This window comes from Micromonospora sp. NPDC051227 (assembly GCF_044455385.1).
Classification (GTDB): Bacteria; Actinomycetota; Actinomycetes; order Mycobacteriales; family Micromonosporaceae; genus Micromonospora.
On the sequence record NZ_JBITET010000001.1, the window covers coordinates 226378 to 284048 of the forward strand.

General features: G+C 71.3%; 52 protein-coding genes and 1 pseudogene (2 of these 53 only partly in view). 31 read left to right on the forward strand and 22 right to left on the reverse strand.

What is annotated here, in order from left to right; genetic code table 11:
• Window positions 1–706, forward strand: the 3' portion of a protein-coding gene (locus ACIA47_RS01130; protein WP_203126150.1) for a hypothetical protein. The gene continues 182 nt to the left of window position 1, outside the view; 706 of the gene's 888 nt are visible here — the last part of the coding sequence; its start codon lies off the left edge, out of view; its stop codon occupies window positions 704–706.
• Between the two features lie 252 nt (window positions 707–958).
• Here ACIA47_RS01130 and ACIA47_RS01135 read toward each other — a convergent pair whose 3' ends face one another.
• From ACIA47_RS01135 to ACIA47_RS01155, 5 genes and pseudogenes are all read right to left on the reverse strand, one after another.
• On the reverse strand, window positions 959–1198 hold the full coding sequence (locus ACIA47_RS01135; RefSeq protein WP_396704390.1) for a winged helix-turn-helix domain-containing protein: 240 nt from the start codon (window positions 1196–1198) through the stop codon (window positions 959–961).
• Window positions 1199–1351: 153 nt separating this feature from the next.
• Complete coding sequence (locus tag ACIA47_RS01140; RefSeq protein ID WP_203126147.1) at window positions 1352–1963, reverse strand: hypothetical protein; 612 nt, start codon at window positions 1961–1963, stop codon at window positions 1352–1354.
• Window positions 1964–2027: 64 nt separating this feature from the next.
• A pseudogene (locus tag ACIA47_RS01145) lies at window positions 2028–2732 on the reverse strand (endonuclease domain-containing protein); the annotation flags it as partial.
• Window positions 2733–3135: 403 nt separating this feature from the next.
• On the reverse strand, window positions 3136–4761 hold the full coding sequence (locus tag ACIA47_RS01150; RefSeq protein ID WP_396704392.1) for an ABC transporter permease: 1626 nt from the start codon (window positions 4759–4761) through the stop codon (window positions 3136–3138).
• Window positions 4758–5771, reverse strand: coding sequence for an ATP-binding cassette domain-containing protein (locus ACIA47_RS01155; protein ID WP_396704394.1), 1014 nt, complete (start codon window positions 5769–5771; stop codon window positions 4758–4760). Before ACIA47_RS01155 ends, ACIA47_RS01150 begins: the two co-directional genes overlap by 4 nt.
• 109 nt (window positions 5772–5880) lie before the next feature.
• Here ACIA47_RS01155 and ACIA47_RS01160 point away from each other — a divergent pair, with 109 nt between their 5' ends.
• The gene (locus ACIA47_RS01160; RefSeq protein WP_396704396.1) at window positions 5881–6684 is read left to right on the forward strand and encodes a TetR family transcriptional regulator; all 804 of its coding nucleotides are present in this window, start codon (window positions 5881–5883) and stop codon (window positions 6682–6684) included.
• Window positions 6685–6728: 44 nt separating this feature from the next.
• On the opposite strand, the gene ACIA47_RS01165 is transcribed toward ACIA47_RS01160, so the two are convergent.
• Complete coding sequence (locus tag ACIA47_RS01165; RefSeq protein WP_396704398.1) at window positions 6729–8522, reverse strand: ABC transporter ATP-binding protein; 1794 nt, start codon at window positions 8520–8522, stop codon at window positions 6729–6731.
• Between the two features lie 83 nt (window positions 8523–8605).
• On the opposite strand from ACIA47_RS01165, the gene ACIA47_RS01170 reads away from it, so the two are divergent.
• Both ACIA47_RS01170 and ACIA47_RS01175 read left to right on the forward strand, forming a co-directional pair.
• Window positions 8606–9037, forward strand: a complete 432-nt coding sequence (locus ACIA47_RS01170) for a MarR family winged helix-turn-helix transcriptional regulator (RefSeq protein ID WP_396704400.1) — start codon at window positions 8606–8608, stop codon at window positions 9035–9037.
• Window positions 9038–9135: 98 nt separating this feature from the next.
• On the forward strand, window positions 9136–10920 hold the full coding sequence (locus tag ACIA47_RS01175; protein ID WP_396704402.1) for an N-acetylglutaminylglutamine amidotransferase: 1785 nt from the start codon (window positions 9136–9138) through the stop codon (window positions 10918–10920).
• A gap of 25 nt (window positions 10921–10945) precedes the next feature.
• Here ACIA47_RS01175 and ACIA47_RS01180 read toward each other — a convergent pair whose 3' ends face one another.
• The 3 genes from ACIA47_RS01180 to ACIA47_RS01190 all read right to left on the reverse strand — a co-directional run bounded on the left by ACIA47_RS01180 (window position 10946) and on the right by ACIA47_RS01190 (window position 13713).
• Window positions 10946–12079 carry a glutamate--cysteine ligase gene (locus ACIA47_RS01180; RefSeq protein ID WP_396704404.1) on the reverse strand — a complete coding sequence of 378 codons (1134 nt, stop codon included), beginning with the start codon at window positions 12077–12079 and terminating at the stop codon, window positions 10946–10948.
• A gap of 66 nt (window positions 12080–12145) precedes the next feature.
• On the reverse strand, window positions 12146–13354 hold the full coding sequence (locus tag ACIA47_RS01185) for an RNA polymerase sigma factor (RefSeq protein WP_396704406.1): 1209 nt from the start codon (window positions 13352–13354) through the stop codon (window positions 12146–12148).
• A gap of 2 nt (window positions 13355–13356) precedes the next feature.
• Window positions 13357–13713: a YciI family protein gene (locus ACIA47_RS01190; RefSeq protein ID WP_203122161.1), complete on the reverse strand. Its 357-nt coding sequence runs from the start codon at window positions 13711–13713 to the stop codon at window positions 13357–13359.
• Between the two features lie 225 nt (window positions 13714–13938).
• Here ACIA47_RS01190 and ACIA47_RS01195 point away from each other — a divergent pair, with 225 nt between their 5' ends.
• Window positions 13939–14073: an FAD-dependent oxidoreductase gene (locus ACIA47_RS01195; protein ID WP_396704409.1), complete on the forward strand. Its 135-nt coding sequence runs from the start codon at window positions 13939–13941 to the stop codon at window positions 14071–14073.
• Between the two features lie 109 nt (window positions 14074–14182).
• On the opposite strand, the gene ACIA47_RS01200 is transcribed toward ACIA47_RS01195, so the two are convergent.
• Both ACIA47_RS01200 and ACIA47_RS01205 read right to left on the reverse strand, forming a co-directional pair.
• Entirely contained in the window at window positions 14183–16819 is a 2637-nt protein-coding gene (locus ACIA47_RS01200; protein ID WP_396704411.1) for a discoidin domain-containing protein, read from the reverse strand.
• A 227-nt stretch (window positions 16820–17046) separates the two neighbouring features.
• Entirely contained in the window at window positions 17047–18246 is a 1200-nt protein-coding gene (locus tag ACIA47_RS01205; protein ID WP_203122163.1) for an ROK family transcriptional regulator, read from the reverse strand.
• A 236-nt stretch (window positions 18247–18482) separates the two neighbouring features.
• Between ACIA47_RS01205 and ACIA47_RS01210 the strand changes: the two genes are divergently transcribed.
• The 5 genes from ACIA47_RS01210 (at window position 18483) to ACIA47_RS01230 (ending at window position 23860) form a co-directional block, all read left to right on the forward strand.
• Entirely contained in the window at window positions 18483–19781 is a 1299-nt protein-coding gene (locus ACIA47_RS01210) for a sugar ABC transporter substrate-binding protein (RefSeq protein WP_203122165.1), read from the forward strand.
• Between the two features lie 70 nt (window positions 19782–19851).
• The gene (locus tag ACIA47_RS01215; RefSeq protein WP_396704414.1) at window positions 19852–20844 is read left to right on the forward strand and encodes a carbohydrate ABC transporter permease; all 993 of its coding nucleotides are present in this window, start codon (window positions 19852–19854) and stop codon (window positions 20842–20844) included.
• Window positions 20837–21676: a carbohydrate ABC transporter permease gene (locus ACIA47_RS01220; protein WP_203122170.1), complete on the forward strand. Its 840-nt coding sequence runs from the start codon at window positions 20837–20839 to the stop codon at window positions 21674–21676. Before ACIA47_RS01215 ends, ACIA47_RS01220 begins: the two co-directional genes overlap by 8 nt.
• Before the next feature lie 29 nt (window positions 21677–21705).
• A complete protein-coding gene (locus tag ACIA47_RS01225) occupies window positions 21706–23082 on the forward strand; it encodes a GH1 family beta-glucosidase (RefSeq protein WP_396704416.1) in 1377 nt (458 codons plus the stop codon).
• A gap of 109 nt (window positions 23083–23191) precedes the next feature.
• Window positions 23192–23860, forward strand: coding sequence for a TMEM175 family protein (locus tag ACIA47_RS01230; protein ID WP_396704418.1), 669 nt, complete (start codon window positions 23192–23194; stop codon window positions 23858–23860).
• Here ACIA47_RS01230 and ACIA47_RS01235 read toward each other — a convergent pair.
• Window positions 23820–24428, reverse strand: a complete 609-nt coding sequence (locus tag ACIA47_RS01235; RefSeq protein ID WP_396704420.1) for an NTP transferase domain-containing protein — start codon at window positions 24426–24428, stop codon at window positions 23820–23822. The genes ACIA47_RS01230 and ACIA47_RS01235 overlap by 41 nt on opposite strands.
• A gap of 125 nt (window positions 24429–24553) precedes the next feature.
• Here ACIA47_RS01235 and ACIA47_RS01240 point away from each other — a divergent pair, with 125 nt between their 5' ends.
• The 6 genes from ACIA47_RS01240 (at window position 24554) to ACIA47_RS01265 (ending at window position 29780) form a co-directional block, all read left to right on the forward strand.
• Window positions 24554–25051: a 2Fe-2S iron-sulfur cluster-binding protein gene (locus ACIA47_RS01240; protein WP_181539332.1), complete on the forward strand. Its 498-nt coding sequence runs from the start codon at window positions 24554–24556 to the stop codon at window positions 25049–25051.
• Window positions 25048–26031, forward strand: a complete 984-nt coding sequence (locus ACIA47_RS01245) for an FAD binding domain-containing protein (protein WP_396704422.1) — start codon at window positions 25048–25050, stop codon at window positions 26029–26031. The genes ACIA47_RS01240 and ACIA47_RS01245 overlap by 4 nt, the downstream gene beginning before the upstream one ends.
• Complete coding sequence (locus tag ACIA47_RS01250; RefSeq protein WP_203122175.1) at window positions 26028–28118, forward strand: xanthine dehydrogenase family protein molybdopterin-binding subunit; 2091 nt, start codon at window positions 26028–26030, stop codon at window positions 28116–28118. The genes ACIA47_RS01245 and ACIA47_RS01250 overlap by 4 nt, the downstream gene beginning before the upstream one ends.
• 28 nt (window positions 28119–28146) lie before the next feature.
• Window positions 28147–28512: a metalloregulator ArsR/SmtB family transcription factor gene (locus ACIA47_RS01255; protein WP_203122176.1), complete on the forward strand. Its 366-nt coding sequence runs from the start codon at window positions 28147–28149 to the stop codon at window positions 28510–28512.
• The gene (locus ACIA47_RS01260; protein ID WP_396704425.1) at window positions 28512–29153 is read left to right on the forward strand and encodes an SRPBCC family protein; all 642 of its coding nucleotides are present in this window, start codon (window positions 28512–28514) and stop codon (window positions 29151–29153) included. Before ACIA47_RS01255 ends, ACIA47_RS01260 begins: the two co-directional genes overlap by 1 nt.
• 111 nt (window positions 29154–29264) lie before the next feature.
• Window positions 29265–29780: an NUDIX domain-containing protein gene (locus ACIA47_RS01265; RefSeq protein WP_396704427.1), complete on the forward strand. Its 516-nt coding sequence runs from the start codon at window positions 29265–29267 to the stop codon at window positions 29778–29780.
• Between the two features lie 124 nt (window positions 29781–29904).
• Here the strand turns inward: ACIA47_RS01265 and ACIA47_RS01270 are convergent, their stop codons facing one another.
• On the reverse strand, window positions 29905–31338 hold the full coding sequence (locus ACIA47_RS01270) for an ATP-binding protein (RefSeq protein WP_396704430.1): 1434 nt from the start codon (window positions 31336–31338) through the stop codon (window positions 29905–29907).
• Between the two features lie 42 nt (window positions 31339–31380).
• Entirely contained in the window at window positions 31381–33039 is a 1659-nt protein-coding gene (locus tag ACIA47_RS01275; protein WP_203126821.1) for an FAD-dependent oxidoreductase, read from the reverse strand.
• 151 nt (window positions 33040–33190) lie between these two features.
• On the opposite strand from ACIA47_RS01275, the gene ACIA47_RS01280 reads away from it, so the two are divergent.
• From ACIA47_RS01280 to ACIA47_RS01310, 7 genes are all read left to right on the forward strand, one after another.
• Window positions 33191–35419 carry a hypothetical protein gene (locus tag ACIA47_RS01280; protein ID WP_396704432.1) on the forward strand — a complete coding sequence of 743 codons (2229 nt, stop codon included), beginning with the start codon at window positions 33191–33193 and terminating at the stop codon, window positions 35417–35419.
• A 43-nt stretch (window positions 35420–35462) separates the two neighbouring features.
• On the forward strand, window positions 35463–35954 hold the full coding sequence (gene smpB, locus ACIA47_RS01285; protein WP_124856073.1) for an SsrA-binding protein SmpB: 492 nt from the start codon (window positions 35463–35465) through the stop codon (window positions 35952–35954).
• Window positions 35955–36424: 470 nt separating this feature from the next.
• Window positions 36425–36817, forward strand: coding sequence for an SCO5389 family protein (locus ACIA47_RS01290; protein WP_396704435.1), 393 nt, complete (start codon window positions 36425–36427; stop codon window positions 36815–36817).
• A 506-nt stretch (window positions 36818–37323) separates the two neighbouring features.
• Window positions 37324–37746, forward strand: coding sequence for a molybdopterin-binding protein (locus ACIA47_RS01295; protein WP_396704438.1), 423 nt, complete (start codon window positions 37324–37326; stop codon window positions 37744–37746).
• Between the two features lie 20 nt (window positions 37747–37766).
• Window positions 37767–38558: a molybdate ABC transporter substrate-binding protein gene (gene modA, locus ACIA47_RS01300; protein WP_396705321.1), complete on the forward strand. Its 792-nt coding sequence runs from the start codon at window positions 37767–37769 to the stop codon at window positions 38556–38558.
• A complete protein-coding gene (modB, locus tag ACIA47_RS01305; protein ID WP_396704440.1) occupies window positions 38555–39391 on the forward strand; it encodes a molybdate ABC transporter permease subunit in 837 nt (278 codons plus the stop codon). Before modA ends, modB begins: the two co-directional genes overlap by 4 nt.
• Window positions 39388–40455, forward strand: a complete 1068-nt coding sequence (locus ACIA47_RS01310) for an ABC transporter ATP-binding protein (RefSeq protein ID WP_396704442.1) — start codon at window positions 39388–39390, stop codon at window positions 40453–40455. The genes modB and ACIA47_RS01310 overlap by 4 nt, the downstream gene beginning before the upstream one ends.
• Window positions 40456–40486: 31 nt before the next feature.
• Here the strand turns inward: ACIA47_RS01310 and ACIA47_RS01315 are convergent, their stop codons facing one another.
• From ACIA47_RS01315 to ACIA47_RS01330, 4 genes are all read right to left on the reverse strand, one after another.
• Window positions 40487–40900 (reverse strand): type II toxin-antitoxin system Phd/YefM family antitoxin, encoded by a 414-nt coding sequence (locus ACIA47_RS01315; RefSeq protein WP_396704444.1) that lies wholly within the window; start codon window positions 40898–40900, stop codon window positions 40487–40489.
• Window positions 40901–40929: 29 nt separating this feature from the next.
• Window positions 40930–41502: a GNAT family N-acetyltransferase gene (locus ACIA47_RS01320; RefSeq protein WP_396704446.1), complete on the reverse strand. Its 573-nt coding sequence runs from the start codon at window positions 41500–41502 to the stop codon at window positions 40930–40932.
• Between the two features lie 81 nt (window positions 41503–41583).
• The gene (locus ACIA47_RS01325; RefSeq protein WP_396704447.1) at window positions 41584–42024 is read right to left on the reverse strand and encodes a hypothetical protein; all 441 of its coding nucleotides are present in this window, start codon (window positions 42022–42024) and stop codon (window positions 41584–41586) included.
• 34 nt (window positions 42025–42058) lie between these two features.
• The gene (locus tag ACIA47_RS01330) at window positions 42059–43285 is read right to left on the reverse strand and encodes a hypothetical protein (RefSeq protein ID WP_396704449.1); all 1227 of its coding nucleotides are present in this window, start codon (window positions 43283–43285) and stop codon (window positions 42059–42061) included.
• Between the two features lie 176 nt (window positions 43286–43461).
• Here ACIA47_RS01330 and ACIA47_RS01335 point away from each other — a divergent pair, with 176 nt between their 5' ends.
• The gene (locus tag ACIA47_RS01335; RefSeq protein WP_396704451.1) at window positions 43462–45015 is read left to right on the forward strand and encodes an NAD(P)/FAD-dependent oxidoreductase; all 1554 of its coding nucleotides are present in this window, start codon (window positions 43462–43464) and stop codon (window positions 45013–45015) included.
• 63 nt (window positions 45016–45078) lie between these two features.
• Here ACIA47_RS01335 and ACIA47_RS01340 read toward each other — a convergent pair whose 3' ends face one another.
• Together ACIA47_RS01340 and ACIA47_RS01345 are read right to left on the reverse strand one after the other, a co-directional pair.
• Window positions 45079–45897: a hypothetical protein gene (locus ACIA47_RS01340; RefSeq protein ID WP_396704453.1), complete on the reverse strand. Its 819-nt coding sequence runs from the start codon at window positions 45895–45897 to the stop codon at window positions 45079–45081.
• 49 nt (window positions 45898–45946) lie between these two features.
• On the reverse strand, window positions 45947–46645 hold the full coding sequence (locus ACIA47_RS01345; protein ID WP_396704455.1) for a TetR/AcrR family transcriptional regulator: 699 nt from the start codon (window positions 46643–46645) through the stop codon (window positions 45947–45949).
• 49 nt (window positions 46646–46694) lie between these two features.
• On the opposite strand from ACIA47_RS01345, the gene ACIA47_RS01350 reads away from it, so the two are divergent.
• The 3 genes from ACIA47_RS01350 (at window position 46695) to ACIA47_RS01360 (ending at window position 52144) form a co-directional block, all read left to right on the forward strand.
• A complete protein-coding gene (locus ACIA47_RS01350; RefSeq protein ID WP_396704457.1) occupies window positions 46695–47822 on the forward strand; it encodes an FAD-dependent oxidoreductase in 1128 nt (375 codons plus the stop codon).
• A gap of 101 nt (window positions 47823–47923) precedes the next feature.
• Window positions 47924–48397, forward strand: a complete 474-nt coding sequence (locus ACIA47_RS01355) for a hypothetical protein (RefSeq protein WP_396704459.1) — start codon at window positions 47924–47926, stop codon at window positions 48395–48397.
• Window positions 48398–48679: 282 nt separating this feature from the next.
• Complete coding sequence (locus ACIA47_RS01360) at window positions 48680–52144, forward strand: ThuA domain-containing protein (RefSeq protein WP_396704461.1); 3465 nt, start codon at window positions 48680–48682, stop codon at window positions 52142–52144.
• 76 nt (window positions 52145–52220) lie between these two features.
• Here ACIA47_RS01360 and ACIA47_RS01365 read toward each other — a convergent pair whose 3' ends face one another.
• Complete coding sequence (locus ACIA47_RS01365) at window positions 52221–53411, reverse strand: hypothetical protein (RefSeq protein WP_396704463.1); 1191 nt, start codon at window positions 53409–53411, stop codon at window positions 52221–52223.
• Between the two features lie 23 nt (window positions 53412–53434).
• Here ACIA47_RS01365 and ACIA47_RS01370 point away from each other — a divergent pair, with 23 nt between their 5' ends.
• On the forward strand, window positions 53435–54469 hold the full coding sequence (locus ACIA47_RS01370) for a hypothetical protein (RefSeq protein ID WP_396704465.1): 1035 nt from the start codon (window positions 53435–53437) through the stop codon (window positions 54467–54469).
• A 24-nt stretch (window positions 54470–54493) separates the two neighbouring features.
• Here ACIA47_RS01370 and ACIA47_RS01375 read toward each other — a convergent pair whose 3' ends face one another.
• The gene (locus ACIA47_RS01375; protein ID WP_396704467.1) at window positions 54494–55246 is read right to left on the reverse strand and encodes an AAA family ATPase; all 753 of its coding nucleotides are present in this window, start codon (window positions 55244–55246) and stop codon (window positions 54494–54496) included.
• A 111-nt stretch (window positions 55247–55357) separates the two neighbouring features.
• Here ACIA47_RS01375 and ACIA47_RS01380 point away from each other — a divergent pair, with 111 nt between their 5' ends.
• From ACIA47_RS01380 to ACIA47_RS01390, 3 genes are all read left to right on the forward strand, one after another.
• Entirely contained in the window at window positions 55358–56002 is a 645-nt protein-coding gene (locus tag ACIA47_RS01380) for an alpha/beta fold hydrolase (protein ID WP_396704469.1), read from the forward strand.
• Window positions 56003–56405: 403 nt separating this feature from the next.
• Window positions 56406–56786, forward strand: coding sequence for a hypothetical protein (locus ACIA47_RS01385; protein ID WP_203122061.1), 381 nt, complete (start codon window positions 56406–56408; stop codon window positions 56784–56786).
• A gap of 5 nt (window positions 56787–56791) precedes the next feature.
• Window positions 56792–57671, forward strand: partial view of a hypothetical protein gene (locus tag ACIA47_RS01390; protein ID WP_396704471.1) — the start only. Its footprint extends 2366 nt past the window's final position; only the first 880 of its 3246 coding nucleotides appear in the window; it begins with the start codon at window positions 56792–56794; the stop codon falls past the right edge of the window.

Consider the following 57671-nt stretch of genomic DNA (forward strand, 5'->3'; position numbering starts at 1 on the left):
GCCGCCCGGTCCACTCGTCGAACAACGCGACGCACCCCGGCTGATCGCGGTCCCGGCACGCGGATACGTGTACTCGTTCTACATCCGCGCCACGTTCGCCTGGTCGTCACCGGCGAGCCTGCGGTCCGAGGTGCTGAGCTGGTACGTGCAGTACTTCCAAGCCAACGCCATCCAGCGGCTGACCCGGCTGGCCGCCGACGCCGCCCGGGACCTGCCCCCGCACCGGGCCGGAGACCTGGAGGTGGCGTTGCAGCGGGCGCTCGCCGAGGATCCCCTGTGGCACTACCAGCGGGGCGACATCACGCTCACCTGCCGCCCCGACGCCGCCGTACGACTCGACGAACGGATCATGCCGGCGCTCCAGCCGCACGTCGACCGCCTGGTTAAGCTGGAATACCAGTTCGACGAGCAGATCCGAAAGGCCCGGTACGCCGAGGAGCTCAGCCGCCAGTGGGCGACGATCCTGGATGACCACGCGGACGACCACGACCTGGCCGACGCCCGCGCCCACCTGCTCACCGCGCAAAGAGAAGCCGCACGATGGATCGCCGAACTCCTCCACCGCCACAGCGAGCACCCGGCAGAGTCGGCACAGACGCCCAGAGTCCCCCCACAACAGACCCACCCCACCCCCACCCCGTCCACACCCGTTCCGCCCGGTTGGCGAGAATGGCCAGAGTCTCCTGGCGGACCTGGACCGCGGTGAGGCGACGGTGGCTGAAGCGGACGACGAGGATCCCGATGGTGGCGAGCAGGGCGTCGCGGCGGAGGTCGATCTCGCCTTCGGCCGGATCGCCGTGGCTGGTCGCACCTGCTCCCGCAGGTCCTTTTCCAGGTTCTTGACCTGCTTCCGCAGGTCGGACAAGAGCAGTTTCCGGTCGATCACCCGCCGACGCTAGTCGTCACAAGAGCGGGACGGGGGTACCCGTAAGGTCCGTTTTGATCGCCGGGACGCTACCTATGGCTCCCGCATCCAGTTCTTTGGGTCGGTCACGAAGACGCCCTTGCCCTGCTGCCGCCGGATCACGCGCAGCGCCTCCAGCCGAGCGTAGGCCATCTGCACGGTCCCGTGGCTGACGTCGTAGCGAGCACGCAGCTCGACGATCGAGGGCAGCTTGTCCCCCGGCTTCAACTTCTTCGACCTGACGTCGACAATCACATCATCGGCGATGCGCCAGTAATCCGGCACTTCTCGCATGGCACTTCTCGCATGGCACTCCTCGCGTGGCAATCCGATTTGATCACACCGCGACTCACCTAACAAGCAGCGTTGGCTCATTTGACATGTCTAGCTATGTTGAATCCGAGCCGCTCCTCGCGTGGCAACGAGTTCGGCTCATCTCCCGCACTGTCAATTCGCTGTCCATGATCTTTCAGTACCGGCCGCCGCCCTCATTGCGGGTATGTCCGGCCTCGCGGCGGAACGACCTGTCAGCGCCTGTCGCAGCGCGGCGGACTGCTCCACCGAACCACCCCGAACACCCAGGCTGCGGCGGGCCGCCCGGTAGTAGCCGTCGCGGGCCTCGTTGGCCCGGCTCAGCGTCTCCGCGATGTCCGACGGCGGCTCGACGATTCCCCGGGCGAGCCGTTCGACCTGCCAGATCGCGTCCCGCCAGGCAGCGGCGGCGACAACCGTCGGCTCGTCGCCGAGCAGCAGCAGGTTCTCCCAGACGATGGTGCGACGAGCGTCCGCCTCGACCAGCCGGGTCAGCCCCTCCTCGCGGTCGATGGGGTGGCTTCGCGATCCCGGCCGGTGGTTGGCCGTCAGTCGCAGCGCCACCGCATGACTCTCCTTGAGGGCGTGCGCGTAGTCGACGTACGCGTCGAGCCGCCGCTCGTCCCAGCGGACGCTCTGGCTGCGCCGCCACCGCGCGCGGTCGGCGAGCGAGGTGGCGAGGATCGTGCCCAGGGTGCCGACCAGAACGCCGAGGAGCGCCGGAAGCTGCGTCAGGAGGGTGCTCACGCCGTCGAGGCTGCCAGCACCGGGCAACCCCGTCAGTTCGGCGGGTCGCCAAGATGGCGAGGGTTTCCCGGCGCACCTCGTCGACTTCGTGTACGAGGCGGCGGTGGGCGAAGCGGACGACCAGGATCCCGATGGCCGCCAGTAGGGCATCGCGGCGCAGGTCGATCTCCCGCTGGCTTGGGCTGCCGTGGGTGGTGGCCCCGTCGAGTTCGATGTTGACCCGTTCCCGCTCGGCGAACATGTCGAGGTATACCGTGCGCCGTCCGACCCGGACCGGCACCTGTCGGCGGAACACCGGCATTCCCGGACCGGTGAAGACGTGTTCGTGTCCCCAGATTTCCAGCGGGCTGCGGCAGCCGTCGGCAAGCTTCGTCAGCAGTGTCCGTAACGCCGCCCGGTCGATCAGCTTCGGCACCCGCTTCAGGGCTGTCGACAGCCGTTCGGGTGTGGTCAGCCAGTCGTTGACGGCGCGGATCACCAGCGCCCGCCGGTCGGCGGGTGGCAACGTCGGCCACGAGTCGACGAGAGTCTGTTCGAGGCGGGTGACCGTCAGGCCCCGCCGGACCACCACCTGCGGCGGCTCGATGGTCAGGCCACGGCGTCGATGCACGATCACCCCGGGCCGCGTGCGCAGGCTGGCGCTCGCCGGCGCGCTCAGGTGCACGGACTCACCCATTACCTCCGGGCGCAACCCCCACACGGCGAGGGCGCTGAGATGACTGAGCGCGCCGTGGCCGTTCGCCCAGGCGAGAGCCGCCCGATGACTCATGGCCGGGTCGAGTCGACTCAGAACCGGAGCGCCGGGCCGTCCACCGACGAGGTGCGCCGCCACGAACACCTCGGGCAGCACCCGTACCAACTCGCCATTACGACAAGCCTGCTGAAGCGTCCACGACGGCACCACCTGCCCGGCCGCCCCGAGCGTCACCAGCCCTCCGCCAAGCTCCACGAGTTCCCGAAGCACCACGTTCACGCACCAAACCGTGAAGCCCCACCCCAGCCCGCCGCAACCACACCAGTAGGCCCCTGTGGACAGCCGCCAACCTGTGCACAACCCCCCAGCCACAGCCCAAGCGTGCTAGCTGTACTGATCGGTGGCAGTTCAGCAGGGCTGGCGTCGGCGTGTCGAGTCGCTCAGCTGCCAGCGATCATCAGGACGCACGAGCCGTGGCTCAGGACGGGACGTCGCGGTGGCGGAAGGCGGCCGCACCGACGGCGAGCAGGGCCGCGGCCACCGCCGCCAGCACCACCAGGGGAAGCGCCACCGGGTCGACAGCGGGCACGGCCGGCACATGGGTGTACGGCGAGACGTTGAGTGCGGCCTGCGGCAGCTCCAGCACCGCGCCGAGCTGCCCGAGGAGCAGGAAGACCAGCAGCGCCGTCCAGGACAGCACCACCGACCAGCGTGGCAGCAGCCCGAAGATCGCGGTCACCACCCCGGCGATCACGAGCAGGGCCGGCAGGCGCAGCAGCGCGGCACCGCCCAGCTCGACGGCCTGGCCGAGCGGGTCTCCGGTGACGATGCCGTAGCCGAGTCCGGTGGTCACACCGGCGAGGAGCAGCAGGGCGACCGCGCCGAGCGTCGCGGCGAGCACCTGGGTGCCGAGCCAGCGGGTGCGGCTGACCGCCGTGGCGAGGGTGGCCTCCAGCACCCCGTCGGCTTCGTCGCCGCGTACGCGCAGCAGGGTCTGCACGACGTACGCGCCGATGGTCAGGGCGAAGAGGCCGAGCATCGCGGCCAGGTACGCGTTGATCAGGTCGGCTCCGCCACCCATCGCGTTGATCGCTTCGGCGGCGGCCGGGTTCGCGTCGATCATGTCGTTGAACTCGTCGGCGGCGACACCCATGGAGAGGCCGAGCACGGCCACCCCGACCGCCCAGCCAAGCAGCGTGCCGCGCTGCATTCGCCAGGCCAACCCGGTGGGGCTGAGCAGCCGTGGCGCGCCGGTGGCCGGCCCGCGTCGGGGCGCGATCAGGCCGGCGCCCTGGTCGCGTCGCTCGGCCAGGGCGTACGCCAGCGCCACCCCGGCGAGCAGCAGCGCGACGGGCAGGGCGAGCACCCACCAGCGTTCACCGTCGAAGGCTCGTACCTGGTTGCCCCAGCCGAGCGGGGAGATCCATGACGGCCAGGCGCTGCGTACGCGGGTGCCGTCGGCGCTCTGTTCGCCGAGGACGTCTCCGGCGGCGCGCAGCACGAAGGCGAGCCCGACGGTGGCGGCGGCGAGCGCGTTGGCGCCGCGCGAGGTGACGGAGAGCTGGGCGGTGACCGCGGCGATCGCGGTGAAGGCGACCCCTACGCCGCCGATCGCGGCCGCTGCCGCGACGGAGCCGGCGAGCGGCAGACCGGCGCCGACCAGTGCGACCGCGAGCAGCACGGCGGCCAGGGTGTTCGCCGCGACGATGACGAGCAGCGCGGCGGTGAGCGGCGCGTACCGGCCGACCACGTTGGCGCCGAGCAGTTCGGCCCGGCCGGTCTCCTCGTCCTGACGGGTGTGCCGGGTCACCGCGAAGGTGCTCAGCAGCGCGACGATCAGAGCCAGCGTCACGTACGTCTCGGCGACCACCACGGCGCCGAGGTCGGTGCCGTGGATGGGGCCGTTGAAGGCGCGGGCGACCAGGCTGGACGCCGAGGTGGTGGCGTAGCCCAGCCGGGCCTCCTCGTCCGGGTAGATGCCGGCGACGCTGCCGGCGAGGGCGTAGCCGAGCAGGGGCGTGCCGAGGATCCAGATGGCGAGGCGGATCCGGTCGCGGCGCAGCACGAGCCGGGCCAGCCGGGTCGTGCCGGTGAGGGCGCTCACCGGGCACCGCCCTGCGGGGCGTCAACCTGCGCGTCGGCGTCCGAGGGGCCGGCGGTGGGACCGCCCGATGCGGCGGCGGCAGCGCCCGATGCAGCAGCGGCGGCGGGAGCGCCGGTGGCAGTGGCGGCGGGGTCGTCGCCGTAGTGGCGCAGGAAAAGCTGCTCCAGGGTGGGTGGTGTGCTGGTCAGCGCGCGGACGCCGAAGCGGATGAGCTGGCCGAGCAGCTTGTCGAGGTGGGCGGGCTCGACCTCCAGGTGGGTGCGGCCGTCGACCTCGTGCACGTCGTGCACGCCGGGCAGGGCGTCCAGGCCGATGACCGGGCGGGCGGTCTCGACGGTCACCGCCGTGCGGGTGAGGTGGCGCAGCTCGGCGAGGGTGCCGGATTCGACGGTACGGCCCTCGCGGATGATGCTGACCCGGTCGCAGAGCGCCTCGACCTCGGCGAGCACGTGGCTGGAGAGCAGCACTGTGGCGCCGGCCTGCTTGACCCGCCGGACCTCGTCCTGGAACACCGCCTCCATGAGGGGGTCGAGGCCGGAGGTCGGCTCGTCGAGCACGTACAGCTCCACCGGGGAGGAGAAGGCGGCGACGATGGCGACCTTCTGCCGGTTGCCCTTGGAGTAGGTGCGGCAACGGCGGGTCGGATCCAGGTCGAAGCGGTGCAACAGCTCGTCGCGGCGACGCCGGTCGAGGCCGCCGCGTAGTTGACCGAGCAGGTCGATGGCCTCCCCGCCGGTGAGGTTGGGCCAGAGGCTGACGTCGCCCGGCACGTACGCCAGCCGGCGGTGCAGGCGGACCGCGTCGCGCCACGGGTCGGCGCCGAGCACCCGGGCGTCGCCGGAGTCGCGGCGGAGCAGCCCGAGCAGGATCCGGATGGTGGTGGACTTTCCGGAGCCGTTGGGCCCGAGGAAGCCGTGCACCTCCCCCTGCTCGACGTGCAGGTCCAGCCCGTCGAGTGCCCGGATGGCGCCGAACGTCTTGACCAGGTTGCCGATCGAGATGACGGGCATGGCCCCTCCTGCCGTTGGCTACGTCGACCAACACCCACTGTACTGACCGATGGTCAGTCGAATCAACGGTGATCGTCCCCACCGGTCAGGGCGTCGCTAGGCTGGCCGGATGACCGCCGATCCCGCGGACGACACCCGCACCCGGATCCTGCGCGCCGCGCTCGACCTGTTCGCCGAGCACGGCTACCAGCGCACCTCGCTGCGCCAGATCGGCGAGCGGCTGCGGCTCACCAAGGCCGCCATCCTGTACCACTTCCCGGCCAAGGAGCATCTGCTCGCCGCTCTGGTCGAGCCGTTGATGGCGGACCTGGAGGCGCTGCTCGACTCGGCTCAGACACAGCCCACCGAGCGGGCCCGGTGGACGGTGCTGGAGGGCTGGGTGGACATCATGCTCGCCCACCGCCGGCCGCTCGGCATGCTCTTCCACGACATCGCGCTGATCGGTCGGGGCGACACGTACCACCGCTTGATAGCTATCGCGATGCGGGCCAACGACCTGATCGCCGGGCCGGAAGCAGGGCGTCGGGAGCGGGTCCGGGCGGTGCAGGCGGTCGCGTCGTGCAGCGATCCGATCGTGTTCTTCACCGACGTGTCCGACGAGGTGCTGCGCGCCGACATGCTCGACGGCGTACGCCGACTGCTGGCCCCGCTGCCCGCGGACGCCGCAGCCCCGCTGCCCGCAGACGCGGCGGCCGGGCCGTACGCGGACGCCGCAGCCCGGTCGCCCGCGGACGCCGCGGCCGGTGCGGCGGCGAGCCGGCGTCGGCGACCGGGACGGCCGCCCGCTCTGGGCCGGGAGCAGGTCGAGGCGGCCCGGCGCATGCACGCGGCGGGCACCCACTCGGTGGACGCCATCGCCGCCGCGCTGGGTGTCTCGCGGGCCACCGTCTACCGCCACCTGACCGCGCCGTAACGAGACAGTTCCGAGACTGTTTCGAGACGGTTGTGATCCGGTGTTCAGGCCGCCAGCGTGGCGTAGCGGCCGTTGCGGTCCAGCAGGCTGGCGTGGGTGCCGGCCTCGACGATCCGACCGTGGTCGAGCACCGCGATCTGGTGGGCGTCGCGGACCGTGGAGAGCCGGTGCGCGATGGTGATCGTGGTGCGCCCCTGGGCGAGCACGTCGAAGGCCCGCTGTACGGCGCGTTCGGTCTCGGTGTCCAGCGCGCTGGTGGCCTCGTCGAGGACCAGGATGCGCGGGTCGCGCAGCAGGGTCCGGGCGATGGCGAGGCGCTGCTTCTCACCGCCGGAGAACCGGTGCCCGCGTGAGCCGACCACTGTGTCGTACCCGTCGGGTAGCCCGGCGATCAGGTCGTGGATCTGGGCGGCGCGGGCGGCGTCCTCGATCTCGGTGTCGGTGGCCTCCGGCCGGGCGTAGCGCAGGTTCTCCCGGACGGTGGTGTGCAGCAGGTACGTCTCCTGACTGACCACGCCGACGATCGCGGCCAGGTCGGCCAGGCGCAGGTCGCGCAGGTCGACGCCGTCGACGGTGATCCGGCCGGCGCTCGGGTCGTGCAGTCGGCTGATCAGCCCGGCGAGGGTGCTCTTGCCGGAGCCGGTCTCGCCGACCAGGGCGAGACTGGTGCCGGCGGGCACGTCGAGGGTGATCCCGGCGAGGGCTGCGGTGTCGCTGCCCGGGTAGCCGAAGGTGACGTCCTCCAGGCGCAGGTGGCCGCGCACGCGGGCAGGGTCGAGGCGGACCGGCTCGGCGGGGTCGGCCACGTCGACCGGCAGGTCCAGGTATTCGAAGATCCGGGCGAAGAGCGCCAGCGACGCGGTGAGCGAGACGCCCACGTTGAGCAGGCCCATCAGCGGTCGGAACAGGCCGCCCTGCAGGGCCGTGAAGGCGACCAGGGTGCCGATGCTCAGCGTGCCGGCGGTGCCGGGCAGCCCGGCGGCGAGGTAGATGACCGCGGGTACGGCGGCGAAGATGATGCTCATCGAGGCCATCCGCCAACGGCCGGCCAGCTCACTGCGCAGCTCCAGGTCGACCAGGCGGGCCGAGGAGGCGGTGAACCGGTCGATCAGCGCGGGGCCGGTGCCGAGGGTCTTGGCCAGCTGTATGCCACTGATCGAAAGCCCCTCCTCAACTGTGACGTTGAGGTCGGCGAGTTCGCGTTGCCGTTGGGCGGTGATCTCGCGGCGCATCCGGGCGACCCGACGGGTCAGCCAGATGGCCGGCGGCAGCACCACGAGCGAGACCAGGGAGAGCTGCCAGGAGAGTGCGACCATGGCGACAGTGGTGGCGACCACCGTGGTGAGGTTGGCGGCAACGGCGGTGGCGGTGGAGGTGACCACCGACTGCATGCCGCCGATGTCGTTGGTGATCCGCGACTGCACCTCGCCGGTGCGGGTGCGGGTGAAGAAGCCGAGCGACTGGCGCTGGAGGTGGCTGAACACGTCGGTGCGCAGCCGGTGCATGACCCGCTGGCCGACCTGGGTGGAGATCCAGGTCTGCACGACGCCGAGGGCGGAGGTCACCGCCGCGACGGCGACCATACCGAGGACCAGCCAGACCAGCAGCGTCACGTCGCCCTGCGGCAGGGCGCGGTCGATCACGGCGCGCAGGAGGAACGGTGTGGCCATCGCGATGATCGAGGAGACCACGATGATCGCGGTGACGGCGGCCAGCGCGGGCCGGTGGGGGGTGAACAGACGGCCGATACGGCGCAGCGACACCTGACGGGCCTGCGTCTTCTCTTCGGCGCTGAGGGTGCGGTGGCCGCGGTCGCGGCCCTTCGGGGTGGGTTCCAAGGGAGCTTCTACCCTTCGTCGACAACATTGCTGAGGTTACCTCATCATGAGGGAGCAACCACATATCCTGCTACCGTATTCCGGTGACCGAGCACACCGTCGAGAGCGCCGACGGCGAGAGCCTGGCGGAGACGTTCTGGGCGGTGGCGTCCCGTCTGCGCCGGCAGAGCCGCGACTCACTGGCACCCTGGGACGTGACCCCCAGCCAGTCCCGGGCCCTCGGCGTGCTGGCCCGGCACGGCGAGGTACGCCCCGGCGCCCTCGCCGAGCACCTGCGCATCGCACCCCGCTCGGCGACCGAGGTCGTCGACGACCTCCAGACCCGAGGGCTGGTCGAGCGCCGACCCGACCCGGACGACCGCCGGGCGACCCTGGTCGCGCTCACCGAGGAGGGCGACCGCGTCAGCACCGCCATCCGGGCCGCGCGCCGGGCCGAGGCCGACCGCTTTTTCGGCCACCTCAACGACACCGACCGCGCCGAACTGGCCCGCATCCTGCGTACCCTGCGCGGCTGACGGGTTTGCCCGCCGCGCGCACGGGTAGCCAGCGCCCCCGTCCGGTCGGCGGGACCGGCCGGCACCGGTCGGGGGCGAGGTGACGGGAGGCCCGGCTGATGTGTGGGATCAGCGGGGAGGCGCGGTTCGACGGCCGCTCGCCCGACGCGGCGGCGGTCACCCGGATGACCGAGGCGATGCGCTCACGCGGCCCGGACGACGAGGGCCTGTTCACCGACGGTTGGGTGACCCTGGGGCACCGCCGGCTCACCATCATCGACCTGTCCGCGGCGGGCGGGCAGCCGATGGTTCGCGACGACCTGGGCCTGGCCCTGGTCTTCAACGGCTGCATCTACAACTACCCGGAGCTGCGCGAGGAGCTACACCGGGCCGGGTACGCCTTCCACTCCACCAGCGACACCGAGGTGATCCTGGTGGCGTACGCCCACTGGGGTGAACGTTTCGTCGACCACCTGGTCGGCATGTTCGCGATCGGGCTGGTCGACCGGGTCCGGCGGCGGCTGATCCTGGCCCGCGACCGGCTCGGCATCAAACCGCTCTACCTCGCCGAGACACCGGGCCGGCTGCGGTTCGCCTCCACCCTGCCCGCTCTGTTGCGGGCCGGCGACGTCGACACCGGCATCGACCCGGTGGCGCTGCACCACTACCTCTCCTGGCACTCCATTGTGCCCGCGCCGCGGACCGTGCTGCGCGGCGTGCGCAAGCTGCCACCGGCCACCCTGCGGGTGATCGAGGCGGACGGGCGCAGCCGTGAGGAGGTCTACTGGCGACCCGACTACGTGCGGGAGCCCGCCGACGCCGGGATGGACGCCGCCGACTGGCGGGCCGCGATCGGCGACGCGCTGCGCGCGGCGGTACGCCGACGGCTGGTCGCCGACGTGCCGGTGGGGGTGCTGCTCTCCGGCGGGCTGGACTCCAGCCTCATCGTGGCGCTGCTCGCCGAGGCCGGCCAGCAACACCTGCGTACGTTCAGCATCGGCTTCGACAGTCGCGACGGCGAGTCCGGCGACGAGTTCCACTACTCGGACCTGGTGGCCCGCGCGTACGACACCGACCACCAGCGGATCCGACTGGCCGACGACGACCTGGTGCCCGCCGTCCGACGGGCCGTGCTGGCGATGACCGAGCCGATGGGCAGCCACGACGTGGTCGCCTTCCACCTGCTCTCCGAGCAGGTGGCGCAGCACGTGAAGGTGGCCCAGTCGGGGCAGGGCGCCGACGAGGTGTTCGCCGGCTACGGCTACCACCAGCCACTGGTCGAGGCACCCCGGCACGGCGCGGCCGAGACGTTCGCCGCCGCGTTCTTCGACCGCGGCCACGACGAGCTGCGCCGCATCGTCGGCCCGGCGTACGCGCTGGAGCACGACGCCAGCCGGGACCTGCTCACCGGGCACCTCGCCGCGCCCGGGGCGCAGACCGCGCTGGACGCCGTGCTGCGCCTGGACACCCACCTGATGCTCCCCGACGACCCGGTCAAGCGGGTGGACAGTATGAGCATGGCGTGGGGTCTGGAGGTGCGTACGCCCTTCCTCGACCAGGACCTGGTCACCCTGGCCGCGCACTGCCCGCCGGAGCACAAGGTCGCCCAGGGCGGCAAGGGCGTGCTCAAGGAGGTCGCGCGGGAGGTGCTACCGGCCGAGGTGATCGACCGGCCCAAGGGCTACTTCCCGGTGCCGGCGCTGCGCAAGGTGGACGGTCCGGTGCGCGAGCTGGTGGCCGAGGCGTTGCAGGCGCCGGCCGCGCGCGAGCGAGGTCTGTTCCGCCCGGAGTACGTGGCACATCTGCTGGCCGAGCCGGACCGGGCGGAGGCCGCGGCCGGCAGCAACAAGCTGTGGCAGCTGGGCCTGCTGGAGCTGTGGCTACAGACCCACGACATCCGCTGAATCCCTGGTGCGCCCTGACGGGCGGTCAGCTGGCGGCGGTGCGGGTGATCAGGTCGTCGAGGACCGCGCGCATGTCCCCGGCGCGGTCCAGCACCTGTCGCTGCCGCATCGCACCGGTCCCGTCGCGACGCAGCCGGGCGAGCTGCGCCAACACGTACCCGAGGTCACCGTGGCGCAGCAGGGCCGGCGCGATCACCGCCATCAGCTCGTCGACGAGCGCCCAGGCGGGGCGGGTCCCGCCGGCACGCAGGTCGATCAGCTCGCCGTCGAGACCGTCATGCGCGGCCCGCCAGTGCGCAGCGGCGACCAGGCAGTCCCGGACGTCCGGGGCGGTCACCCCGGCGCGTACGTCGTCGGCGAGGGTGGCCACGAGGGACCGGACCAGCGCGGCGACCAGCACCGCGTCGTCCACCTCGGTGCATACGTCACCGACCCGCACCTCCACCGTCGGGTACGTCGACGACGGCCGGGCGTACCAGTAGACCATCGCCGCGTCGAGCATGATGCCGGCGGCGATCAGCTCGTCGACAGTGCGGTCGTAGTCGGCGACGGAGGCGAAGTACGGCGTCGGACCGATACTGGGCCAGCGTTCCAACTGCATCGAGCGCCAACTGGCGTGCCCGGTGTCGTACCCGTCGTGCAGCGGCGAGTTGGTGGTGATCGCCTGCACCACCGGCAGCCACACCCGCAGGTGGTTGCAGACCTGCACGGCCAGTTCCCGGTCGGGCAGCCCGACGTGCACGTGGCAGCCACACACCGCCGGGTCGTGCGCCACCGGCCCGTACCGGCGCGACATCGCGTGGTAGCGCGGTTCGTCGGGGACCGTCCGGTGCGGCTCGGCCACCGGTGTGGCACCGACCGCCACCAGTCGGGCGCCGGCCGCCGTGGCGGCCTCGGCGGCGGAGCGGCGCAGCGCCACCAGGTGTGCGCGCAGTTCGGTGAGGTCGGCGCAGACCGGGGTGACCATCTCCACCATGCTGTGCCGGAACTCCTGGCGGCTCTGGTCGCGCGCGGGGCCGCGCAGCGCGGCGAGCACCTGGTCGGCGACCGGCAGGTTCCGGCCGCTGTCCGGGTCGAGCAGCAGGTACTCCTCCTCCACGCCGAGCGTGAGGGTGGACAGGTCGGGCGCGGTGTCGACGACGGTCCGGCGGTACGCCATGGCCCCTCCCCATCCCCTGCTGCGGCGGTGCCTCGGGTTCCCGGCCGCCCCTGCGGCAAACGCACGTCAGGGCGTCGCCAGGGCCGCCGCGCGTGCGGTGAGAAAGGCCCGTTCGGCCGCGTTGTCCGTCAGGGCGACGGCCGTCCGGTACGCCTCGACGGCCTCCCCACCCCGGTCGAGCCGGGCCAGCAGGTCGGCGCGGACCACGTGGTAGACGTGGTAGCGGACCAGGTCGAGGCGGTCCACCTCGGTCAGCGCGAGCGCCGGTCCGGACAGCTCAGCGAGCGCGACCGCCCGGTTCAGCGCCACCACCGGGCTGGGGGCGACGGCCGTCAGCTGGTCGTACAGCTGAAGGATCTGCGCCCAGTCCGTGTCGGCGGCGCGCCGCGCGGCGCTGTGCACAGCGGCGATCGCGGCCTGGATCTGGTACGGGCCCGGCCGGTCGCGGCGCAGGCAGCGGCGCACCAGTGCCTGGCCTTCGGCGATCAGGGCGCTGTCCCATCCGCGCCGGTCCTGCTTGGCCAGCGGCACCAGGTCGCCGTCGGCGGTGGTCCGCGCCGCCCGGCGGGCCTCGGTCAGGAGCATCAACGCGAGCAGACCGAGCGCCTCCGGCTCGTCCGGCATCAGCTCGACCAGCAGCCTGGTCAACCGGATCGCCTCGGCGCACAGCTCGGCGCGGACCAGGTGCGGGCCGGCGCTGGCCGTGTACCCCTCGTTGAAGATCAGGTAGAGCACCGCGAGGACGCCGTGCAGCCGGGCGGGCAGGTCGGAGTCGCGGGGCACCCGGTACGGGATCCCCGCGTTGCGGATCTTCGACTTGGCGCGGACCAGCCGCTGCGCCATCGTCGGCTCCGGCACCACGAAGGCTCGGGCGATCTCGGCGGTGCTCAGTCCGCCGAGCAGCCGCAGGGTGAGGGCGACCCGGGTGCTCGGGGCGAGCGCCGGATGGCAGCAGGTGAAGATCAGCCGTAGCCGGTCGTCGTGCACCGGTCCCTCCTCGACGGGGCTGTCGGCGGCGAACAACAGAGCCGCCTGGGCGTGCCGGTCGACCCGGGACGCGTCGCGGCGCAGCCGGTCGATCGCCCGGTTCCGGGCCGTGGTGATGATCCAGCCGGCCGGACTGGGCGGCAGGCCGGTCGTCGGCCAGCGCGACACCGCGACGACGAAAGCCTCCTGGACGGCCTCCTCGGCGAGGTCGATGTCGCCGAGGAGGCGAACCAGGACGGCGACCGCGCGGCCGTACTCCGCACGGAACACCGACTCCACGTCCGGCACAATCAGTCTCCGGCCCCACCCTGGAAGGGGCGCACCTCGATCGGCAGGGTGGTGGCCAGCGCGTAACGGCGACCCCAGTGCAGGGCGGCGTCCAGATCCGGCACGTCGATGATCGTGATGCCGCCCAGGTATTCCTTGCCCTCCACGAACGGTCCGTCGGTGATGAGCACCTCGCCGTCGCGGGGACGCAGCACGGTGGCGGTCTCCGGGCCGTGCAGGCCCTGCCCGAAGACCCACGACCCGGTGGACGCCAACTCGTCGCGCAGCTCGCCGAGCTGACGCATCACCCCGGCCAGAAACTCCGGGGCCGGGGGCAGCTCACCCTGCGGCTGATGAAGGCTGAGCAGGTACAGCGTCATCGTTCCTCCTCCCGGGGGCCGGCCCGTCGCCGACCTCTCATCCTCCACACGATCGGCCGCCGCCCAGATCGACAGGCCGGCGGAACATTCTCGGCGGCGGACCCGGCCCCGTGGTCGGCGTGCGCTTTGCTCTGCACCCGCGGAGGCGACGGTGCCAAGGCCCGGGTGGTGCGTCGGCGGGTGCAGAGCAAAGGACGAAGGACGGGGGTACGGTCCGTCAGTGCCGTGGCCGGGGCCGGTAGCCATGCCTGCGACGGTCGGCGCTGGGCGGGCACCGAGACGGCGACCCGCTGGACTGGCTACCTGGAGGGCGCGGTGCGCGCCGGTGAACGGGCGGCGGCCGACGTGCTGGCCGACTGAGCGGCACGACCGCAGCCGGCCCGGTCTCGGCGGGACCGGGCCGGCCACGGCCCTGGGTGCTACCCGGCCGACCCGGTCTCGGAGGACCGGGCCGACGCGGGTGCCCCGGTCAGGGGTAGGTGGTCAGGTACACCTGCTGGTTGGCCGCGTTCGCGGTGCCACCAGCGTTGTTGATCACCCGGTTGATGGTGCCGACGCCACCGAGCGAGACGGTGACCATGTTGGTGAAGCGCACGTTCGGGTTGTTGGGCACCTCGAAGGCCCGCTCCTCCACGACGGCGGGATTGACGTTGAAGTAGCTGTAGCTGCCCAGCCCGAACGCCTGGTGGCTGGTCACCGAATCAGCGACCTTGTACGCGGCGTAGCCCCGGGTCGACCCGTTCATCCAGGCCGCCTGGTTGGGCGGGTCGTACGGCAGTTCGTTCTGGTAGAAGTACGTCCGGCCGCCGTTGCCGTTCCAGATCGTCTGGTACTTCTGATAGTGCTCGACGAAGAGGCCGTACATGGTGACGTTGTCGCCGTTGACGGTGAGGCCGGTGTCGGCGGTGTTCAGCGTCCAGCCGGTCGGCACGCCGCTGGCGGCGTGGTCAGCCCGCCACAACCACATGTGGTCGCCGATCACGTTGTCGCTGTTGACCGTCAGCGTGTTGGTGGCCTTGCCGACGTGCGGCCCACCGATGCGGAAGAACACGTCGTGCAGCGAGGTCGGGTTCGTGGCGTGGCTCGCGGAGGAGCCGGAGGGCCCGACCTCCATCAGCACCGGCGAGTTCGTCGTGCCGGCCTCGAACATGATGCCGGCCACCTTCACGCCGTCCACATCGGCCACCCGCATGCCCACCGCGCCGTTGTCGGCCTGGATGGTGGCCAGGCCGAGACCGAGGACGACAGTGTCGGCCCGGTTGACCTGGATCGGCTCGGTGACGCGGTGCACGCCCGGGGTGAAGAGCAGGTGCCGCCCCTGGGCGAGGGCCGCGTTGATGGTGGCGGCGCTGGTGCCGGGCTGGACCACGTAGAACTGCGACAGCGAGATGGACGAGCCGGCCGGGGTCTTGTTGTACCAGCTGGTGCCGGTCGAGTTGGTGCGTAGCGCCGGCACGAAGACCCGGTACTCACCGCTGCCGTCGACGTACAGGAACGGCTTCTCCCGGACCTGCGGCGTCTGCGGGATGACGGTGTGCGACGGGTTGGGGAAACTCGGCGCGGGAGCGCCGTTGACGCCCTGGAAGACCATGTTCCACACCGAGCCGGTCCAGCCGTTGCCGAACTCGCTGTTGCGGGAGTACCACTGCTGCTGCGAGCCGGAGACGACCAGGCCGTCGATGCGGGTGTCGGCCATCAGGCCACCGCTGGACCAGCCGTCGCCACCATTCCAGAGCTGGATCTGGTTCTGCGCGCCGCGCAGGTGCATCCGCCGGTACGGCGCCGCCTGGGACACCGCCCAGCGCTCCACGGTCTGCCCGGCGGGCAGGGTGACCGACAGGTTCTCGGCGGCCCGCCAGAAGTTCTGGGTGGCGTTGCCGCCGAACCAGAACGCCTCGGCACGCACGTGGCCGTTGAGGTTGACGTCGTCGGGGCTCATGCCGAGGCCGGCGACCTGGGTGAAGAAGCCGAGGTTGACGTCGGCGGTGTAGGTGCCGGGCTTGAACAGCACCGCGTAGCGCTGCGGGCCGAACTGGTTGGTCTCCTGCTGGGTGAAGAGGGTGTTCAGTCGACTCTGGATGGTCGACGTCGGCGTGCTCGGGTCGAAGACGAACGTGTTCGGCCCGAGGTTCGGGTTGCGCGGGTCGGTCGTGTCGACCGGGGGCTCGCCGGTCCCACCGCCGGTGGTGTTCACCGCCAGCTCCCACAGCGAGTAGCCGTAGGCGGTGCCCCGGGCGGTGCCGTACATCCGCAGGTAGCGCCCGCTGCCCGTGACGGTGAGGGACTGCGTGCCGCCGGTGGCCGTGGTGGTGGAGTAGATCGTGGTCCAGGTGGCCCCGTCGGCCGAGGTCTGGAGCTGGAAGGCCCGGGCGTACGCGGCCTCCCAGGTGAGCACCACCCGGCAGATGGTGCGGGTGCTGCCGAGGTCGACGCGCAGCCACTGCGGGTCGCTTGCGACGCTGGCCCAGCGGGTGCCCGTGTTGCCGTCGACCGCCGCGGATGCCGCGAGACCGGCGTCCTGGCTGGACGACGCGGTCGCCGGGCTGCCCTGCGCGACGTTGGTGCTGCCGCAGGTCGGCGTGGTGCCGCCGGTCTCGCCGTACACCTGGAACTCCCAGAGCGAGTAGCCGTAGCCGGTACCCCGGGCGGTGCCGTTCATCCGGACGTAGCGGCCGGCGCCGGTGACTGTGAGGTTCTGGGTGCCGCCGGTGCCGCTGGTGGTCGAGTAGATCGTCGTCCAGGTGGCCCCGTCGTCGGAGGTCTCGAGTTGGAAGGCCCGGCCGTAGGCGCCCTCCCAGAGCAGGTTCACCTGGCTGATGGTGGCCCGGGCGCCCAGGTCGACCTGGAGCCACTGCGGGTCGCTGAACGCGCTGGCCCAGCGGGTGCCGGTGTTGCCGTCGACGGCCGCGGAGGCCGGGGTGCCGGCGTTCTCGCTGGACGAGGCGGTGGCGGGGCGGCCCTGGGACAGCAGGGTCGGCGCGGCCTGCGCGGGCGCGGTGGCACCGGTCGGGGTGAGCGCCGCGACCAGGGCCACGGTGAGCCCGACGAGCAGGTGCCGGACGGCGGGTCGAGGACGCGGGCGTACGGATGTTGCACGAGATGTCATGACATCGCCTGTCGATAGGGGGTTACGGGGGTGCCGCGCGGATGGGATCGGCTCGCCCCGTGGCGCCGTGGGTGGTGCCGCCGATGCGGCGTCGCGGGTCGGAGAGCGCTCTCGTAGGAGTGTTGCGGCGAGATTGCGACGGCGTCAAGACATCGATCTATAACTTCGTTATTTATCCCGAGGATCTTTTTTGCGTAATTTGCCGGCGGCGTTGACGTCGTCCCCGCTCAGCGGCGGATGCCACCCTCGGTGAGGAAGCGCGCGATCGGGAGGGTGGCCGCGCCCAGCGCCACCGCGTCCACCCCGAGCCGGCACAGCTCGATCGACGCCTGCTCGTACGGCTGGCGCAGCGCCTGCCGACCGGCCGCCTCCCGAACGGCCGGCAGCAGGTCGCCGAGGGCCATCGCCGCCCAGCCGCCGAGCACCACGCGCTCCGGGTTGAACAGGTTGATCAGGTTGGCCACCCCGGCGCCGAGGTAGCCGGCGGTGTCCTCCAGTACCCGTCGGGCGGTGGCCGAGGTCTCGGCGGCGGCGACCAGCGCGGCGATCTGGGACTCCTCGTCCTCGCCCGGCACCGGTCGACCCCGACGTGCCTCCCGGTAGCGGTCGATGATCGCCTCCGCCCCCACGTACGCCTCCAGGCAACCGCGCGCGCCGCACCGGCAGACCCGACCGCCGTACACCAGGGTGGTGTGCCCCCACTCCCCCGCGCTGCTGGACGCGCCCCGGTAGGTGGCGCCGTTGGTCACCACCGACGCGCCCACCCCGGAGCCGACCAACGCGAAGACGGCGTGTCGGGCGCCACGGCCGGCACCGAACCACATCTCGGCCTGGCCGAGAGTCTTCGCGCCGTTGTCGATGTGCAGTGGCAGCTCGGTGCCGGCGCCGATCAGACGCTCCAGCGGCACCCGGTCCCAGCCGAGGGCCTGGGCGTGCACGACGGCCTGGGTGCCCTGCTCGACCACGCCGGAGACGCCGATGCCGACGCCGAGCACGTCGCTCGGGGCCACCCCGGCCTGGCCGGTGACCGCGTCGATGCCGGCCAGGACGTGCCCGGCCACCAGGCCGGGCTCGGTGCGGGCCGGGTCGAGCGGATACTCGACGCTGGCCAGCAGGGTCATCGCGAAGTCGAACAGCTCCACCCGGACCCGGGTCTCGCCGACGTCCACGCCGATCAGGAAGGCGAAGCGGGGCGCGATCCGCAGCAGCATGCTGGGCCGGCCGCCGTCGGACTCGGCGGCGCCGGCCTCGGCGACCAGCCCTTCGTCGATCATGTCGGCCACCACGTTGCTGACCGCGGGTTGGCTCAGCCCGGTGCTGCGCACCAGGTCCTGCCGGGTGAGCGGGCCGTCCAGGAAGAGCTTGGTCAGCAGGGCGGACCGGTTGCGCAACCGCACGCTGCGGTTGGTGGCTCGCGCCAGCTCCACTCGTCACCTCGTTCCCGTCGGGGAGTTCGAGGCGACTGTAACCGCCTCGTGCTTGACGACCCACCGACCAGCAACTTTAATGACGACATAAATTAAGCCGTGATGTAACTCCCGGGAAACGCCGACGGACCCCGACGGCGCCCCCCCGAACCCTGTCCGCAGCCGACCCCCGTCGCCCGACCCCTATCGGTGACGAAGGTCGGCGGACCCCCACCACGCACCGGAAGGGCTGACCCGTGTCGAGACGACACCTCGGGATATTCACCGCCGCCGTACTGGCGGCCGCCTCGCTGACCGCCTGCGGAGGCTCCGGCGACGACTCCGCCGCATCGCCCAAGACGCTCACCTACTGGGCCAGCAACCAGGGCGCCAGCCTGGAGGCCGACAAGACCATCCTCCAGCCGGAGCTGGACAAGTTCGAGAAGCAGACCGGGATCAAGGTCACCGTCGAGGTGGTCCCATGGTCGGATCTGCTCAACCGCCTGCTGGCCGCCGCCGCCTCCGGCAAGGGCCCGGACGTGGTCAACATCGGCAACACCTGGTCGGCGTCGTTGCAGGCCACCGGTGCGCTGGTCGAGTTCGACGACGCCGCACTGCAGGCCGTCGGCGGCAAGGACCGGATCGTGCCCGCCGCGCTCGCCGCCGCCGGCGCGCCCGGCAAGCCGCCGGCCGCCGTGCCGCTCTACTCCATGGCGTACAGCCTGTACTACAACAAGAAGTCGTTCGCCGACGCCGGCATCACCGCGCCGCCGACCACCTGGGAGCAGCTCGCCGAGTACGGCAAGAAGCTGAGCACCGGCGGCAAGTGGGGCCTGGCGATCGAGGGCGCCAACCCGTCGGAGAACGCCCACCACGCCTTCACCTTCAGCCAGCAGTACGGCGGCGAGTGGTTCGACTCGGCCGGCAAGCCGACCTTCGACACCCCGCAGAACGTCTCGGCGATCAAGCGGTACATCGACTTCATGGCCGCCGACAAGATCACCAACCCGAGCAACGCCGAGTACGCGCAGAACCAGTCGGTCTCCGACTTCGCCAACGGCAAGGCCGCCATGCTGCTGTGGCAGTCCGCCGGGTCGAACCTGAAGACGCAGAACATGCCCGCCGACGCGTACGGGGTGGCCCCGGTGCCGTTCCTGGCCAGCCCGCCGGCCGGCGGCAAGAAGGTCAACAGCATGGTCGCCGGGATCAACATGGCGGTCTTCAAGCACACCAAGAACAAGGACGGCGCCCTGAGCTTCGTCAAGTTCATGACCAGCGATGAGGAGCAGACGATCCTCAACAAGACGTACGGCTCGCTGCCGGCGGTGAAGACCGCGGCCTCCGACCCGGCGTTCAGTGCCCCTGAGCAGAAGACCATCCAGGAGACCCTGGTCACCACGGCGGCCCCGCTGCCGCAGGTGCCCGATGAGAGCACCTTCGAGACCCTGGTCGGCACCGCGATGAAGGAGTTGTTCGCCGACGCGGCCAGCGGCAAGCCGGTCACCGAGGAGTCGGTGAAGGCCAAGCTGACCGACGCGCAGCAGAAGATGCGCTGACCCAGGCGTCACCGGTGGCCGTGGTCGGGCGCTGAGCCCGGCCACGGCCACCGCCTCCGAGAGGACCCCGATGGCAACCAGCACCACCGCGCCGGACGCCGACCGGCGCGAACCCCGGGCCGGGTCGCCGACCCGGGGGTCGGCCCGCCGGCCCCGCGGCCCCCGCCGCTCGCTCCTGCCGTACCTGCTGCTCGCACCGGCCATCGTGCTGGAACTCGCCATCCACGTGATCCCCATGGTCGTCGGGGTCTGGATGAGCCTGCTGGAGCTGACCCAGTTCCACATCCGCGACTGGTCCACAGCGCCCTTCATCGGGCTGGAGAACTACCGGGCGACGCTCGACCTGAACAGCGCCGCCGGCAAGGAACTGCTGCACTCGTTCTGGATCACCCTGGCCTACAGCCTGCTCTCGGTCGGCTTCGCCTGGCTGCTCGGCATCTCGGCGGCGGTCGTCCTGCAACGGCCGTTCCGTGGACGGGCGATCCTGCGGGCGCTGTTCCTCACCCCGTACGCGCTGCCGGTCTACGCCGCCGTGATCACCTGGAGCTTTCTGCTGCAACGCGACACCGGCCTGGTCAACCACGTGCTCGTGGACCAGCTCGGGCTGATGAACGAACGGCCGTTCTGGTTGATCGGCGACAACAGCTTCTGGTCGCTGCTGGTGGTGTCGGTCTGGCGTAACTGGCCGTTCGCGTTCCTGTGCCTGATGGCCGGGTTGCAGAACGTGCCCGGTGAGCTGTACGAGGCCGCCGCGATCGACGGCGCCGGGTTCTGGCGCCGGCTGCGCTCGGTCACCCTGCCGATGCTGCGGCCGGTCAACCTGGTGCTGCTGCTGGTGCTGTTCCTGTGGACGTTCAACGACTTCAACACCCCGTTCGTGCTGTTCGGCGGCTCCGCGCCGGAGCAGGCCGACCTGATCTCCATCCACATCTACCGCAGCTCCTTCAAGACCTGGGACTTCGGCTCCGGGTCGGCGATGTCGGTGGCGCTGCTGCTGTTCCTGCTGGTCGTCTCGGCGGCGTACCTGCTGATCACCAACCGTCGGAGGGACGACCATGCGTGAGACCGCCGGTGAGCGCTGGGGCCGGCGCATCGTGCTGACCCTGCTCGCCCTCTTCGTCGTCATCCCGCTCTACGTGATGGTCACCTCGGCGGCGAAGCCGTTGCAGGACGTGCAGAACGGCTTCACCTGGTGGCCCAGCCGGCCCACCCTGCAACCGTTCATCGACATGTGGAGCACCGTGCCGCTGGCCCGGTACCTGGTGAACAGCCTGGTGGTGTCCAGCATCGCGGCGGTCTGCTCGGTGGCGGTGGCCATCTTCGCCGCGTTCGCGGTGAGCCGGTACCGGTTCCGCGGTCGCGGTGTCTTCTCGGTGACGGTGCTGTCCACGCAGATGTTCCCCGGCATCCTGTTCCTGCTGCCGCTGTTCCTCATCTACGTCAACCTGGGCAACGCCACCGGCATCGAGCTGTACGCCAGCCGCACCGGCCTGGTCATCACGTACCTGACCTTCTCGCTGCCGTTCTCGATCTGGATGCTGGTCGGCTACTTCGACTCGATCCCCCGGGGTCTGGACGAGGCGGCGCAGGTCGACGGCGCCGGTCCGCTGCGCACCCTGTTCCAGGTCATCCTGCCGGCCGCCGTTCCCGGCGTCGTCGCGGTCACCGTGTACGCGTTCATGACCGCGTGGGGTGAGGTGCTCTTCGCGTCGGTGATGACCGACGAGGGCAGCCGCACCCTGGCCGTCGGCCTGCAGGGCTACTCCACCCAGTTCAACGTCTACTGGAACCAGATCATGGCCGCCTCGCTGGTGGTCAGCATCCCGGTCGTCGTCGGGTTCCTGGCCCTGCAGCGCTACTTCGTCGCCGGCCTCACCGCCGGCGCGGTCAAGTGAGTCAATCAACCCCAGAGGAGAACCGACCCGTGCCCGACCTGTCCAAGCTGCCACCCGACTTCCTCTGGGGTGTCGCCACGGCGGCGTACCAGATCGAGGGGGCCGTCGACGTCGACGGCCGGGCGCCGTCCATCTGGGACACCTTCTCGGCGACCCCCGGCAACGTCGACAACGGCGACACCGGCGCGGTGGCGTGCGACCACTACCACCGGTGGCCGGAGGACCTGGCGCTGCTGCGCCGACTCGGCGTGGACGCGTACCGTTTCTCGGTGGCCTGGCCCCGGGTCATGCCCGACGGCGTCGGGCGGGTCAACGCCGCCGGGCTGGACTTCTACGACCGGCTCGTCGACACGTTGCTCGCCGACGGGATCCGGCCGTTCGTCACGCTGTACCACTGGGATCTGCCGCAGGTCCTGCAGGACCGGGGCGGTTGGCCGGAGCGCGCCACCGCCGAGGCGTTCGCCGACTACGCGGCGGTGGTCGCCGGCCGCCTCGGTGACCGGGTCGCCGACTGGTGCACTGTCAACGAGCCGCTCTGCGTGTGCTGGATCGGGCACCTGGACGGGAACATGGCCCCCGGCGAGCGGGACCTCACCCGGGCGGTGCACGCCTCGCACCACGCGCTGCTCGGGCACGGGCTGGCCACCCAGGCGATCCGCGCCAACGCCGCCCGGCCGGCCTCGGTGGGTCTGGTGCTCAACCTCAGCCCGATCGAGGCGGCGACCGACCGACCCGAGGACGTCGCGGCGGCCCGCCGGGCCGACGGGCACGTCAACAGATGGTGGCTGGACCCGATCCACGGGCGCGGCTACCCCGCCGACATGATCACCACCTACGGGGTCGAGCCGCCGGTACGCGGCGACGACCTGGCGGTGATCGCCACGCCCACGGACTTCCTCGGGGTGAACTACTACTTCCGGCAGCTGGTGGTCGACGACCCGACCGGCGCGGCCCCGTACGCCCGGCAGGTGCCGGTGCCCGGCTCGGTGGAGACCGCGATGGGCTGGGAGATGTACCCGGCGGGCCTGGAGCGGCTCCTCGTCGACGTGCACGAGGAGTACCGGCCGGGCCGGATCATCGTCACCGAGAGCGGCTCGGCGTGGCCGGACGAGGTCACCGCCGACGGCACGGTGGAGGACAAGGAGCGCACCGACCACCTGGAGCAGCACCTGACCGCGTGCGCCTCGGCGGTGGCCCGAGGGGTTCCCCTGGACGGCTACTTCGTCTGGTCGCTGCTGGACAACTTCGAGTGGGCGTACGGCTACGACAAGCGCTTCGGGCTGGTGCACGTCGACTACGCCACCCAGCGGCGGACGGTGAAGGCCAGCGGTCTGCGCTACGCCGAGTTGATCCGCGCCCACCAGCGACTCGCCCGCACCACCGGCACCGCGACGCCGGTGGCCTGAACACCGGCGGCGCGAGCGGCCGCCCGGGGTGTCGACCCTGGGCGGCCGTTCCCGTCCCGATCGGACGAAACCGCCACCGACCGCGGTGCCGAGTGGCTAGCCTGCGGCAATGTCCGCAGCACCAGACGAGGCCGAGCAGCCCGGTCCCAGGGATCGGGTGTCGGCCACCGACCGGATGACGGCCTTCAGCGACGGCGTCTTCGCCATCGTCATCACGCTGCTGGTCATCGAGCTGCGGGTGCCCGAATACCACGAGGGTGAGCTGCTCACCGGCCTGCTCGGCGAGGGCGCCTCCTACCTGGCCTTCGTGGTGTCCTTCGTCTACATCGGGGTGCTCTGGCTCAACCACCACGCGCTGCTGCGGCTGATCCGTGGCACCACGCTCACGCTGAGCTGGATCAACCTCGGCGTGCTCTTCGGCGCGGTGATCATCCCCTTCCCCACCGCGGTGCTGGCGTCCGCGTTCACCCACGGTGACACCGACGACCAACGCGCGGCCGTCGCCCTGTACGCGCTGGCCGCGGCCCTGATGTCGGCCCCCTGGCTGGTGTTCTTCGGCTACCTGCACCGCCACCCGGCGCTGCTGGAGCGTCGGGTCAGCCCCGAGTACGTGCGTACGCAGCGGCTGCGACCGGTCACCGGCCTGATCCTGTACGGGCTCAGCGGTCTGCTCGGCTGGTTCGTCAGCCCGCTGCTGGGCCTGATCGGCGTCATCGTCATGATCATCTATCACGCCGTCACCAGCGAGGGGCTGCCCCGCTGGCTGACCCGCCGCTGAGCGGGCGGAGTCGGAGCAGGTCGGCCGGGGTGTCCACGTCGGCCGGGGACCCGACGTCGTCACAGGGCACCTCGACCACCAGGTCCGGCCGGTCGCGCAGCAGGTCGCGAGCGCCCCGGTCGCCGAGGGCGCACCCGCTCAGCAGCGGCCAGGTTCGTCGAGTCAGCAGGATCGGGTGCCCGGGCCGGCCGGCGTAGGTGGCGACCGCGACGGCCGCGCCGTCGGCGTACGCCGTGCGCACCCGGCGCACCGCGACCGGGCTGAGCAGCGGCTGGTCCACGAGGACCACGACGGCGGCCGGGACGGCGGCCGGCAGCGAGGCCAGGCCCCGCAGCAGCGACGAGCCCAGCCCGTCGGACCAGCGCTCGTGCCGGACCGGCACCGCGCCGGGCAGGTCGGGCATCTCGTCGGCGCCCGCGCCGAGCACCACGTGCACCGGTGCGCAGCCGCCGTCGCCGAGCAGCCGGATCGCGCGCCGCACCAGCGGCTCGCCGTCCAGCTCGACCAGCGCCTTCGGCCGGCCGTAGCGCCGACCGGCGCCGGCGGCGAGCAGCAGCCCGGCGGTCACGTCGTCACCTCCCGTACGAAAGGCTTTGCGTAATTCGCCCTGAGATATACCGACAAAGCTAGTCTGGGCCGGTGCAGGACGGACCGGAGAACGCGACGACGATCGACGAACGCCACTCGTCCCGGGTGACGGTAGAGGTCAACGGCGCGTCCCGCGAGGTGACCCTGGACAACCGCACCACACTGCTCGACACGCTGCGCGAGCACCTCGACCTGACCGGGGCGAAGAAGGGCTGCGACCACGGCCAGTGCGGCTCCTGCACGGTGCTGCTCGACGGCCGCCGGGTGAAGAGCTGTCTGGTCTTCGCGGTCACCGTGGACGGCCGGTCGGTGGTGACCGTCGAAGGGCTGGCCGGTCCGGACGAGCTGTCCCCGTTGCAGGCCGCCTTCATCGCGCACGACGCGTTCCAGTGCGGCTACTGCACCCCCGGGCAGCTCTGCTCCGCCCGCGGCATGCTCGACGAGGTCTCCCGAGGTTGGCCCAGCGCTGTCACCGACGACCTGAACACGCCCGCCGAGCTGACCGACGCGGAGATTCGCGAGCGGATGGCCGGCAACCTGTGCCGCTGCGCCGCGTACCCGCACATCGTCGCGGCCGTGCGCGAGACGGCGGCGTCCTCGTGAGGGCGTTCCGCTACCACCGGCCCGCCGACGTGGCCGAGGCGGTCGCCGTGCTGGCGGCCGAACCACAGGCCGCCTACCTGGGCGGCGGAACCAACCTGGTGGACCTCATGAAGCTCGGGGTGCAACGCCCCGACGTGCTGGTGGACGTGACCCGACTTCCACTCGACACCGTCGAGGGGCTGCCCGACGGTGGGCTGCGGATCGGCGCGACCGTCCGCAACAGCGACCTCGCGGCCCACCCGGTGGTACGCCGCGACTACCCGGTGCTGGCCCGCGCCCTGCTCGCCGCCGCCTCCGGACAGCTGCGCAACATGGCCACCACCGGCGGCAACCTGTTGCAGCGCACCCGCTGCGTCTACTTCCAGGACACCGGCAAGGCGTGCAACAAACGAGAGCCGGGCAGCGGTTGCGCCGCTCTGCACGGCCAGAACCGCGATCTGGCGGTGCTGGACTGGTCCGAGCAGTGCGTGGCCACCCACCCGTCCGACCTGGCCGTCGCGCTGGCCGCCCTCGACACGGTGGTGGAGGTGCACGAGGCCGACGGCGCCCGCGACATCCCGATCGCCGACTTCTACCGCTCCCCCGGCACCCACCCGGAACGCGAGACCACAGTGACCCGGGGCGCGCTGATCACCGCCGTACGGCTGCCGCCCCTGCCGGCCGCGCGCCGCTCGACGTACCTCAAGGTGCGCGACCGGGCCTCCTTCGCCTTCGCCGTCGGCTCGGTGGCCGCGGTGCTGGACCTCGACGGGGACGTGGTTCGCGACGTGCGGCTGGCGTACGGGGCGGTGGCGCACCGGCCGTGGCGGGCGTACCGGGCCGAGGAGGAGCTGCGCGGTCGTCCGTTCAGCCGCGAGTTGGCGGCACGGGCCGCCGACGCGGAGCTGGCCGAGGCGCGCCCGTTACGACACAACGGCTTCAAGCTGCCACTGACCCGGGCCATCACCGTGCGGGCGCTCACCGAACTGGCGTCGTCGTGAGCACCGGGGCGGTCGGACGGGCGTACCCCCGGCTGGAGGGCCCGGCGAAGGTCACCGGCACGGCCCGGTACGCGGTGGAGTACCCGGTGGACGGGGTCACCTACGGCTGGGCGGTGCCGTCGGCGGTGGTGCGGGGCCGGATAACCCGGATCGACACGACGGAGGCGCTGGCCTCGCCCGGTGTGCTGGCCGTGCTGCACCACGGCAACGCGCCCCGGATGGCGCCCGGCCCGCAGCCGGAGCTGCGGCTGTTGCAGGAGCCGACGGTGCACTACCGGGGGCAGTTCGTCGCCGTGGTGGTGGCCACCAGCCTGGAGGCGGCCCGCGAGGGCGCCCGGCTGGTCCGGATCGACTACGACGCCGCCCCACACAGCACCGTGCTCACCGACGACCATCCCGGCCTGTACAAGCCGGACCAGGTCAATCCCAGCTATCCGACGGACACCGCCGAGGGTGACTTCGACGCCGGGTACGCGGCCGCCCCGGTGCGGGTGGACGTCACCTACCGCACGCCGGCGTACCACAACAACCCGATGGAGCCGCACGCCACGACGGCGCAGTGGCACGACGGACGGCTGCTGGTGCACGACTCCAACCAGGGCGCGTCGTCGGTGCGGGCCACCCTCGCAGAGCTGTTCGAGGTGTCCCCGGAGTCGGTGCGGGTCGTGACCGAGCACGTCGGCGGCGGTTTCGGCAGCAAGGGCTACGCCAAGGCCGCGGTGGTGCTGACCGCCCTGGCGGCCCGGCACGTGGACCGACCGGTGAAGCTGGCGCTGACCCGCCAACAGCTCTTCGGGCCGATCGGCTACCGCACCCCCACCATCCAGCGGGTCCGCCTCGCCTCCGACGCCGACGGGCGACTCACCGCCATCTGCCACGACGCGATCAGCCAGACCTCGACCATCCGCGAGTTCGCCGAGCAGACGGCCGTCTACACCCGCAGCATGTACGCGGCACCCCACCGCCGCACCACGCACCGGCTGGTCCGCCTCGACGTGCCCACACCGTTCTGGATGCGCGCCCCCGGGGAGTGCCCCGGCGCGTACGCCTTGGAGTCCGCGGTGGACGAGCTGGCCATGGCCGTGGGCATGGACCCGGTGGAGTTGCGCATCCGCAACGACACCGCTGTCGACCCCGACCAGGGGCGGCCGTTCACCAGCCGCAACCTGGTGGCCTGCCTGCGCGAGGGCGCGCGGCGGTTCGGCTGGGCCGGCCGTGACCCGTCGCCCCGGTCCCGACGCGACGGGCGCTGGCTGGTCGGCACAGGGGTGGCCGGGTCGAGCTACCCGGCCCGGTCCCGGCCTTCCTCGGCGACGGCCACCGCCCGACCCGACGGGAGCTTCCTGATCCAGATCAACGCCACCGACATCGGCACCGGCGCCCGGACGGCGATCTGGCAGGTGGCTGCCGACGCGCTCGGGGTGCCGCCGGAGCGAGTGGAGATCCACATCGGCGACACCATCCTGCCGACCGCGCCGGTGGCCGGGGGCTCGATGGGCACCGCCAGTTGGAGCTGGGCGGTGATACGCGCCGCTCAGGCGCTGCGCGAGAAACTGCGCGACGGCGGGCCGCCGACCGGCGAGGTGACCGCCGAGGCGGACACCGCCGACGAGGTGGGCGGGCAGCCCGCGCTGCCCCGGTACGCGTACGGGGCGCACTTCGTCGAGGTACGGGTCGACGCGGACACCGGCGAGGTACGGCTGAACCGGATGCTCGGGGTGTTCGCGGCGGGGCGGGTGGTGAACCCGACGACGGCGCGCAGTCAGCTCATCGGCGGCATGACGATGGGGCTTTCGATGGCGCTGCACGAGGAGGGCCTGCTCGACGAGCGGTACGGCGACTGGGTCAACCACGACCTGGCCACCTACCACATCACAGGCTGCGCGGACGTGGAGTCCATCGAGGCGTACTGGTTGGACGAGCGGGACGACGAGCTGAACCCGGCCGGGGTGAAGGGCCTCGGCGAGATCGGCATCGTCGGCGCCGCGGCGGCGGTCGCCAACGCGGTGCACCACGCCACCGGCGTACGGATCCGGGAACTGCCGATCCGGCTGGACAAGCTCATCGGAGTATCAGACTTGGCTTAAATAAGCCGTCAGTGATACAACTGTCGTCGTGCACGCCTTCGACGTGCTGGGCGATCCGGTCCGGCGCCGCATCCTGGAACTGCTCGCCGGTGGCGAGCAGACCGCCGGCGCGGTCAGCGCGGTCATCCGCGAGGAGTTCGGCATCTCCCAACCCGCCGTGTCCCAACACCTCAAGGTGTTGCGCGACAGCGGCTTCGCCACCGTGCGGCCGGAGGGCACCCGGCGCCTCTACGCGGTCGACCCACGCCCACTGCGCGAGGTCGACGGCTGGCTGGAGCACTTCCGCCGGTTCTGGACCCCACCCCTGGCGGCACTCGCCACCGAGCTGGCCCGGGGCCGACGCGAGCGTCGGCTGCGCGGGCCCGCCGACCCACCCGACGAGAGGAACACCTGATGTTCGACGCCACCGAGCAGATCAACGCCGTCCAGCGGAAGGTCGGCAGCCGCACCCTGGAAGCCGGTGAAGCGCGGGTCACCACGATCAGCCAGACCTACCAGGCGACGGCCGAGGATCTGTGGGACGCCTGCACCAGCGCCGAGCGCATCCCGCGCTGGTTCCTGCCGATCTCCGGCGACCTGCGGCTGGGCGGCACGTACCAGCTCCAGGGCAACGCCCACGGCACCGTCGAGAGCTGCGAGCCGCCGCACCGCTTCACCGCCACCTGGGAAATGGGCGGCGAGGTGAGCTGGATCGAGGTGCGGGTCACCCCGGTCGGCGACGAGCGGGCCCGTCTCGACCTGGACCACATCGCGCACGTCGACCAGGACCGGTGGGTCCAGTTCGGGCCGGGCGCGGTCGGCGTCGGCTGGGACCTCGGGCTGCTCGGCCTCGCCTCGCACCTGGCCGCCGACGGCAGCGGGATCACCCCGGATCAGGGCGCCGAGTGGACCGCCTCCGCCGAGGGACGACGGGCCATCGAGCTGAGCAGCCAGCTGTGGTGCGAAGCGAGCATCGCCGCCGGCACCGACGCCGACGAGGCGAAGGCCGCCGCCGAACGCACCACCGCCTTCTACACGGGCGACCCGGCAGCCTGAGCGCGGGACGAGGCGGCGGCGCGGCGGGCGAGGCGGCGGCGCGGAGGGCTGAGCGCCAGACGAAGCGGCGGCGCGGCGGTCTGGGCGGGCATCGGGGTAACGTGCTGCGGCATGACCGGCACGCCGTACTCGCACTGCTCCTACTGCGGCGCCGCCTACCCGGCGACCGCCGGATGGCCGCGAGTCTGCGCGGTCTGCGGCGAGACCGTCTGGCGCAACCCGCTGCCGGTGGCGGTGGCGGTGCTGCCGGTCCGCACGGCCGAGGGCCTGGGTGTGGTGGTGGTCCGCCGGGACATCGAGCCGGCCCGCGGCCTGCTCGCGCTGCCCGGCGGCTTCATCGAGTACGGCGAGGAGTGGTCCGACGCACTCGTGCGTGAGCTGCGGGAGGAGACCGGCCTGATCGCGGCGGCCGAGGACGCCCGCCTGTTCGCGGTGCACGGCGCACCGGCAGGCGGCACGATGATGGTCTTCGGAGTGCTGCCCGAGCGGGCGGCCGAGGACCTGCCACCGTCTGCGCCGACCGAGGAGGCGACCGAGTGGCTGGTGCTCACCGACCCGGTCGAGCTGGCGTTCTCCACCCACACCCGGGTACTCGCCGACTTCCTCACCCCCAACCACCCCGCCTGACCCACAACCCCGCACCCCGCCCCACCCCACCCCGCGATCTTGCACTTACTGTGCCGACACAAGGGGGCGTACCGCGCATATCGACAACCGAAACTGCAAGATCGGCGTGACGGACGCGCGGACGTCAGTGCGGTGCGTCCTCGGTGATCGGCAGGAGGACCCGGAAGGTGGTGCGCCCCGGCTCGGTCTCCACCCGGATGTCGCCGTGGTGTTTGTGCACAACGATCCGGTACGAGATGTCCAGCCCCAGGCCGGTGCCCGCGCCGACCGGCTTGGTGGTGAAGAACGGTTCGAAGATGCGCGGACGCACCTCCGGCGGGATGCCCGGCCCGGTGTCGGTGATCTCCACCGCCAGTTGGTCGCCGACCCGTCCGGTGCGGACGGTCAGCACACCCTTCTCCCCCATCGCGCCCAACGCGTTGTCGATCAGATTGGTCCACACCTGGTTCAGCTCGGCCGCGTACGCCGGGACCGGTGGGAGGTCCCGATCGTACTCGCGGGCCAGCTTGACCTCGGCGGGGATCTTGCCCTTGAACATCACCAGCGTGGCGTCCAGCAGGTCGTGCACGTCCACCACCCGGTGCGGCGCGCGATCCAGCTGCGAGTACTGCTTGGCGGCGTCCACGAGCCCGGAGATCCGGGTGACCGCGTCGCCGATCTCGCGCATCAGCAGCTCGGTGTCGACGGTGTAGGTGAGCCAACGCACCGCCGCCTCCAGGTCCGCGGCGCCGACCGCGGCCTTGACCTGCGCCAGCCAGGCCGCGTCGAGCCCACCGCCGACCAGGATCGGCGCCAGGTCCCAGGCCCCGCCGACGCCATGGTCCTCCAGCCAGTCGGTGAGGGCGTCCTCGGCGTCGGCGGTGGCCATCGGGGTCAGCTTCGGCGCGGTGGCCACCCGGGCGACCGCCTCCTCCTGCAAGGCGACCAGGCCGTGCAGGGCGCTTCCGTCGAGCCGCCCGTCGGCGATCATGGCGAGCTTGTGCCGCATCCCGGCGACCCGGTCCCGCAGCACCGACGTGGCCCGCACCGCCGCCGCGGCCGGATTGTTCAGCTCGTGGGTCAACCCCGCCGAGAGCGAACCGAGGGCCAGCAACCGCTCCCGCTCACCGACGATGGCCTGACTGTCCCGCATCCCGAAGAACAGCCCCTCCAACAGGTGCATGGGCATCGGGAACCAGGACCGCAGGGCGTACGCGAAGTCCCCCGCCGGCAGCACGAAGAACTCCGCGTCGGTCACCGCCCGCAGGCTGTTGCGGTAGATCTGGTCGACCTGGTCACCCAGGTACGCCTGCGTGGCCCCGCCGTACACCCCGCGCTGGTCGGTCCGGCTGACCTCGACGTCGTCGCCGCGCACCAGGCGACTCAACGCCACCGCCCCGCGCACCAGCACGAAGAAGCAGGTCGCGGGCTCACCCTCGCCGTACACGAGGGTGCCGCCGGCACGCTGCTCGACCCGGCCGTGCTCGGCCAGCCAGTCGAGCTGCCCGTCGTCGAGCGCCTCGAACAGGAACAGAGTGCGCAACTGCGCCGGTGTCAGCCGATCAGACTCGGTGGTCACAGGGACTCCTTCGCTCGCGACTGCGGGGCTCGCAAACCCGGCTCATTGGGCTTCCAGGTACCGGTGCACCAGCGACACCGCCATCGCACCCTCGCCGACGGCCGAGGCGACCCGCTTGACCGACTCGGCCCGCACATCCCCGGCGGCGAACACGCCCGGCACGCTGGTCTCCAGGTGGTACGGGTCGCGCGACAGCGACCAGCCGGCCGGCCGCCGCCCTCCGGCGAGCAGATCCGGACCGGTCACGATGAAACCACGGTCGTCGCGGACCAGCACCCCGTCCAGCCAGTCGGTTCGGGGCTCCGCGCCGATGAAGATGAACAGCCAGGAGGTGTCGACCGAGTGGGCCTCCCCGGTGCGGGTGTCGCACAGGGTGAGCCGTTCCAGGTGGTCCTCCCCCGCCCCGCCGACCACTGCGGTGTGCGGGTGCACGGTGATCCGGTCGATCCGTTCCAGCTGGTCGATCAGGTAACGCGACATCGAGGCGGTCAGGTCCGCACCACGGATGAGCAGGTGCACCCTCGACGCGTACCGGGAGAAGTGGACCGCCGCCTGGCCGGCGGAGTTCGCCCCGCCGACGATGTAGACGTCCTGCTCGACGCAGCTCGGCGCCTCGGTGGCGGCGGCGCCGTAGAACACCCCCCGCCCGGTGAAGTCGGCCAGCCCCGGGGCGTCGAGCACCCGGTACGACACGCCGGTGGCCAGCACGACGGTGTGCGCGGCGATCTCGGTGCCGTCGCCGAAGCGCAGCAGCCGGGCACCACCGGCCTCGCTGAGGCCAACCACCTCCCGGGCGCTGAGCAGCTCGGCGCCGAACTTGACCGCCTGCCGCCGGGCCCGATCGGTCAACTGCGCGCCGGAGACACCGTCCGGGAAGCCCAGGTAGTTCTCGATACGGCTGCTCTGCCCGGCCTGACCGCCGGTCGCCCGCCGCTCCACGAGGACCGTGCGCAGCCCCTCCGACGCGCCGTACACCGCCGAGCCGAGACCGGCGGGGCCACCGCCGATCACCACCAGGTCGTAGAAATCACACGCCGGCACCACCGTCAACCCGGCCAGCGCGGCCAACTCGGCCTCGCTCGGGGCGACCAACGCCTTGCCCTCCGGCGTCACCACCAACGGCACGTCCGCCTCGGTGGCCCCGGCCGCGTCGAGCAACCGGACGCCCTCCGGATCGTCGGACAACAGCCACCGGTACGGCACCAGGTTGCGGGCCAGGAAGTCGCGGACCTTGAACGACGGCGCCGACCAGCGGTGCCCGACGACCCGGATCTCCGCGCTGGCCGCGTCCGGGGTGACCGCCCACGCCTCCAACAGCCCGTCGACCACCGGGTACAGCTTCTCCTCCGGTGGGTGCCAGGGCTTGAGCAGGTAGTGGTCCAGGTCGACCACGTTGATGGCCTCGATCGCGGCGTCGGTGTCCGCGTACGCGGTGAGCAGCACCCGGCGGGCGGCCGGGAAGATGTCCATTGCCGCTTCCAGGAACTCGACGCCGGTCATCTCCGGCATCCGGTGGTCGGCCAGCAGCAGCGCCACCTGTTCGCCGCGCAGTTTGACCTCGCGGAGCGCGTCCAGCGCCTCCGGCCCGGAGGACGCCCGCAACACCCGGTAGCGGTCGCCGTAGCGGCGCCGGATGTCCCGGGCCACCGCCCGGGACACCACGGGGTCGTCGTCGACGGTCAGGATCACCGGGTTCGCCATGGCGCCATGAAATCACCTGCCGAGGGTCAACCGCACCATCGCCGAGACCCGGCCCACGGTTGACCGCCTCGGGGATGGGTAAGCCGGGGAGCCGCGCGGGTGGCCGGACATCGACGACCCGCCCGGTTGCCGCGCACACCTCGGGGGGCCCATGGCGGACGCGACACCGACCGCACCGACGCCGTCGAGCGGAATCGTCGAGTTGCGGGTGCACGGTGTCTCCGGCGCGGGCGCGGACCAGGTATTGGACCGGCCGCACGTGCACCAGGTCGCCGGGGACCGCAGCGGCGGGTTCTACCGACCCCGTCCCGGCTATCCGGACTCCACCGGGACGGACGGGGTGACGCTGGAGGCGTACCGCTGGAGCGACCTGCCGTCCGGCACGGCCGTGCGGACGTTGTCGCTGGTCTTCCTGCTCCCGTTCATGCTGTGCAACGTGGCGCTCTGGATGCGCCCGGCGAACACCGTCTCGCAGCGCGGCTTCATGGCGCTGTGCCGGGTGCTCGCGCTCACCCTCACCGTGCTCTACGTGCTCTCCATCGTCGGGGTGGCGCTGGACCTGATCGCGTGGCGCTGCATGGGCACCCCGTCGTGCCTGGCCGGCCGGAGCTCGCTGTCCTGGCTCGGCGGACGCCCGATCGGGCTGCGCCTGGGTGTGCTGGCGCTCGTGCCGGTCGCCGCCATCGGGCTCGTCTGGTGGCTGGGCGCCCGCCCGGGCCATTCGTTCGACGCGTTCCGGACGCCGTCGACGCCGACGTCGAAACACCAGTTGAGCGCCGTCGGCCAGTGGGACGGCGAGCCGCTGGTGGGCCGGTTGCGCTCGGTCCACGTCGCGGCGGCGTTCGCCACGCTGAGCGCCAGCCTGCTGGCCGCGCGAGCCAGCCAGCACCGCTCGTGGGTGATGGTGATCCTGCTGACGGCCACCGGTGCGATGCTGCTGGCCTGCCTGGTCCTGGTCACCGTGGTGCCGAGCATCGACCGCACCGACCCCTCGCCCCGGGTGGACGGCGTCTTCCGCGGACTGCGCACCATCGCCTGCGGCCTGACGATGCTGGTGATCGTGCACATCGTCATCAGCCCGGCGCCGTGGCCACAGGGCGGTGCGCTGCCCGGTTACGGCGCGATCGTGGCCTGGCTGTTCGTCAGCCAGACGGTGCTGGTGGTCGCGCTCGCCGCCCTGGTGATCTGGCGGCGGGGCGGCGGGCAGAGCGGGTCACCCATACGCGCGCTGGGAGCGCCGGTCTTCATCACGATCTCGGCCGGGCTCGCCGTGGCGTTCTCCGCCGAACTGGTCTACCGGGTGGCGGACCTGCTCGACCGCGAGGGGACGACCGCGGACAGGCTGGCGACCAGCCCTCCCCTGGCGTACAAGTGGGCGATCTTCGGGTTTTTCCTTGCGGTGGTGACCGCTCTGCTGGTGGCCGGCCTGGTCACCAGGGTGACCCGTCGCGGGCGACGGCGGGCCGCGCGGGCGATCGTGGCCGCCGACTTCCCGGACGCGCCGCCGCAGGCGGCGGCGCGGCTGCGACGGGTCGAGCAGGCGGTGGCCCGGGCCCGCTTCACCGAACGGTTGGAACCGCTCTCCGTGGTGTACGCCGGCCTGGCGGCGCTCGGCCTGGCCACCAGCGTGCTCGGCCTGCTCCAACTCCTACCGGGCGACGTGGCGCAGCGTTACGTCGGAGTGCCGGAGGGCATGGTCAACTTCCTGATCGGTTCGGGTAGCTACGTGATCGCCGCGATCCTGCTCGGCCTGGTGGTGGGCGGCATCTTCGCGTACCGGACGGCGCAGTTCCGTCGGTACGTGGGGGTGCTCTGGGATCTGGGCACCTTCTGGCCCCGGGCGGCGCACCCGTTCGCGCCGCCCTGCTACGCCGAGCGGGCCGTGCCGGAGCTGGCCAAGCGGATCACCTACCTGGTGGAGCAGGGGCAGGGGGTGCTGCTGGCCGGACACAGCCACGGCTCGGTGCTGCTCGCCGCCACGGTCCTGCAACTGCCCACCCGGATCACCGAGCGGGTCGCCCTGCTGACCTACGGGTCACCGCTGGGCCGGCTGTACTCCCGGCTGTTCCCCGCGTACGCCGACGAGCCGGCGCTGCGGGAGATCGGCGAACGGATCGGCTGGCGCTGGATCAACCTGTGGCGCGACACCGACCCGATCGGCGGGTGGATCTTCGCCTCGCACCGTCCCGGGGAGGCCGAGACGCTGACCGGGCCGGCCGCGACGGTGGACCGGCGGTTGACCGACCCGCAGGACGTGGTGCCGGCGCCCAGCGACAGCGTTCCCCCACCGATCCTGGGACACTGGCCGTGTGAGTCGCAGGAGGCGTTCTCGGACGCGGTACGGGACCTGACCGCGCGACTACGCCCGGCGCGCGGCTGAACCGGCCGGTACGACCGCCCCGGCGGCCCGATATCGTCGCCTGGTGACCCCGTCCAAGCCGCCCGCACGCCGGTTGATCGCCTCGAACAAGAAGGCCCGGCACGAGTACACAGTGCTGCGCACGTACGAGGCGGGCATCGTGCTGGTCGGCACCGAGGTGAAATCGCTGCGCGAGGGGCGGGCCTCGCTGGTGGACGCGTTCGCGCACGAGCGCGACGGCGAGATCGTGTTGTACGGCCTGCACATCGCCGAGTACGCCTACGGCACGTGGACCAACCACGCCCCGCGCCGCAACCGGAAGCTGCTGCTGCATCGGGCCGAGATCGACCGGATCCTGGACAAGGTCCGCGAGGGCGGAGTGACCCTCGTCCCGCTGTCGATGTACTTCGAGAACGGCTTCGCCAAGGTCGAGTTGGCTCTCGCCAAGGGCAAGCGCTCCTACGACAAGCGGCAGACGCTGGCCGAGCGCGACGCCAACCGGGAGATCGCCCGCGAGTTGGGCCGGCACCTCAAGGGCCACCCCCGCCGGCCCTGACGCCGCAACGGGTCGTCCGCGCGCCGCTCAGTGGGGGGCGCATTCGCAGGGCCCTTCGCGGGCTCTCTTCGCGAGCGCCGTCGCACGCGCTGCGTGCAGTCGCCTTCGCATGCGGTTTTTCGCTGGCGCCGTTCGCATGCGCGTTTTCGCTGGCGCCTTCGCGTGCGCGTTTTCGCCTGCGCCTTTCGCACGCGTGCTCTCGCGGGCGCCTCCGCACGCGTGCTCTCGCGGGCGCCTCCGCACGCGTGCTCTCGCGGGCGCCTCCGCACGCGTGCTCTCGCGGGCGCCTCCGCACGCGTGCTCTCGCGGGCGCCCTCACACAGGCGCTTCGCAGGCGCGTTCGCCTGTGCTTCGCGTGTGGGACGCGGCGTGGCGCGCCGGGACATCGTTGACGTCGTCCGAGAGACGTGGTCTGCTCAGTCGACGCCGTTATTGAAAACGGTAATCATTAGATGAAGTGGAGGAAAACCATGTCACTCACCGTCCCGCCCGCCCTGCTCGACGCCGCCGAACGCGGCCCCATCGACGACGAGGCGTTCATCGCCTGCGTCCGTGACTCGTTGCCGTACGCCTGGGCCACCGTCAGCCGGGTGGTCGCGGAACTGGAGGCCGGCGACGCCGACCTGGCCGACAACGTCGTCCCGCCGCCCACCGACGCCGACCGTGGTCAACTGCTCCGCGTGCTGGCGAGCGACGCGATCCGCGCCGGCCTGGAGCGACACTTCGGCGTACGCCTGGCCTTCCAGAACTGCCACCGTGTCGCCGCGTTCCGCCCGTCGGCCGTCGACGGCGAGCGCTACCGCCGCTTCGTGTCGACCCGTGGCCAACTGCTCAACCAGTCCCCCGAACTCCGCAACTGCTGACCGTCGCGGCGGGCGGGCTCACGCGAACCCGCCGCCGCGCACCCCACGGCCACGGCCACGGCCACGGCGACAGCGACGGTCACGGTCGCGACGGCGACGGTCACGGCGACGGCGACGGCACGGCGACGGCGACGGCGACGGCGACGGCCCAAGATCTACGCAACTTCCCGGATGTTGCTGCCTTCGACGCGGGAGAGGCAGCAACATCCCTGATATTGCGCGGATCTTGACTACAGACACCGTGCCCGACCGACCGGGCGCGGGTTTTGGGGCACCCCGCACCCCGCACCCCGCACCCCAGATCGTGCTCGCACCAGGTGGTCTCATCGATACGCCGACACCGCCACTTCCTGGTTCGAGCGCGATCTTGCGGGAGCGCCCCAGGGAGCCGTCGGCGTTCAGACCGAGCGGGCGGGCGCAAATGCTGGCTTTGCGGCCTTCAATAAACGCGGTTGCTGGCCATGCCAGGCTTTCGCGCTGGCAGATGCGGGCTCTAGGGTGAGCGGGTGACGACGTACCGGATTGGGGAGGCGGCCGATCTGCTCGGCGTCAGCGCAGACACCATTCGCCGCTGGGTGGACGCCGGGCGCCTGACGGCTGGGCGTGACGAGCACGGCCACCGGGTCGTCGACGGCGTCGACCTGGCGTCGTTCGCTCGCGCTCAGGCCACCGACCCGGACGCGGGCGCCGAGTTCTCGTCGGCCCGCAACCGGTTGCGCGGCATCGTCGTCGACGTCCGTAAGGACACGGTGATGGCCCAGGTCGACATTCAGGCGGGCCCGTTCCGGGTCGTGTCGCTGATGAGCCGGGAGGCCGTCGACGAGCTAGACCTGCGGGTCGGTTCGGTGGCCGTTGCGGTGATCAAGTCGACCACGGTCGTGGTGGAGCGGGCCGCACCCGTCCCGGCGCGCGGACGGTCGGCCAGATGAACGCGGGGATGGTCGGGCGGATGAACGCGCGGAGCAGGCGTACGGCGATGGCCGTTCTGGTGGCGGCCGGCCTGGCGGTGACCGGCTGCGGCGCGGGTGACGGCCGGGCAACCGGCAGCGGTGGGGACGGGCGGGTGACCGGCCCGGTGACCGTGTTCGCAGCCGCTTCGCTGACCGAGTCGTTCACCCGCATCGGGAAGGACTTCGAGGCCGCCAACCCGGGCAGTCGCGTGACCCTCAACGTCGCCGGCAGTTCCGCCCTGGCCAACCAGATCACCCAGGGCGCGCCGGCGGACGTGTTCGCCTCGGCCGCCGCGACGAACATGACCACGGTCATCAAGGCCGGCGACGCCGACGGCACGCCGAGCGTCTTCGCCCGCAACCAGCTGGTGATCGCGGTGCCCCGGGGCAACCCGAAGGCGGTGGGCGGCCTGGCCGACCTCACCAGCCCGGGTGTGAAGGTGGCGCTCTGCGCCGCTCAGGTGCCCTGCGGCGCGGCGGCCCGCACCGCGCTGGACGCGGCCGGCGTCGCGCTGACGCCGGTCACCCTGGAACGGGACGTCAAGGGTGCGCTCGCCAAGGTGAAGCTCGGCGAGGTCGACGCGGCACTGGTCTACCGAACGGAAACGCGGGCGACGAGCGCCGACGTGACCGGCGTGGAGTTTCCCGAGTCGGCGCGGGCGGTCAACGACTACCCGATCGTCGCGTTGAAGGACGCGCCGAATCCGGACGGCGCACGGGCCTTCGTCGCGTACGTCCGCTCGGCGCCGGCGCAGGCGGTCCTCGCCGAGGCGGGGTTCCAGGCTCCGTGAGGCAGGTCCACGACCACGACGCACCCCGCGGGCGCCCGGCCACGCGCCGACGGCGGGGGCGGGTGCCGGCGGCGCTGCTGATCCCCGCCGGGCTGGGGTTGCTGTTTCTCGTCCTGCCGTTGGCGGGGCTGCTGATCCGGGCGCCGTGGACGACACTGCCGGAGCGGCTCACCGAGCCGGGGGCGTTGACCGCACTGCGGCTGTCGGTGCAGACCGCCACCCTGGCCACCGCGCTCTGCCTGCTGCTCGGGGTGCCGCTCGCCTGGCTGCTGGCCCGGGTCGAGTTTCCGGGCCGTCGGCTGGTACGCGCGCTGGTCACCGTGCCGCTGGTGCTGCCGCCGGTGGTCGGTGGGGTGGCGCTGTTGCTGGTCTTCGGCCGGCGCGGCCTGCTCGGCGGCTGGCTCGACAGCACGTTCGGCATCACCCTGCCCTTCACCACCACGGGTGTCGTGCTGGCCGAGGCGTTCGTCGCCATGCCGTTCCTGGTGATCGCCGTGGAGGGTGCGCTACGCGCCGCCGACCACCGCTTCGAGGAGGCCGCGGCGACGTTGGGCGCCAGCCGGTGGACCACCTTCACCCACGTCACGCTGCCGCTGGTGGCGCCCGGTCTGGCCGCCGGGGCGGTGCTCTGCTGGGCGCGGGCGCTCGGCGAGTTTGGTGCCACCATCACCTTCGCCGGCAACTACCCCGGTCGGACGCAGACCATGCCGCTCGCCGTCTACCTGGCGTTGGAGACGGACCTGGAGTCGGCGATCGTGCTCAGCCTGGTGCTGCTCGTCGTGTCGGTGGCCATCCTGGTGGCGTTGCGGGAGCGCTGGATGACCACCGCATGAGCGACCGACTTCTCGACGCGCGACTCGTCGTCGACCGGGGTGTCTTCCGGCTCGACGTGCCGCTGCGGGTCGCGCCGGGCGAGGTGGTGGCGCTGCTCGGCCCGAACGGCGCCGGCAAGACCACCGCGTTGCGGGCGCTGGCCGGGCTGCATCCCCTCACCGACGGGCACGTCACCCTCGACGACATCGACCTGGACCGCCCGGCGACCGGCGGCTGGGTGCCCACCGAACGCCGGTCGATCGGCGTGGTCTTCCAGGACTACCTGCTCTTTCCGCACCTCAGCGCATTGGACAACGTGGCCTTCGGGCCGCGCCGGCACGGCGTCGAGCGGCGGGCCGCCCGCGCCACGGCCCGGGAGTGGCTGGGTCGGGTGGGGCTTGACGCGCAGGCGCAGCGCCGGCCGCGGCAGCTCTCCGGCGGCCAGGCGCAGCGGGTGGCGCTGGCCCGCGCGCTGGCCGTGGCGCCGTCGCTGCTGCTGTTGGACGAGCCGCTCGCCGCGCTGGACGCCCGCACCCGGCTGGACACCCGCGCGGAGCTGCACCGGCACCTGTCGGCGCACGCGGGCGCGACGGTGCTGGTCACCCACGACCCGCTGGACGCGCTGGCGTTGGCCGACCGACTGGTCATCGTCGAGGGTGGCCGGGTGGTGCAGGAGGGCGACGGGCCGAGCGTCACCGCCCGCCCGCGCACCGATTACGTCGCCCGGCTGGTCGGGCTGAACCTGTACCGGGGTCGCGCCGACGGGCACGGGGTGCGGGTGTCGCCGGAGCTGACCCTCACGGTCGCCGACCGGTTGGACGGCGAAGCGTTCGTGGCGTTCCGTCCGGCTGCGGTGGCTCTGCACCCGGCCCGGCCGGAGGGCAGCCCACGGAACACCTGGGCGGGCACTGTGGCCGGCGTGCAGCGCCACGGTGACAACGTGCGGGTGCAACTGGACGGGCCGATCGGGGTGGCCGCCGACGTCACGCCGGCCGCCGCCGCCCAGCTGCGGCTGATCCCCGGCCAGCGGGTCTGGGTGGCGGTCAAGGCGACCGAGACCCACGCGTACCCGGCCACCGGTTGACCCGACGACCGCCGGCCGGCGCGGACGCGAGTCAGCCGGCGAGCAGGTCGGCGTGTGCGGCACGCAGCCGGGCCAGCGTCGGGTCGCTGCCCGGGACGACCCGGCTGTCCAGCTCGGCCCACGCCTCGGCCAGCGCCGCGCGGACCGCGCCAAGCTCAGCGGCGTGCCGTTGTGTGCTGCGTCGGTGCTGCTCCTCGAGGCGGCGGGCCCAGCCGGCGGTGACCGTCGCGAGCCGGTCGGCGTCGGCGCGGGCGTGGGCGCCGCTGCGGGCGGCTGCGGCGGGGACGATCGCGGCGACCGGGCGGGGATCGCCGTCGCGGGTGACGACGGTGACCGCGTCGGTCAGCTCGGCCAGCGCGACGAGCTGGCTGAACCGGGTGCGCGCCTCACGCAGCGGCACGGAACGCGGCGGGTCGGAATGAGGGGTGAGCGCGGGGACGGCCATGGATGCATGGTGCCGCGCGGGTATGACAACTATTCGCCGTCGTCAGTGGACGGTGCGTGGCGGGCGGACCACTCGTCGGCCAGCACCGACCAGACCTCAAGGTCGATCCGACCGTGCGGACCCGGGCTGACCTGGCGCAGCGTGCCGTCTAGGCGCAGGCCGAGCCGGTCGGCGAGGGCCTTGCTGCGGGTGTTGTCGGCGTTGGTACGCCATTCCACCCGCTGGATGCCGCGCTCGCGCACCGCCCAGTCGACGATCCGGCGCACTGCCGGGGCGACCATGCCTCTGCCCTGCGCCGCCGGCTCCACCCAGCAACCGACCTCGCAGACGCCCCGGGTCACGTCGAACGACACGAACATCACCCCACCGACGAGCGTGCCCCGCCACCACAGCCCCCAGATGCCACCGCTGTCGCTGGCCCAGAGGTCGGCGTAGCGCTGCAACACCGCACGGGCCGACGGCAGGTCGGTGGCGACGAAGGACGGCGACACCCAGGGCTGGATGTGCTCACGGGCCCGATCGAGGTGGGCGAGGAACTCCTCGGCCCGCCACGGGTTCAGCGGGCGCAGCTCGACGTCCTCGGTCAGCGGCAGGGCGAACACCGGGCCTCCACTCAATGCGCTTCTCACGTCGGTAGCAGGCTCGCACAGGCACCTCGGTCGAGGCACGGCCGCCCTCCGGGCTCACGCCGACAGGTGGGTCTGTAGCGCGGCGAACTGGGCCACGGTCAGGTAGGAGGGGTTGGCGGCCTGCGGCTGACGGAACACCTCCAGGGCGGCGAGCCGGTCGTCGGCGCGCAACAGCAGCCGGGACACCCGGTCCCGTTCGGCGAGGATGGGCAGATTGAGCGGTACCGACCACGGCTGCCCCGGCGCGCCTGGTTGGGCCGCCCCGGTGACCCGCCCGACGCCCCACACTCCGTACGGCAGTCGGCCCCGGCTGCCGCTGGCCCAGAAGACCACCGGCTGCCCGGCGCGCATGAACCGCGCCCGGTAGCCGGGACGCACGCACCAGCTCGTCACCAGTGGCTCACGGGCGAACCGGGCGGCGAGGTCGACCAGGTCCGCGTTGCCCTTGATCAGCCAGGCGCCCAGGTCGTCGAGGCGTACCCGTGGCTCGGTCATCGCGTACATCTTGCCCGGCCGACGGCAGCCTCAATCAGATGATCATGTGGGTCCAGTAGCTGAGCCAGAGCACGAACAGCACGCCCTGCACCACGGCGAGCGTCGCGGTCAGCCACACGTCGACGCTGGCGTGGCGAGCCCAGCGGGCCAGCACCAGCGCCACCGGAAAGGCGGCGAGCAGGTAGCGCAGTAGGCTCTTGTACACCGGCGGGCCCATCGACAGCGGCACCAGCACCATGAGAACGCCGTACACCAGGTAGGCCAGCTCCCTGCGGCGGAACCCGGCGACCAGCACGGCCAGGACGGCCACGGCGAACCACGCCCGAGCGGCGTCGCGCGGCTCCCCGGTCAACCCGTTGAGCAGCACCCGGACGGGGTTCTGCACCGTGATGCCCCATCCGGTCTCCTGGGCGTGCTGGTAGGCGAACCAGTCCCCACCCCGCCACCGGCAGTACGCCATGAAGGTGAACCATCCGGCGGGTAGCAGCACCAACGGCCAGCCGATCCGGAGGTAGCCGAGCAGTGCGCGCGGGCCGAGCCGCCAGTCGTGCTGGCGGAGCAGCACCAGGGCCAGCGGCAGCGCCACGAGCAGGCCGACGGAGCGGCTCATCGCCAGGAAGTAGCCGATCACGCCGACCAGCAGCCACCGGTGTCGCTCGGCGTAGTAGAAGGCGGCCAACGCTAGGCAGACGAAGAGCGACTCGGTCAGCGCGGCCTGGAACAGGAACGCGGTCGGCAGCAGCACCAGGTACCGGGTGAACCGGCGGGCGGTGTCCGCGTCGCCGAGAAGCAGTTCCGCCAGCCGGTAGCCGTACCAGAGCGCCAGCAGGAACGCGACGTTGCTGATCACCAGCAGGGCGAGGGCGTTGTCGCCACCGAGCACCGCGCCGAGGGGCCGGGCCAGGAACGGGTACAGCAGCGGGAATCCGAAGTCTCGCCACGGCCCGGTCAGCGGCAGTTCGCTCAGCCGCAGGTAGAGCAGCGAGTCCCAGGCGAACCAGAAGGAGATCCACCGGTGCCCGGAGATGTCCCGCTGTTGCGCCCACATCAACGTCTCGTCGGCGGGCGGCGCGCCGGGGATGTCGTCCCAGGCGTGCAGGGCCAGCAGCCCGAGCAGGGTGAGCAGCAGCTTCGCGCCGAGGAACAGGCTGATGACGTACGGCCAGGGCGCCGGCACCCGGCGGGCCAGGCGCGCTCCGCCGCGGCCGGCCGCGGCCGCCCGGGCGGCCAGGGTCGCCGCGCCGCTGCGCCACCGGTCCATCCGCCCCGCTTCCCCGCTCCCCCGGTCCGCCGGCCGCGCGGGGAAGTCGCTCTTCTCGTGGTACGCCGCAGCGCGCCCCGCCGAAGCGAGGACCAGCTATCGCTAAGTGTGACATTCTGCCCATAGCGGGTAGACGCCGCGCCTCAATCATGGCGCTGAGCAGGGAGCGCGTCAGCATGAGCGAGCAGAACGGCACGGTGGTCATCGGTGCGGGGCCGGCCGGGCTCACAGCGGCGTACGAACTGCTCCGGCACGGCCGGTCGGTTCAGGTTTTCGAGGCCGACGAGGTGGTCGGCGGGATCAGTCGGACCGTGGAGCGCGACGGGTGGCGGTTCGACATCGGCGGGCACCGGTTCTTCACCAAGGTGCCCCGGGTGGAGGCGTTCTGGCACGAGATCCTGCCGGACGAGGACTTCCTGACCCGGCCCCGGATGAGCCGCATCTTCTACCGGGGCGCCCTGTTCAACTACCCGCTCAGCGCCATGAACGCGCTGCGCAACCTGGGTCTGCCGGAGGCCGCCCGCTGCCTCGGCTCGTACGCCCGGGCCCGGCTGCGGCCGCCACGGGACCAGTCACACTTCGAGGGCTGGGTGTCGGCCCGGTTCGGCTGGCGGCTGTACTCGATCTTCTTCAAGACGTACACCGAGAAGGTCTGGGGTATGCCGGCGGACCGTTTGCAGGCCGACTGGGCAGCGCAGCGGATCAAAAATCTGTCGCTGGCCACGGCGATCCGCAACGCGCTACTGCCCCGGCGTCGACGCACCGACGTGACCAGCCTGATCGAGGAGTTCCAGTACCCGAAGTACGGGCCCGGGATGATGTGGGAGCGCTGCGCCGAGCAGGTCCGCGAGCGGGGCGGGCAACTGTCCACCGGCAGTTGGGTCACCGCCGTGCACCGCGACCCGGCCCGTCGGCGGGCGATCAGCGTGACGGTCAACGGCGCGGGCGGGCAGCGTACCGAAGCTGCCGACCACGTGATCTCGTCCATGCCGATCTCGGAGCTGGTGACCGCGCTCCATCCGCCGGCGCCGCCGGAGGTGCTGGCCTGCGCGGCCGACCTGCGCTACCGCGACTTCTTGACTGTCGCCCTGGTCGTACCGGCGGAGTTCTCGTTCCCGGACAACTGGATCTACGTGCACGACCCGGGGGTACGGGTGGGCCGGATCCAGAACTTCGGCTCCTGGTCGCCGTACCTGGTCAAGGACGGCCGCACCTGCCTGGGCCTGGAGTACTTCGTGTTCGAGGACGACGAGATGTGGCGTACCCCGGATGCCGACCTCGTGGCCCTCGCCACCGCGGAGCTGGAGCGGTTGGGGTTGGTTCGACCCGGCGTGGTGGAGGCCGGCTACGTCGTGCGCATGCCCAAGGCCTACCCGGTGTACGACGAGCGCTACCAGCACAACGTGGACGTGATCCGGGCCTGGCTGACCGAGGCGGTGCCTAACGTCCACCCGGTGGGCCGCAACGGCATGCACCGCTACAACAACCAGGATCACTCGATGCTGACCGCGATGCTCACCGCCGAGAACATCGCCACCGGGAGTACGCACGACGTCTGGTCGGTCAACGTGGAGCAGGACTACCACGAGGAATCCGGCGGTGGCGACGGCCGGCGGGGCACCGGCCGGGACGCTCCAGTGGTGCCCAGCCGGATCATCGCGGCCCCGATCACCGTGCCGGAGGGGTCGGACGACCGAGCCTCTGTCGCAGCTCCCCCGTCTCACGCGTGAAGCCGAACACGCTGCCGCGGCACGAGTCGACGGACGGACCATCGGCACTCTGCGGGCAGGTGCTCAACGCGGCAGGTGCGTGCAGTGGGCCACTGTGGCGTCGTCCGGGCTGTGCGCATCCGCGCCGCCGGTGGTCTGCGCCTCGGCCTGCCGGACGCAGGCGATGACGCCGGCCGGCCCGCTGGCCTGAAGCAGGTCCAGCACGCCCGGCCAGTCGGTCCGACCGTACGGGCTGACGATGCGGCTGGCACCGTTGCTGAGCAACGCGACACCGTTCAGGTCGGCGAGGGACCGGCTGCCGGTCACCGCTTCCCGCGCCGCGCGCGGGTCGTCCTTGGCGATCCAGTAGCCGCCCGGCTTGTTCCGGCGGGCACGCAGCGCGCTGGCGCAGGAGGCTCGCACCCGGTCGTACTCCGGCGTTTCCTGAGCAATGCCGGCCAGCGGCGCCGAGCATTCCCGCCGGGCAGTCATCTCGCGCTCATCGGTGATCACCAGCGGGCCGCCGTCGACCTGGTCGACAACGAGGAAGGAGTCCGCGAGCAGGAGCCAGTCCACGCGGTCCTGGTGAGCGCGGACCATCGCGACGGTGGCCTGCGGGCTGCTGGGGTCCGCGATGTCGCAGGTGTCGCCGTGCTCGGCGGCGATCTCGCCGATGGCGGTGGCGAGGATCGCGGCGAGCTCTCGCCCGTCGCCGCGCGACAGGTGGCCGAGCAGCGCGCCACCGAGGCGGTGCGTGTACCAGGCGACGCCGTGGGAGCAGAGTGATTCGGCTCCCGGAATGCCGGCACCGTCGAGCAGGACGACAGCGCCGGGAACCGCACCGACGAAGTCCTCGTTCGACCGATCGGCCCTTCCGGAACTCGTCGCCAGGCTGACGTCCACTCGTGGGCTCCTGTCTGGACTCGCGAGGCGCTGGCCGCAGCGCTTCGAATCACGTTGGGTGTCGGCGGGTAATGCCGTCCAGGATGGTGGTCAGGTTGTGGTCGAAGGTCTCCTCAGCGTTGAGGTGGGCGCCGTCGATGACGAGCCTGGCCACGGTGGGGTACCTGCCGGTTTTCAACATGCGCGTGAGGTAGGGGCCGAGGCTGGCCTGGAAGGCAGCTTCATCGGTGCCCGTGGAACGTGCGGTGCGTCGTTCGGTGACCTCTCTGCGGACCGATCCGATGATGAAGGCGTTGAGGGCGCCCACGGCTCGTTGGAGATCGTCGATGTCACGCACGCCGGGGGCCGCACTGAGCGCCGCGGCGGTTGCTTCGCCCACGGCGAACGCGTGTGGTCCCAGGTGTGGCCGTCCGCCGAGCACGTCGGAGAACCATTCATGGTCAAGGGCGGCATCGCGGGTCGCGTGGGCGATGGCCAGCACCGTGTCGCGCCACCCGGAGCTCTGGTCCACCTCGGCGATCCGGGCATAGACGACGTCGACCATGAGATCGAGTAGCTCCGACTTGTTGATCACGTAGTCGTAGAGCCGCATCGGACCGACACCGAGCTCTTTGGCGATCTTGCGCAATGACAGCCCGTCGAGGCCGTGTGCGTCGGCAAGCCTGATCGCCGTAGCGGCGATCTTCTCGCGGCTCAACGACACCGGCACCGCCCGCGGCTGAGGTTCGGGCCGCTCCCAAACGGGCACCGGCCCACTACCGTACGGTGTATCCACCAATACAGTGTACGGTAGCGCAGTGAGAACGCGAATTGCGATCGCCGGTGGTGGACTCGGCGGGTTGACGCTGGCTCGGATCCTGCACCGACACGGCATCGACGCGGTGGTGTACGACCGGGAAGCAAGCCGATCCGCGCGGCCCCAGGGCGGCGCCCTCGATCTGCACCCGGAGTCCGGGCAACTGGCCCTGGCCGAGGCGGGTCTCGCCGGCCGATTCCGGTCGAAGGCGCGGCCCGACGGCGAGGAACATCGCATCCTCGACCCGACCGGGCGCACCCTGGTGCACCACGAGCCGCAACCTGACTCATTCTCCGGACGTCCCGAGATCGACCGGAGCGCACTGCGTGATCTCCTACTCGGCTCCCTCCCCGGCGACACGGTTGCCTGGCGGCACCGGCTTGTCGCGGCGACCCCCCGACCCGACGAGGGCTGGGAACTGACGTTCCACGACGGACACCGAACCAGCTGCGACGTCCTCATCGGCGCGGACGGCGCGCGCTCAGTCGTCCGGTCACTGCTGACCGACGTCGAGCTGTCCTACGTGGCGACTCTCGTGCAGCTCAGCGTCGGAGACGTCGACCGGCGGCATCCCGATCTCGCCGAGTTGGTCGGCCCCGGGAACCTGTGGTGTGTCGGCGTGAACCAGATCCTGGCAGCGCAACGTCTCGGCGACGGCAGCCTCCAGGTCGGGATCTCGCTGCGCGCGGAGGACCAGCCCCTCGACACTTACCGCAGTAAGCGTGCCCTGCTGGACATGTTCGCCGGCTGGAACCCCCGCCTCACCGCGCTCATCGAGGCCGCCGAGGGCGCGCCGACGCCACGCCTGATCGAGGCGATGCCCATCGGTACGCGCTGGACCAGCCGACCGGGCGTCACCCTCATCGGCGACGCCGCGCACCTCATGCCACCGGTCGGCGAGGGCGCGAACCAGGCCATGCTCGACGCCGCGGAACTCGCCAGCCAGCTCGCGGCCAACCCCGCCGACCCGAATTCGGCGATCCGGACGTACGAAGAGTCGATGTTCAGCAGGATTCACCCGATCGCCGAAATGTCCGCACGAGCCCAGGCGATGATGCTGTCCCCCACCGCGGCGGAAGACATCGTTCGCTTCTTCACCCGGCCAGCGGAAGCGGCACGCACAGACTGACATCTGGCGCTGTCGATGTTCCTGGCGATAATCGTTGCATGACGACGGATGTGCACCCTGAGTCCGGTCTCCGGACGGCCACCTTGACGGATCAGGACCTGGTGGAGACGTCTTGGGATTACTGCCGAATTCACGCGCTCGCCGTCACCGACGACGAGGGTCCGCCCGAGGACCAGACCCTGGACTATCGGGAGGACGACGACCTCGATCCCACCGCACCGTCGGCCTTGGAGCTGCATCTCGACCTCGACTACATCGTGCGCCGGATCGATCCGGGGCCGATGCGGGACGTGCGCTTCTGGGTCGCGCCGACCACGTTGATCTTCCATAACGTCTGGGACATCGTCGGCAGCCTGCACTCCGTCTGTCTGCCGTTCGAGTTGAAGGACCTGCGCCGGGAGGCTCCCGCACGGTCAGGGGAGCCCTGCTGGCACCTGGAGGGGCGCGACCTGGACCTGCGGTTCCAGGCGTCGGGGTACACCCTCCACCTGCGCCAACCCCCGCGTTACGGCAGTCGAGTGCTCCGGATGGCCGATCGGGGCGGCATCAGCTTCGACCCGAAGCCGTTTGCCTGACCCAGAAAGGGCCCGGCCCGTGCCTCGACGTTCGACGCAGGTGGCGCGCTTCCCCTGCCCAGGTCGACGGGACACGCCGCATCCGTAGAGTCACCGGTCGTATCCGGAGGACATCCTCAGCCGTACCCATGGGCCTGTGGGGCCCACCGACGCGCGGACGCCACCCGGGCGGGAAACCGCTTACCACAGGGCTATTGACGGTCGTCACTGGCTGTCAGTACCGTGATGCGGGCAGCGAGAAAGCGCTTTCCGACCCCTCACCGTCCGACAGGGAGCGCCCCCATGCCCCGAAACCTCCGTTCGCTCTGCCTCATCCTGCTCGCCGTCGCCGCCGTGGTGAGCACCACCACCGCCCTGCCCGCCGAGGCCGCCCCGCGCTTCCGGGTGCTGGTCTTCTCCAAGATCACCAACTTCTACCACGACTCGATTCCGGCCGGCATCGCCGCGATCCAGCAGCTCGGCGCCGCCCACAACTTCGAGGTCGTCGCCACCACCGACGCGGCGGCCTTCACCGACGCCAACCTCGCCACCTTCGACGCTCTCGTGTTCAACAACACCAACAGCCTCCCGACCTCGGGCGACCTGCTCAACGCCAGCCAGCGGGCCGCGTTGCAGACGTTCATCCGCAACGGCGGTGGTTGGGCCGGCCTGCACGCCGCCTCGGCCAGCGAACGCGACTGGCAGTGGTACGAGGGCCTGGTCGGCACGATCTTCGACTACCATCCCGACTTCTCGTCCACCGGTGGCACCTTCCCCGGCCGGGTCAAGGTGCTCGACCGGGCGCACCCCTCCACGCGCAACCTGCCGGAGCTCTGGGAGCAGAGCGAGGAGTGGTACAACTGGCGGACCAACCCGACCGGCAACGTGCACACCCTGGCCCAGATCAAGGTGCGTGACGGGATCAACGGCCTGGACGAGGGCGTCGACCACGCGTACTCCTGGTGTCAGCGCTACGACGGCGGCCGGTCCTGGTTCACCGCCGGCGGGCACGCCAGCTCCCAGTTCAGCACCCCGACGTTCCTGGAGCACCTGCGCTACGGCATCGAGTGGGCGGCCGGCGCTGTCGCCGGTGACTGCTCGGCCACCAAGACCAGCAACTTCGAACGGGTGGGGCTGGTCACCGAGAACCTGGCCGACCCCTTCGAGCTGGCCGTCGGCCCGGACCGAAAGGTCTACTACATCCAACGCACCGGCGCGCTGAAGGTGGTCAACTCCGACACCCTCCAGGTCACCACGCTGCTGGACTTCGCGTACACCTCGGCGATGACCGACCAGTCCGACGGGCTGCTCGGGATGACCCTGGACCGCAACTTCGCCAGCAACGGCTGGATCTACCTGCTCTGGTCGGACAAGACCCTCAAACAACTCAACCTGTCCCGGTTCACTGTCGCCAACAACAGCGTCGCGCTCTCCTCGGAGAAACGCCTGCTGACCATCCCCACCTACCGGGGTGAGGGTCGGGCCAACTCGCACATGGGCGGGTCGCTGGCCATGGACGCGGCCGGGCGGCTCTACGCGGCGATCGGTGACAACACCGACCCGTTCGCCTCCAGCGGCTACACCCCCGTCGACGAACGCGCCGGCCGCGCCGCCTGGGACGCCCAGGGCACCGCCGGCAACACCAACGACCTACGCGGCAAGATCCTGCGGATCACCCCACAATCCGACGGTACGTACACAGTGCCCAGCGGCAACCTCTTCCCGACCGGCACCGCGAGGACCCGGCCGGAGATCTACGCGATGGGCATGCGCAACCCGTTCCGGATCACCATCGAACCGCAGACCAACGCGGTGCTGGTGGCCGACTACGGTCCGGACGCCCGCGCCGCCGACCCCAACCGTGGCCCGGAGGGGACTGTCGAGTTCAACCGGATCACCAGCGCCGGCAACTTCGGATGGCCGTACTGCGTGGGCAACAACATCCCGTTCAACGACTACAACTTCGCCACCAACACCTCGGGGGCGAAGTTCAACTGCGCCGCACCGGTGAACAACTCACCCAACAACACCGGCCTGACCACCCTGCCGGCGGCGAAGTCCGCGCTGGTCTGGTACGCGTACTCCGCCTCTACCCAGTTCCCCGAGCTGGGCACCGGCGGTGGCGGGCCGATGAGCGGCCCGGTCTACGACTACGACCCCGCCAACACCCGCACCACGAAGTTCCCCGAGTACTTCGAGGGCAAGTGGATCACCTACGAGCTGACCCGCAGGTGGTTCAAGACGCTGTCGATCCACAAGACGGCGCAGACCTTCGGCAACGCGCGCTTCGGCCCGACCGCCGTGGGTGACCTTCAGTCGATCAACGGGATCTTCGGCAACATGAGCTGGATCCAGCCCTTCGAGGCGGAGTTCGGCCCGGACGGTTCGCTCTACGTCATCGACTTCGGCGAGGGCACCGGCAGCGGTCGCGGCGGCAGCAACGCCGGCGCGGGCATCTACCGGATCGACTACGTCGCCAATGGGCGGCCACCGACCGCGAAGATCGCCGCCACCCCGGACAGCGGACGTACGCCGCTCGCTGTGACGTTCTCCTCGGCCGGGTCGTCCGCCGGTGACGGGTCGGCGCTCAGCTACGCCTGGGACTTCACCAACGACGGCAGCACCGACTCCACCGCCGCCAACCCGAGCCACACCTACTCGACGGCCGGGAAGCACACCGCCCGGCTGACCGTGCGCAACAGCGGCAACGGGTTGACCGCCACCGCGGTCACCGACGTGGTGGTCGGCAACACCCGACCGACGGTGACCATCAGCGTTCCCGACGGCGGGTTCTTCGACTTCGGTGACAAGATCCCGTACACGGTGACGGTCACCGACCCGGAGGAGACCACCATCGACTGCGCAAAGGTGACAGTGCAGACGCAGCTCGGCCACGACTCGCACGCCCACCCGCTGGACGTCTACACCGGTTGCTCCGGGCTGCTCGCCACCGAGGCGGACGCCGGTGACGGCCACGGGCCGGGGCAGAACCTCTACACCCTGATCACCGCGCAGTACACCGACGGCGGCGCGGCCGGCGGCGTACCGGCGCTGACCGGCTCGACCCGCGTGCAGTTGCAGCCCAAGAGCAAGGAGGCCGAGCACTTCAGCGCCCAGTCCGGCGTCACCGTCAACGACCGGGCCACCGCCCGCGCCGGCAAGCGGCTCGGCGAGGTCGACCACAACGACTGGGTGGCGTTCGGGCCGGCGGACCTGCGCAACGTCGGCTCGGTCACGCTCGGGGTGACCAACGGCGGGCTCGGCGGCACCATCGAACTGCGCACCGGCTCGCCCACCGGCACGCTGATCGGCACTGCCACCATCGGCTCCACCGGCGGGTGGGACAACCTGGTCTCCCCCACCGTCACGCTGACCAACAAGCCCACCGGCACGACCACTCTGTACGCGAAGTTCGTCAACGCCGCCCAGGTCAATGGCACCCCGGACCTGCTCGCCCTGGACTGGCTGCGGTTCAACGGCGCCGGGGTCAAACAGGAGCCGGGCGGGACGTTGTCCCTGGCCGCCAACCCGACCGGCGGCGCCGCACCGCTGACCACCACGCTCACCGCCACGGCGACAGCGCCGGCCGGGCAGAGCATCACCGACTACACGTGGGACTTCGGTGACAACAGCGCCAGCACGCACGGGGCGACACTACGGTCGACGACCCACAGCTACCCCCGCAAGGGAACCTTCACCGCCCGGGTGACTGTCACCTACACCAGCGGGGAGACCCGCTCGCTCAACCTGACCATCACTGTCACCTGACCGTCGGGCGATGGCGGGCGGGGGCCAACCCCGCCCGCCGCCGCCCGGCAGGGCGCGCCGCGGCGCAGCCGCGCTATTACGGGAAGGTCACCTCGGCCTCGGACAGGAGCTTCCGCACGTTGGCGCCGTGCACGGCGGCCTGGTCGTGCAGGCGGGAGGCAGGCCCGGGGCCCCACAGGCGGGCCGCCAACTGCTGGTACTCCGGGAGCTTGGGCATCTTGCTGTCCAGGCGGAACAGGATGGCCAGCGGGCGGCGGCGCCACCAGCGGCTGATCCAGTCGACCGGCTGCGTCACCAGCAGGGCGCCGTAGCTGGCCGGCAGGGCCGGGGCGGCGGCCACCTTGACCGCCTTCTCCGTCAAGTTGAGCATCTCGGTCACGGAGACCGCCTCGCGTCGCGGGCCGCTCGCCTCCTCCAGCAGTGTTCGGTAGCGGGCCAGCAGCTTGCGACGCTCGCGGATCGTGTCAGCGGCCTGCAACTCGGCCTTGAAGTCACCGAAGTAGCGACGGTAACCGCTGAACTCGTCTCGGACTCGGAGCAACTGCTCGGGAATGTCCTTGAGGCAGGACGCGCGGGACAGCACGAGCGCGGCGATCGGCGGGATCGGGATCGTCGACATGGCCGTCCACTCGGCGACGACGTCGCCTCCGGTGAGCGGCTCTTCGAGCGATTCGGCGATCTTGTCGTACAGCTGGCGCGGCAGCGACCGGTAGGTCTTCTGCAGGGTGCCGGCGACGAACGGCACCCGGTCGAAGTCAGGAAAGTAGTCGAGGCCGTGCGCGGCGGCCACGACCAGGTAGCCGTTGCCCCGGTACATCCGGTCCTTCACCAGAGCGTCACCTGCGCTGGCGTAGCCGCCGAGCCCGTCGACCTGGGCGAGGAGATTGTTCAGGCCCGTCGTGTAGTCCAGGCCGGCCACCGCGCCGGTCTCGCCGGCCTCGGACGGGTCGTCGCCGTTGCCGTGCCTGACCCGCGTCGCGAGTTCGTCGGGCAGTCGCAGCGCGACCCGGCGGAGTTCGTCGCGCGACAGAGTCGGCGCAAACGTGCGGTACAGCCCCTCGCGAGCGAGCCGGCTGCTGAGGCCACTGACGTACTCGCCCGAGGCGCCCAACGCCTCCATGCGGTCGAGGAGAACCGTGGCCTCGCAGAGCGAGCAGAGATCGAGGAATCTGGGGAGGGTAAGTGCCTCCGGCCGGGCCAGGACGCCACTGGCGTTGGCCATCAGCGTCTGCGTCACCAGCGCCACATTCTGTTCGGTCCCGGCCATGGCATCCATTCTAGGATCGGCCCATGATGCTGGGATCGACGGGCGTCGAGGTGATCGAGTTCGCCGGAACAGATCTCTGCGCCGTACGCGAGCTGGTGGCGGGCGGTCAGATCGTCCTGCTCCGCGACGAGGTGCCCGCCGACCACAAGACGGATCAGTGGCCGCGAGACATCGTCGAGTCGGTCGGCGAGTGCGCCGTGGTGCCCTTGTCCGGCCTGACCGGCGAAGGCGGGCCGCGCTATCCGCTGGTGATCGGGAAACGCGAGAGCATCCGTTACCTGTGCTCCTATGCCGACCGGGTGCCACCGCCGCCATTTCCGTACGAGGCCGGGCCGGTGGTGACCGACTACCGCGAGTTCCGGGATCTGTGGGTGGCCGAGCCGGGCCGGTTCACGCCGGACACGGACGGCTACGCCATCGGCCATACCCTGGCGCTCCTGCACTCCCTCAAGATCCTGCACGGCGACGCACATCGCGGCAACTGGCTGTTCGACCACGAGGGCCGGGCGCTGGTGGCCGACCCGAGGCCGGTCTTCCTCCACTGTCCGCCGAGCCCGGAGCAGTGCGCGACCGACATTCGCCCGCTGCTGCCCGCCCTCGACTCGAACGGCTGGATCAGCTTCCGGCTCAGCTACCGCAAGACCTGGCCGGAGGAGGGCCGGGTGATCGACCTGATCCAACTCACCGATCGGACCGGCTGGGCTGCCGCGTTCCGTACCCGGGACTACGAGCGCGCCGCCGAACTGATGGGCCGCCAGCTCCTCGGCGAGTGCACCCCGATCGTGCGCGTCATGCTGCTCGCCAACCGGGCGATGGCGCGCAGCCGCACCGGCCGCCACGACGACGCGTTGCGGGACATCCTCGACGCCGCCCGGTTGGCGAAGGAGCGCAGCCCACACGTGGTCAACGGACTGGGGATCGCCCTGGCCGTCGTGTGGTGCGACCAGGGCGACCGGGCGGCGGCACTGGACACGTTGTCGAGGGTGACCGGGCAGCCCGAGCAGTTGCTCGCCCGGCTGGAGCCGGGCGACGCGCAGCTCCCGATCATGAATATGTGAACCAACCGCCGGCGCCAAGGGCGATCAGTCAGCTGCTGCGGCCTCATGTGCGCAGCAGCTTGGGCGAGGCGATCGGGGAGATCCGTCATCGATGGCTGCTGTCTGTTGCTCAATGAACTGGAAGCGCGAGCCGACATCGCTGCGCGGCAGGGTGCTGAGCTCGTAGCCGTGTTGGGTGTAGGCGGCGACCATGGCGTCATGGGTACGCACGGCTTCGGCGAAGTCTTGGTGTCGTTCGCTGTCCGTGGTGTAGATCTCCGGCCACGGCGGGGCGATAAACACACGCTGGTGGTAGCGGAACAGCCTCGCTGCGGCTGTCACGTGCGCTGGAACGGACTGGCCGAGTAGGAGGTAGTAGCCGACCAGGTCCGGGATCGCCCGGTCGAAGAAGACGGGTCCGGGATGCTGGCTGGCTTGGCGGTAGGAACGGATCTCCCAACTGAGCATGACCTCGGCGAACAGTCGTGAGTCCCCGGTGTGCAGCGCCTGACCGCCGATCGACAACTGGTCCTGGATGATCTGTCGCCCCGCCTCGTCGACGCAGGCGTGACCGGCACGCCGCAGGCTGTCAATCAGCGTGGTCTTGCCAGCGCCGGGTCCCCCGGTGATGACGATGTACCGGCTGCTCACGTTGTCCTCTCTGACAGGCGTCTGCTGCCTGGTGCAGGTGATCTCCTCAGCCCGCCAGGAATGGATCTTCCCGTTCGCTGGGCTGACGCCCCCCAGCTCCGCATGCTGGTCCGAATGGTCGCCGAGCGTGTGTTCGAAGTGTCGCATTCCGCCGTGCTCCACTCGGTCACGAGACAGCCTTAGCTGCGGCAGGCGCGCCCCCCGTCTCGACACGGCCGTGGGCGATAGCTGTCGTACCTGTGTGTGAGGCTTCGGGGCATGGCGACATTCGTTCTGATCCACGGCGGCGGGGGCAGCGCCTGGGACTGGCATCTCCTTGTCCCCGAGCTGGTCAGCCGCGGCCACGACGTGGTGGTACCGGAACTGCCGATCGAGGACAGATCCGCGGGGTTCGCCGAGTTCTGCCAGGCGGTCGTCGACGCGATCGGCGACCGGAGAGATCTCGTGGTCGTCGGGCACTCGTACGGTGCGTTCACCGCGCCGCTCATTGCCGACAAGCTGCCGGTGCGGCTACTCGTCCTGCTCACACCGATGGTCCCCAAGCCCGGTGAAAGGCCCGGTGACTGGTGGGCCAACACCGGTTACCGCAGCGCCGAAGGGCTCAGCGAGGAGCAGCAGTTCTACAACGGTGTCCCGGCCGAGGTCGTCGCGGAGGCAGCATCACACAACCGGGACCAGGTCAGCGCGGAGGGCGACGAGCCCTGGCCCCTGGACGCCTGGCCAGACGTGCCGACGACGGTGCTCCTCGCACGCGAGGACCGGTTCTTCCCGGCGGACTTCCAACGCCGCGTTGCCGCCGACCGACTCGGCGTCGTCCCCGACGAGATCGAGGGCGGGCACGCGGTGCCGCTCAGCCACCCGAAGCAACTCGCCGACCACCTCACCGCGTACCCGCTTTCCTGAAGGCGGGACCACGGCCGTCACGATCCGAACCTCCGGGCGGTTGATCCGGCGAGATGCGAGGCTGAGCGGGTGACCTACCCGCTCGCGCGCCGCGTCTACGACGTTCACAGCTGACGGGCTGGCCACAGACCCCGAGCAGGGCTGTCGTGAAATCTGGCGCCCGAGGCGCTACAACTCCGCGCCGCCCTCCCCCGCCGCGACGACCTCTGATCAACTAAGTCAACGGGTGATCGCGATAGAAGTTTGGAGCAGCCGAGCCTCGTCAAATCCCACCGCCAGAATGGGCGGGCCCTCGCCACTAATGGACTACCGTCGCTGTCTTGGCGTCAGTCTCTACGATGCGGTAGACCGATCGTTGTGGCGTGCCCGGCAGGCGAGGATACATCGAGGATGTGGAGGGCATATGCGCCTTGAAGTGTCGTGGGTCAATGACGTTCACGGTGGTTTGAGCGATCTTGAAACGAGTCTCGGGCAGGATCCACGTTTCGATGACGTGCCGATCGCCCGTGGGCGGCCGGTCGTCCCGGGACATACCCTGGGCGCTGCGGAGGTGCTGGAACTCGTCGCTACGAACGTCGGCCTCGGGATTGTGGCGAATGCGCTGTACGGCTATCTGCGGCAACGGGTGCGCGCCGGCCTTGCGGAGCGCGACGCGAAGTTGCGGCTGACCCGGATCGATCTTCCTGACGGCGTCCGTCAAGTCGACATTGAATATTCCGGGCCGGCCGCGAATGTCGAACAAATCATGCGTGGCGCGCTCGGCGACGATTGGCCGCGACGATGACTCAGGTGTCATCGTGGGACGCCGACGTCGGCCGGCTCGATCCAGGCCAGTCGGTGGCTGTCCTCATCGGCGTCACGGACTATCCACGCTCGGATTTTCCGTCCGTGCCGCAGGCTCGGGAGTCGGTGCGACGCCTTGCCGCCGAGTTGGCCGACGCGTCGGTGTGGGGTCTGTCTCGACCGTCGCGGCTGTTCGAGCTGATCGATCCTGACCGGGCCGCCGTACTGCGCACGGTGGCCGACGCTGGGCAGCTGGTCAAGCGGCAAGGCATGCTGCTGGTGTATTTCGTCGGCCACGCGGAGCCCGCAGGTGGCGAGCTGTGCCTGGCGATGCGCGACGCCGATCGGCAACATCCCCGCGCCACGATGGTGCCGGTGTCCGAGCTGGTCGCCGCCGCGGGCGGATCGCGCGCCGACAAGCGCATGCTGGTACTGGACTGCTGCTTCTCCGGGCGGGCCGCAACGGCGCTGCCCGGGGCGTCGGTGAAGATCGGCGAGACTGCTGGCTGGTATTTCATCGGTGCGGCCGACGGGGCGACCGAGGCGTCCGTTCCCCCGGACGGCGAGCTGACATTGTTCACTGACCGGCTCGTCCAGGCCCTCGACGGCCTGTCCGACGGGCCGGAGTGGTTCACTCCCGCGCACGTGTGGCGGGCGACCGCCGCGCAACTGCCACCTGACCATCAGCCGGTCCACAACGACCTGGCGTGGGCCGACCGGCAGCCATGGGTCCGCAACCGCCGTTGGCTGCCCCGGCCGCGCCGCGCCGCCGCGCCGACCCTCGGCATCGCGGGCGCCGACGCGATTGCGGCACCGCCCGGGCTGTACGCGGTACCGCGATACCTCGGCTCCCACGCGTTCGTGGGCCGGGCCGGTCAACTGGAGA

Coding starts and splice junctions, on each gene's coding strand:
- ACIA47_RS01375 (WP_396704467.1), bottom strand. CDS start 55,246: ATGCGACACTTCGAACACACGCTCGGCGACCATTCGGACCAGCATGCG.
- ACIA47_RS01160 (WP_396704396.1), top strand. CDS start 5,881: ATGACCGCCGATCCCGCGGACGACACCCGCACCCGGATCCTGCGCGCC.
- ACIA47_RS01315 (WP_396704444.1), bottom strand. CDS start 40,900: ATGGCCGTCCCCGCGCTCACCCCTCATTCCGACCCGCCGCGTTCCGTG.
- modA (WP_396705321.1), top strand. CDS start 37,767: ATGAACGCGCGGAGCAGGCGTACGGCGATGGCCGTTCTGGTGGCGGCC.
- ACIA47_RS01215 (WP_396704414.1), top strand. CDS start 19,852: ATGGCAACCAGCACCACCGCGCCGGACGCCGACCGGCGCGAACCCCGG.
- ACIA47_RS01200 (WP_396704411.1), bottom strand. CDS start 16,819: ATGACATCTCGTGCAACATCCGTACGCCCGCGTCCTCGACCCGCCGTC.
- ACIA47_RS01275 (WP_203126821.1), bottom strand. CDS start 33,039: ATGGCGAACCCGGTGATCCTGACCGTCGACGACGACCCCGTGGTGTCC.
- ACIA47_RS01330 (WP_396704449.1), bottom strand. CDS start 43,285: ATGGACCGGTGGCGCAGCGGCGCGGCGACCCTGGCCGCCCGGGCGGCC.
- ACIA47_RS01370 (WP_396704465.1), top strand. CDS start 53,435: ATGATGCTGGGATCGACGGGCGTCGAGGTGATCGAGTTCGCCGGAACA.
- ACIA47_RS01180 (WP_396704404.1), bottom strand. CDS start 12,079: ATGGCGTACCGCCGGACCGTCGTCGACACCGCGCCCGACCTGTCCACC.
- ACIA47_RS01155 (WP_396704394.1), bottom strand. CDS start 5,771: ATGCCCGTCATCTCGATCGGCAACCTGGTCAAGACGTTCGGCGCCATC.
- ACIA47_RS01325 (WP_396704447.1), bottom strand. CDS start 42,024: ATGACCGAGCCACGGGTACGCCTCGACGACCTGGGCGCCTGGCTGATC.
- ACIA47_RS01365 (WP_396704463.1), bottom strand. CDS start 53,411: ATGGCCGGGACCGAACAGAATGTGGCGCTGGTGACGCAGACGCTGATG.
- ACIA47_RS01260 (WP_396704425.1), top strand. CDS start 28,512: ATGTTCGACGCCACCGAGCAGATCAACGCCGTCCAGCGGAAGGTCGGC.
- ACIA47_RS01135 (WP_396704390.1), bottom strand. CDS start 1,198: ATGCGAGAAGTGCCGGATTACTGGCGCATCGCCGATGATGTGATTGTC.
- ACIA47_RS01175 (WP_396704402.1), top strand. CDS start 9,136: ATGTGTGGGATCAGCGGGGAGGCGCGGTTCGACGGCCGCTCGCCCGAC.
- ACIA47_RS01190 (WP_203122161.1), bottom strand. CDS start 13,713: ATGACGCTGTACCTGCTCAGCCTTCATCAGCCGCAGGGTGAGCTGCCC.
- ACIA47_RS01230 (WP_396704418.1), top strand. CDS start 23,192: ATGTCCGCAGCACCAGACGAGGCCGAGCAGCCCGGTCCCAGGGATCGG.
- ACIA47_RS01360 (WP_396704461.1), top strand. CDS start 48,680: ATGCCCCGAAACCTCCGTTCGCTCTGCCTCATCCTGCTCGCCGTCGCC.
- ACIA47_RS01290 (WP_396704435.1), top strand. CDS start 36,425: ATGTCACTCACCGTCCCGCCCGCCCTGCTCGACGCCGCCGAACGCGGC.
- ACIA47_RS01220 (WP_203122170.1), top strand. CDS start 20,837: ATGCGTGAGACCGCCGGTGAGCGCTGGGGCCGGCGCATCGTGCTGACC.
- ACIA47_RS01335 (WP_396704451.1), top strand. CDS start 43,462: ATGAGCGAGCAGAACGGCACGGTGGTCATCGGTGCGGGGCCGGCCGGG.
- ACIA47_RS01280 (WP_396704432.1), top strand. CDS start 33,191: ATGGCGGACGCGACACCGACCGCACCGACGCCGTCGAGCGGAATCGTC.
- ACIA47_RS01265 (WP_396704427.1), top strand. CDS start 29,265: ATGACCGGCACGCCGTACTCGCACTGCTCCTACTGCGGCGCCGCCTAC.
- ACIA47_RS01310 (WP_396704442.1), top strand. CDS start 39,388: ATGAGCGACCGACTTCTCGACGCGCGACTCGTCGTCGACCGGGGTGTC.
- ACIA47_RS01385 (WP_203122061.1), top strand. CDS start 56,406: ATGCGCCTTGAAGTGTCGTGGGTCAATGACGTTCACGGTGGTTTGAGC.
- ACIA47_RS01380 (WP_396704469.1), top strand. CDS start 55,358: ATGGCGACATTCGTTCTGATCCACGGCGGCGGGGGCAGCGCCTGGGAC.